Consider the following 54756-nt stretch of genomic DNA (forward strand, 5'->3'; position numbering starts at 1 on the left):
GTGATCCGTATAAGGTTTGACTTCAGGAAGAAATATTTCCAAAGACCCTTCTTCAAGCAGACGTAAAAGAGAGATACTTGGTGTCACAGAGGTATTAAGAAGTTCAAGTTGAGATGTTTCATGTGCCTTGACCTGTCCAAAACTCATCTGGATGATCCAGCCCAGATCAAGCAGATTTTTAACCAGTTCCAGTTTTTTAAGGTACACATATCCCTCTTCCGGAAAGTTATCCTGCAGCATTTCCAGCACAGGCACCTCTTCAAGCCCTTTCACATAACGCTGACATACATACTGCACAAGTTGTGCTTCACCTTTCGTACATTTAAGGTGTTTATAGATCGATGTCTTACTCACATCTTTTGCTTCAATAAAATCAATAAGGTGTTTCAATCATTTTCCTAATTTTTATTTGAGTATAGCAAATCTTTGATATACTTTGAGTTATCAAAATATAAAAGATGGCTATGGCATTTCTAAAAAATCTATTTTATAAAACACATGGTACAACACTTACTGTCACCTCCAATAACGGATTTCATCTAAGGCCTGTTGCACAATTTGTCTCTGTAGCTAAAAAGTACCCTTGTAAAATCACAGCTTCTTTTGAAGGCACTACAGTAGATGCAAAAGGTGTTAACACTCTACTGGCTCTCTCATTAGAAAAAGGGAGCAGGTTTAAACTCACATGTCAAGGCAAACAAGCCAAGGAAGCACTAAAAGTTTTAAGACACACTTTTACTTCACTCATGCAAGAAGATAAAGAGATAAAAGCGATACAAAAAGAGCAAAGCCATTATAAGGGTGCGTTCATAGAAGGGGATATTATCTCTAGTGGTATTGCCATCGCTCCTGTCTATCACTACAAAGAGACAAGAGTGCAAAAAAAGAGTGAGCTTACTTTTGAAGAAGCAGTACATCAAAGTATAGATGAGCTTGAAATACTTTATACTACACAGGCACAAAACAGTGATGCAAACATTTACCTTGCCCAAAAGGAACTCTTAGCATCACTGAAAGCAAAGGCCTCTACTCTTCACGAGTTAGAAGTACTTATAGAAGATGCCTCCTCAGAACTTGCAGGAGGAAAACTGGAAGCAAAGATCAGTGACTATAAAGATATTCTGCAACGTGTGAAAAAACACTTGGGGTTGGAGGTGGAAGCACACTTTCCGGATAACCCTTTCATATTGTTGGCCAACGACCTGCTCCCAAGTCAAATAGAACAGTTGTCACAGACAGATGTTGCAGGGGTGATCCTCAAAGAGACTTCCATCAATTCCCATACTGCCATTCTCCTTCGTGGAGCCGGTATACCTTCACTCATTGCAGATACTTCTCTGTTTGATGCAGAAAGGTCTGTCATTCTGGATGCACACAGCAGTGTAGTTGTTACTGATCCTACCCGGGCAGATATGGGAAAAGCACGAAAGCGGTTGGTAGAAGATACTGAACAGAAAGCTTTAGCCTCAGAAAAACGCTTTAAACCTGCAGTAACACAAAAAGGCAGAGATATAAAGGTCATGGCAAATGTTACCGATATCGACTCTGTCAAAATATCCAAAGAGGAAGGTGCACAGGGTATAGGACTTCTGCGTACAGAATTCTTATTTAAAGAGGAGAAACCCTCTTTTGAGAGACAAACCAGAACCTATGAAGAGATATTTTCCCATTTTGACGACATTACCGTACGTACACTGGATGTAGGTGGGGATAAAGCGCTCCCCTACCTGAAACTTCCCAAAGAGAACAACCCCTTCCTCGGCATACGCGGCATACGCCTTTTTCAAAGCCACCCTGAGATCATGGCAGAACAGCTCCATGCCATTTTCGCAGCTGCCGGGAACAAAACGATCAAGATCATGTTCCCCATGGTAAGCAGTGTAGAAGAGTTCCATGAAGCAAAGACTTTTGCAAAAGAGCTCGCAAAAAAACATCAGCTGGATATTTCACAGATCCTCTTTGGTATTATGATAGAAGTACCTTCTGTACTTTTTTTAATAGAGTCATTCAATGAAGTAGTGGATTTTTACTCTATCGGTACCAATGATCTTGGACAATATCTTTTTGCCATTGAAAGAACCCATCCTACACTGAAGGTGGATGAAGCATCACCCGTACTTTTCAATGTCATTGACACTATTGTTAAAAAAGCAACAAAACCTGTGAGTATCTGCGGGGAGCTGGCGGCAAACAAAAAGGCTATAGCAACCTTAATAAACCTGGGCATAGAGACCTTAAGTGTCTCCCCTAAAAGCATTGCGCAAACCAAGGAGGAGATCAGACATGTTTAATCTGTTACAACGTATAGGTAAGGCACTTATGACCCCGATCGCAGTACTTCCTGTTGCTGCCTTACTGCTGCGCCTGGGATTTGGAGATATTTTTGATGGGCAGATAGCCCTTATCATGAAAAGTGCCGGAGATGCCATCTTTTCCAACCTTGACCTGCTTTTTGGTGTAGGTATCGCTTATGGACTTGCCAAGAACAATGATGGTGCTGCTGCACTCTCCGGAGCCATCGGCGTACTCATAGCAAAAGCTGTTTACATCAGTATTGACAAAGATGTCAATATGGGTGTCTTTGTGGGAATCATCATCGGGGTACTTGCAGGCACACTTTACAACCGTTTTCATGACATTAAACTTCCTGAATTCCTGGGCTTCTTTGGAGGCAAACGATTTGTGCCCATTATTACAGCGCTCTCTGCCATTGTTGTAGGGGTCTTGGCTGGCTACTTCTGGCACTATGCCCAGGGTACTATAGATGCCTTTTCCAATATGATCATAGGATTAAACGAAATAGGTACTTTCATCTATGGTACACTCAACCGTCTTCTCATCCCTCTTGGACTTCATCATATCCTCAACTCTGTCTTTTGGTTCCAGTTGGGTGAATATACTCACCTTAAAGACGGAGTAGAAGTGGTTGCCAATGGGGACCTGCATCGCTTCTTTGCGGGGGACAAAACAGCCGGAGTCTATATGTCCGGTTTTTATGTAGTCATGATGTTCGGGCTTCCTGCTATGGCATATGCCATTTATCTCAATACACCCAAAAACTACCGTAAAAAAGCAGGTGCTGTTTTAGTAGGTGTTGCATTCACTTCATTTTTAACAGGGATCACCGAACCTTTGGAGTTTCTCTTTCTTTTTGTCGCTCCATTGCTTTTTGTACTCCATGCTATTCTTACAGGCTTGGCTCTTTCTTTAGCCCAAATGCTGGATATTCATGCCGGTTTTGGCTTTTCGGCAGGCTTTATTGACTATGTGATCAACTATAAACTTGCTACGCATCCATTACGTATACTTCCTCTTGGTGTGTTTTTTGCCCTACTCTATTTTGTACTCAGTTACTATACCATCAAACTCTTCAAACTTAAGATACTGGAAACAGAGCTACAGGAGGATACTTCATCCGGTTCTACTTCCGATGAAGCACTGGTATTCATAGAAGCACTAGGAGGAGAGGAAAATATCCTCGATACTGATGCCTGTATTACAAGACTTCGTATGAGTGTAAAGGACAGTGCATCACTCAAAGATGAAGATTTTATGGTACTCGGAGCAAAAGGTGTCATCCGTCCCGATAAAAGATCGATCCAGATCATACTCGGTACAAAAGCAGAGAAGATAGCAGAAGGAATCAAAGAGGCATTAAAGAAGCATTAAAGTAATCAGCCCTCGGAACAACTTAACTCTTACACAAGCGGTTCCATCGTCATTCTCAAACTTTGTGGATTCCACAAAGTTTTATAGCCAGTTTGATATGTAATTTTTTACATTGTCTCAGGCTTAAGAATCCCTGTGTTACGCATGAAGATAATGTATATGCAAAAGTTAAATTACTTCTTTTTTGGTGACTTTAAAACAAAAAAGAATGCTACCAAAATTACTGCGTAAATAACATAATAATATATATTGTCACTCTGTGGCATCAGTTCACCTCCATAATAATATCACCGCTTTTAACGATCTTTAGTTTTTTTTCTATACTTTTCACATCACTTTCATCAGAGATGATAATAGGGGTGATAATGTCTTTGGCATGTTCACGGATATAGTCTAGATCTACACGGATGATCACATCTCCTGCTTTCACCTCATCACCCTCATTTGCCAATCGTTCAAAACCTTCTCCATTTAAATCTACTGTATCCAGACCTATATGCACCATCACTTCCATATCTTTCGGACTTTTGACACTATACGCGTGGTTTGTAGAAAATATTTTTGTGATAGTTCCATCTATAGGCGCTGTAAATACATTAGATACAGGAACAATAGCCACTCCATCCCCTACAAGTTTTTGTGAGAAGACTTCATCATTCACACTTTCAAGTGCTACGATCTCACCATCTGCCGGTGCTTTTACTTCTCTTGCTTTACGTTTTAAAAATCCGAACATTCAATCCCTTTTATACTTTACTTCACCTGCAACAATGGTTGATATAATACTGAAATTTTCATCAAAAATCACTATATCCGCATCATAGCCAATTTTAAGTTCACCCTTTTTCAACCCCAGTTTTTGTGCAGGTATTTTTGTCACCGCATTAACAGCTTCAACCTGCGTCATAGAAGTAGCCATCGTCATATTTTTAAGTGCTTCATTCAATTTTAGTACAGATCCTGCAAGTGTGCCATCTTCAAGAGTTGCCTTGTCTCCTTCTACCAATACGCTACGTCCACCCAGATCATACGTACCAGACTTCATACATCCTGCACGCATTGCATCTGTAATGAGTATCAGTTTTTCTCTCTTTATTTGATAAACAAGTTTCAGTATAGAGGGATGCGTATGCACAAGATCAGCAATGATATCACAAGTCACATCTGCATCAAAGACGGCTCCCACGATCCCCGGATTTCGATGATGACAAGGGTTCATCGCATTAAAAAGATGGGTCGCGTGGGAAATCCCCCAAGAAAAACTCTCTTTACTTTTTTCATAACTTGCATCACTGTGTCCGATACTTAAAATAATATGAGGGTATTGGGCTGATAAATACTTTACAAAAGATTCTGCTCCTTTAATTTCAGGAGCGAGTGTGATCATTTTCACTTCATTCATATACTCTTTTATCAATGCTATATCAGGTGTTTGTATATACGCTTTATCCTGAGCACCATGTTTAGAAGTATTAATAAAGGGGCCTTCAAGATGTACACCCAGAATCTCTGCACCGGTTACATCTTGACTGTGAAGTTGAATATTCTGTAAGGCCTTGTCAATACGCTCTTGTGACATGGTCATAGTCGTTGCCAGAAAAGAGGTGGTCCCTGTTTGAAGCAGCGCAGAAGAGATATTCTCTAATGCTTCCGGTGTTGCGTCCATGACATCTGCTCCTCCGGATCCATGGATATGCAGATCAATGAATCCTGCACTGACATAAGCACCGTGTGCGTCAATGATCTCTATATTCTCCTGTTGTATCTTATCGGTTATATGAACGATTTTTTTGTCAAACAGAATAGTTCTGCCCTCTACGATCTTATCTTCATAAAGGATCTTCGCATTCGTTATAGCTTTCATCATCTTACTTCCAATCCGTACTTATATGACTTCTCTTCTTCTGTATCACGAAAATATTCCTTCCTTTTATCCATGGTACCATTTCAGGATTAAAACCAAAAACAGCCTGTCTATAAATAATGATCGTTTTTTTAAACTTTTTCCTCTTTCAGTTTTTCTTTTAATACACGTTTGAGTACTTTGCCTGTAGCATTCTTTGGAAGCTCGTCGATAAAATGGATATACTTTGGTACTTTATAGTTGGCAAGATGTTCACGTAGATATTTTTTAAGTGCATGTTCATCAATACTCTCTCTATCTTCCTCCAGTTCAAGATAGGCTATAGGGACCTCTCCACTCTTATCATCGACGATTCCGATCACGGCTGAAGCTTTGATACCCTCAAAGATATCGATCGCCTCTTCAATTTCCCTGGGATAGATATTGATCCCTTTGGAAATAATAAGATCTTTTTTCCGATCTACGATGAATAAAAATCCTTCATCATCCATATATCCCATATCACCGGTAAGCAACCAGCCATTAACAATCGTTTCATCTGTTGCTTCCGGGCGACCGAGATACCCTTGCATTACATTATCACCTTTAACTATAATATCACCTATGGCTCCAAGAGGAAGTTCATTCATATCTTCATCCACGATCTTCATCTCGTAACCATACAATGCTGTTCCCACAGAACCTGCTTTCTGTTTTTTGAAGGTATTCATACATACAGCAGGGGAAGCTTCACTCAATCCATATCCTTCTAAAAGTGTTGCTCTTTTAAATTTCTTTGCCATCGCATCCAATGTTTTCGGCTGTAAAGCAGCAGCACCTGAAATAAAAGCACGAATTTTGTTGAACCACATAAAGTACCATGGCAATTTTGCTTTAGCTAAAGCATTATATACATCCGGGATCCCAAAGAAAAGTGTGACACGTTTTGTCAACACTTGTTTAAAAATATTTGAGAAAGGTTTGAGTGATTTTATAATGACAATACTCCCCCCGGCATAAAGCGGCAATATTACACCTATAGAAAAGGTAAAAGAGTGGAACATAGGTAAAAATACGATAGCTCTGTCTTTCGCTTTTACGTTAATAGTTCTTCTTCCGGAATCTGCATTTGAAAGTATATTTTTATTGCTTAACATGGCCCCTTTAGGTTTACCTGTAGTCCCTGAAGTATAGATAATGACTGCTGTCTCTTCAAGTCCTCTTTGTATATGTTCTGCAGTTATATCCGATTTGAACGCCTCTTCAAAGTAGTGATGTTGCTCACCTTCGACTAACACATCACCTTCCCACAAAATGAACTGACAAATTCTACTTGCTTTACTGCTGTTCACTACTTTGTCATGTATAGCAGATGCTACCAATACAGAACTGCCACTGTCTTCCAGAATATAACTGAGCTCTTCTTCTTTTAAAAAAGTGTTCACAGGAACTATAATGGCTCCCAGTTTGGAAGCAGCAAAAACCGGATAGATAAACTCTGGTGAATTTCGTAAAAAAAATGCGATTTTATCACCCTCTTTTACACCTTTTTCAGCTAAAAATCCAGCTAATTTATCTACCTTCTCTAAAACTTGACCATAGGTAATCTTCTCATCACCGACTAAAAGTGCAACTTTTGATTTACGCTTCTTAGCTTGAAAAGTGATGAGTTCATAAAAGTTGTTAAACTTATAATCCATATTAATACTCGTAAGAGACTCCTAGAGTTGTCAGGAAAGCTCCACCTTCGTGGAAACTCCCCCCATTTACAAGAACAGGATTAGGATTGACCCCCGGCGTTATAGATCGACTCTCTTTGCTGTCATACAGGAAAGCAGCTCCCCATGAAAGGTTCTCTGTCTGTTGATAACGGAATCCCATAGAGAAGATCGTGGCATCACTGTCAGGAAGTTCAAATCCAAGTGTCTCTTCCGGTACCGGTGTTTCATCGATCGCAAATCCCATCATCATAGTGATTTTATCCATTTTCATGGTTGCACCTACTCTAAACGTATTCGTATCTTTCCATTTTTTATCTGTTTCAGGTAAAGGAACCCCTTCAAATTTCAATGTTTCATATGCAGACCAGTAGGTTCTTTCATAATTAAATTCCAATGTGAATGTATTATTCCATGTTTTACTCACTGCAACATTTAAAGCTGCAGGAAGCGGTACAGATACACTTGCATCACCATCATATAAGATGCCATCACTGTCAGAAAGTGTTGCTGTACCTTCTTCATCAAGATCGATATTGGAACGATATGTCACGGCAAGATTAATATCTGAAGTTGGTTTATATGTCATAGCTAGATTGTAACCGAATTCAAAAGTATCTCCTTCCATATCTACCTTTGTTGCACCAAGAGCAAGTGCATCATTTTTAATAACACCCTCACTATAGATAAATCTCAGCCCTCCACCAATACTAAAATTATCTGCTACTTTGTATGAGATACTTGGATTAAGCTCCACAACTTTAAGCGTAAATTCTTCAGCAAATGCTTTTTGGTACAGTGTATCCCATTTTTTTGTCAGGCCACCCGGTGCAGTAAGACTCACACCCCATCTGAAATCACCTATAGGTTTAGAAACATAATGCATATTTGGTATCAATATATCTTCTGTGTTTGACTCTCCCGAATATGGGGGTATCAATGTATATACATTAGAAGGTAAGTGTGCCAGTGTTATACCGCCCTCTACATAACTTTTATCCGCATCCATAAATGCCATATTCGCAGGATTGTAATACGCGGTATCTGCCCCTGTGGTATGTGCCACATATGCTGCGCCCAGCGCCATAGAATTTAATGATTGTTCCGGGATTTTGTATCCCCCTGCCATCACCACAGAACTTGTTATTACACTAAGTACACAACTTTTGATTATTTTACTCATTTTACTTCCTTCTGTTTTAATTTTACTGTTCAATCAAAGCATATAATGCCCTAATCTCCTCCGCCCAAATCGACTCATCAATTGTTTCCAAGACAAGAGGTATGTCATCCATACGTGAGTCATTCATAATAAATCTAAAGGCATCCCAGCCTATCTCTCCCTGACCTAACGATGCATGTCTGTCTACGCGGGAACCCAGTTTTGGTTTAGAGTCATTAAGATGCATCCCCATCAAATACTTTGAACCTACAATACGTTCAAATATATCCATCGTTTCATCATAGGCTTCCCGTGTACGCAGGTCGTACCCTGCTGTAAATGTATGACAGGTATCCAGACAGACACCTACTCTGCTTTTATCTTCTATTTTATCAATGATATACCCAAGATGTTCAAACTTGTATCCAAGATTGGAGCCTTGGCCTGCTGTATTTTCTATGACAAGTTTTACATTTGAATCTTTTGTAGCATCTATAGCTCTATTCATAGACTCTGCAATCACATCCAAACAATGCAACTCTGCCTCCATCAATTTCTCATCATACTCCGGATCTTTTTTAGGGATCTTCACCAAGTGCGATCCTGGATGGAAATTCAGCTTGTCCAATCCCAGTAAATGACATCGTTCAAGCTCATCTATAAAAGCATCTCTGGATTTCTCCAGTTTTTCTGCTTCAGGATGTCCAAGGTTAATAAGATAAGAGTCATGAGGCAGGACATGTTCAGGAAGGATCCCTGCAATTTCAAGATTTTTACGGAAAGCATCAATGGTCTTACTTTCTAAAGGCTTAGCCGTCCATTGTCTCTGGTTCTTAGTAAAAAGTGCAAAAGCTTTGGCTCCTATGGCCATAGCATTCAATGGTGCATTATCAACCCCTCCGCTTGCACTTACATGTGCACCGACAAACTTCATTTACTCTATCCTCTTCACTTTGATTAATATATCGTTGATTGTATCACGGAATATAATTTGCTTATTTAAAACACTGTAATCTATGCTATATTTATCTGAATTTATTATTTTTTGTGTAAAGCCGTTACGATTTTTTTCCAATCCTTTACCCTTAAAGATAGGATTGCCTCTGAAAATTTCTTCAAGAATATCATGTGAGTACATAGGACTTAATACTTTTTTATTGAATTCTTCTTTACCCATACATGCTAAAAAACTCATACAGATTTTCTCTTGTGAAATTATCAACGTCATCAAGGCCTGTCCGCTTCCATAGATCTCTACTTTTACTTCATCACTGTTCTCATATACAAATCCCATATCCGCATATTGGAAAGTAGGTGTTTTAAAAACGATCAAAGCACTGTTCTGCTCAATATATTGTTTTTCACTGCAGGCATTTAGAAAGAACAATCCTGCAAATACCAGTATCATACGTTTAATTTTCAAAAAAATCTCCTTATTTTTACTCAATCAGATACCATTTAAGAGTTTTTTAAGCTAGCTACTTATATAATGCCGTCCACAAGTTGTAAATGGCCCCTTCGTCTAGCGGTTAGGATCCATGGTTTTCATCCATGTTACAGGAGTTCGAGTCTCCTAGGGGTCACCATTTTAACTTGTTTTATCTTTTACCTGTCTTTAGGTAATTTCGGTTGGCCCCTTCGTCTAGCGGTTAGGATCCATGGTTTTCATCCATGTTACAGGAGTTCGAGTCTCCTAGGGGTCACCAACCTTATTTTATCTCTCTTATATACTTATAAACTTTTCTAATCGCCCATTCAAATCATAAGTGCAATTCACCTCTAATTTACGCAGCTAATTCCTTAGTAAACTCTTCAAAAAATACTTCATAGGGCGTTCTGTAGTTCAGTACTTTTCTTGGTCGATGGTTTAGCTTCTCTTGTATGATAATCACATCTTCCTTAGATATTTGTGTGAAGTCTGTCTTCTTCGGCAGATATTGTCTGATCAATCCATTGGTATGTTCGTTCAATCCTCTCTCCCAGGAGTGATACGGATTAGCGAAGTAGAAGTCTGTATCCAGTATCTGTGAGACCTGCTTGTGATAAGCGAATTCCTTTCCGTTGTCACTAGTAATAGTCTTGATCACCTGTTTGATAGGTTCGAGCATTTCAATCAGTGCAGTAGTGACAATCTCTGCATGTTTGGAAGGTACTTTTTTGATCAGAGTAAATTTGGACTTTCTATCTACAGCTGTTACCAATGCTCCAATATGATCCTTACCAATAACTGTATCGATCTCTAAATCCCCTATACGTTTTTTCTTCTCTACAATCTTAGGGCGTGTATTGATCATCTTTCTGTCAATGATCGTTCCTCTGCGTTGATAGTCATTACATCGTTTATGGTACTTCTTGTTCTTGTGTCTGAGATACTTATAGAGTCTGCCTTTACTGGCTTTGTTTCGATAAATGAACTGATAGATCGTCTCATGTGAGATACTTCCGATATTATCACGTTTCATTCTGCCTGCAATCTGCTCCGGGGACCATCCAGCTTTGAGCTTCTCTCTAATGTAGCTCTCTAGCTGAGGAGTGATAACAGTATATTTTGGTTTGGATCTATGTCGATATTCCGTATTGAAGTGAGCAGTGGTGTATTGATATTTATCTGCATGTGTATCCCAATTTCTTTTGATTTCTCTACTGATTGTTGAGGGATGAACACCTAACTCTTCTGCTATCTCTTTTTGGGTATAACCTCTTTCTAAAAAAAGAGAAATATGGTATCTTTCCGTGAGGGTTAATTGTTTATACTTCATAGTGCATTTCCTGTTTTTGTGGTGAAAAAAGGATAACCTATGATCGATTAACCCTCTCTTTCAAAACTATCTCTCAGAAATTGCACTTATCCCTTGAATTGGCGAATTATTTGATATAATATTTCTATTATTGATTTCAAATCGGGAAGAATGATGAGCAAACCCTTTATAGAATTACCGGAACTTACACTTAAAGCACTCTATGACCATAGTATTTCAAACTATCCAAACAGGCCTGCAGTACAATTCGTAAATGGATCAGGAATGAGCTATAAGGCATTATCAAATACAGTAGAACATATACAGGATATCCTTAAAGAACATGGCATTCAAAAGGGTGATAAAGTAGCACTCTATAGTGAAAATATGCCGAACTGGTCCGCTGTCTATCTGGCTGTTACTACGATGGGGGCAGTGATCGTCCCGATTCTACCGGACTTTCATACCTCTGAAGCGATTCATATTGCTATTCATGCAGAATGCAAAGCCGCATTTATTTCCCAAAAACTTTTTGAAACGATCCTGGATGAAACACAACCACCAATAATGAATCTGCTTGTGATAACGGATACAATAGTAGTTCTGGAGAAGCTTTCAAAAAAGGTCAAAACTGCAAATATGCTCCAGAAAAGCAGTCAAAAATTATCTGAAACAGTAGATAGATTCAAAAAAGATCAAAGCAAAAGCAGGGAGAAAGTAAAAATACTCGAAGAGGACTTGGCAGCAATCATCTATACCTCAGGAACAACTGGAAGCTCAAAAGGTGTGATGCTCTCACATAAAAACCTGACATTTGATGTCACGGCATCACAAAAAGTTGTAGATATCTATCCTGAAGACAAATTTTTGTCTATTCTGCCTTTGGCACATACTTATGAATGTACAGTCGGTATGCTTATCCCTCTTTTTAATGGTGCATCGATACACTATATACAAAAGCCTCCTACACCAACTATACTGATCAAAGCCATAGCATCCGTAAAACCTGATTTTATGCTAAGCGTACCTCTTGTCATAGAAAAAATATACAAAAATAAAATTGTTCCGAATTTTCAAAAGAATTTCTTCATAAAATTACTCTATGCTGTTCCTTTTATCAGAAAAAAGCTAAATCGTATTGCCGGGAAAAAACTTATAGAGACATTTGGGGGGAAAATACGATTTTTTGGTATTGGCGGGGCAGCACTCTCTCCAACTGTAGAAAAGTTCCTCAGAGAAGCAAAATTCCCTTACTGTATAGGGTACGGCCTTACTGAGACGGCACCGTTTCTTGCCGGAACAAATCCAGAACATACCAAATATAAAGCCATAGGCCCCGTCATTCCAGGAACCAAACTGGAACTGCGAGACCAGGATAAAAATGGTGTTGGGACACTATGGGCAAAAGGTCCGAATATTATGATGGGCTATTATAAAGATCCGGAAAAAACAGCTCAGGTAATGGATGAAGACGGCTGGTTCAATACGGAAGATATAGGATATATGGATGAAGACGGCTACTTCTTTATGAGCGGCAGAGCCAAGAACATCATTGTCGGTCCCAGTGGAGAGAACATCTATCCCGAACAGATAGAAGCTGTACTGAATGCCCATGATCTGGTATCGGATTCTCTGGTCTTTAATGACAATCACATACTGATCGCCCGTATATATCTTGATTATGACAAACTCGATGAACTATTTGGTATAAGTAAAAGCTCTGAAACAGAAATACATGTAAAGGTAAGAAAACTGCTTGAAGAGATACGGACAGAAACCAATTCAAAAGTATCATCATTTTCAAAGATCCATAAAATGATCGAACAAAAAGAGGATTTTATAAAAACCCCGACCAAAAAAATAAAACGGTATCTGTATACAGAATAGACTGTTGATTCTCAAAAAAGATAGCTGTTATAGTATATAATTATAAAGAATTTTCAAATTGTAGATTGGTGGAGCATAACGGGATCGAACCGATGACCTCTTCGCTGCCAGCGAAGCGCTCTCCCAGCTGAGCTAATGCCCCAAATATAGAATATAGAAAAAGATTTTACCAAAAGGTAGGTTAAACCTACCTCAGATATTTATGAACGTTCTGTTATTTCAAGAAGATGATAACCGAATTGTGTTTTTACAGGACCGTGAACTACACCTACTTCATCATTGAAGACCACTTTATCGAACTCAGGTACCATTTGTCCCTGACCGAATGTTCCCAGCTCTCCGCCTCTTACACCTGACGGACAGGTTGAGTGATCTCTTGCTGCTTCTTCAAACGAAACCTCACCCGAGTTTATTTTCTCTTTAAGTTCTTTACAGAACGCTTCATCATTTACCAATATATGTCTTGCACTTGCTGTTGCCATTATGTTTTCCTTTAAATGTTTTTCTCATTGTGTTTCGAATTACCAGTTTGTATCATATGCTACTAATTCTCCTCGTTTCAGTCTTGGAATTATATCTGTTTTTATTTTACGTATCAAAAAACTTTTTTTATCAAACGGTATACTTCTGTCTGCAACGATATTTTTAAGTTTGATATCATAATGTTTTATCAGAAAATTACGCAATACATTCTGCAGTTCTTTTTCATTCATCACCTGTAAACTTTCATCTACTGCCAGTCCCATAAGATGGGGATGTTCTCTCTCTCCATTGATCAGTGCAGAAAAAAGCGCTGCATAGCCGCCGAACATATCGACATCTATAACATCAAGGACACTGTCTATGAGATCCGGCTTTTCCAGCAGTGTTTTAAGAATGCTTAATTGTGCCACATCATCTCTTTTCTGGCTAAAACTCTCTTTTGCTCTTCGGGGTTGTGTCTGGCCCCCAAAAAGTGCAGGAGATACTCCCAAAAGTGTAGCTGCCATAGGAATATAAGCCTCTTTGATGATCTGACTTAACCCTTCCAGGAACTGTTTTGCTACACCAAATGCTGCCTCTTTTGCACGGGGATCATTCAAATCGTAGACACCAATGATCTGCTCCAGGGCAAAAGGGATCAGCGGTTTTGCTTCCCGAAGCAGTTTTGCTACAGTCTTACTTTCTCCTTTGGCTATGAGGTCCGCAGGATCCTGTCCGTCAGGGAAAAGGACAACACCGCCGTCAAAACCTGCAACACTCAACATCTGTGAGGCTTTAAGTGCTGCAGCCACTCCTGCCTTGTCTCCGTCATATGCCAAGATGATCTTGGGGTCTCCCTTTCTAAGAAGAGGCAGATGTTCAGAGGTCAAAGCCGTTCCAAGTGTAGCAACAGCTTCTGTAAATCCTGCCTGATGGAACATCACGACATCAAGGTAGCCCTCACAGACAATAAGCTTCTTGTTTTTATAAATACTCTCTTTGGCAAGATCATACCCGTAAAGCAGACGTGACTTGTTAAACAGTTTTGTCTGAGGTGAATTGATATATTTGGCAGGATGATTGGTGATGGTACGTCCTCCAAATCCTACTGCCGCCCCGCTGTTGGAGAAGATAGGAAAGGTAATACGCTCTACCAGACGTGCATAGAACTCTCCCCTCTCCCCTTTGGCGATGATCCCGGCATCCATTGCTTTGGGCAAAGGTAAAAGTGCCGCATTTAAAAACTGTATGACCGATGCACCGTCAGGTACGTACCCTATACCGAACTGCTCGATGGAACGGACACTGACACCTCTGTCCAGGAGATACTTTTTAGCTGTTTGGTTCTGATCAAGGTTTTTTACATACCATTTCTGTATGGCTTCAAGCACACGCTTTGCATCACTGTAGTCACTGCTGCCTTTCGTATAATTCAAAGAGAAATTATACATAGAAGCAAGTTTTTCTATGGCTTCAGGATAGGTAAGTTTTTCAAGTTCCATGACGAACTTAATACTGTCACCCCCCACACCGCAGCCAAAACAGTGGTATATCTGCTTACTAGGGCTTACTACAAAAGAAGGGGTCTTCTCTCCATGGAACGGGCAGTTCGCTTTATAGTTCGCGCCTGCTTTGCGCAATTCTATGAAGTTACCTATTACATCTACAATATCAATGCTGTTTTTTAGAGATTCTATCGAGGCGTTATCTATCATTTCAACATTATATCTAATTTGATATAATCTAAGACAACTTTATATCTTCCTTATCCCTGTGCCTGATACGGGGATGATGAGGATATCATACAAAGGGAAAATTTGGAAAATATCTTGCCTGCTTACAATGACCCGCTTTTCAGTATTTTACTCATAATAGTCATCTCCCTGATCATTGCTGTGGTTACCTATGCCTGGGGACTCTACAGACAACAGAAGGAGCAGGGAAACCTCCTTAAATTCCTGGAAAAATTCGACAGTTCGGAATGTGCTCTTGATACAGGAGATATGCCCTTTGAACCCCATATGTTCAAGCCGTTGGCACTACTTGCAAAGGCATTTGAGAATTCGGGGGAATATCACAAATCCATCAATATCTATCTTTATATCATTAAAAACATCTCTGATGATCTTGCGAAACAGGAACTGCTGGAAAGACTGGGGAATACCTATCTTCATGCAGGATTCCTTGAGCGGGCCAGATCTATCTATGCAGAGATCCTTCGCAAAAAACCCCGTAATGTCCAGGTACTGTATGAACTGGGGGTTGTCTACGAAATGATGCACAAATACGATAAGGCAAAAGAGGTCATAAGCCCATTGGAAATGCTGGGGGAAGATACCCATACCCTTACAAAATTTCTTGAACTCTCTGAAACAAGGTCAGACAAGACGATCCCTACTCCGGAGAAACTGAAAAAACTTACCCGTATTCTGGAAGAAGAACCCAAACTCTATAGAGAAATAGTAAGTGCCATGCTCCAACTGGATACAAAAGCGGCATGGCAGATCATTGACCCTGAACGCCTGAAAGAGGTGATAGATATCCTCTGGTTCTTACCGAATTCACAACTCGATTTGGATATAATCACATCCAATACACAGCTGAGCACACTCTACTATGCCAAGGGATATTTGCAGGAGCCGACTGTCCGGAGCGGTATCTTCAGCCTGGATATGCTGGCTACTGCAAAACAGAGTGGATTCGAGCAGGGAGATCTGCTTTTCTCATACCTGTGTAAAAAATGTAAACAGAGTTTTCCTGCCTCTTTCAGACGATGTCCGAATTGTATGGCGATAAACTCTGTAGAAGTTGAGGAAAAAATTGCAAAATCAAGCCCGAAAACAGATTACTCTCTACTCTGACGGTTCAAGTCTCGGCAATCCCGGGCCCGGAGGCTATGGCGGCATACTGGAATTTAAAGGAAACCGCAAAGAGTACTTTGGCGGAGATGCCCATACTACGAACAACCGCATGGAACTGCAAGGTGTCATTGAAGGGCTGAAACTGCTCAAGGAACCCTGTGATGTAGAAGTCATTTCCGACAGCGCCTATGTCGTTAAAGCGATCAATGAATGGCTGGAGGGATGGGTCAGGAAAAACTTTGCAAAAGTAAAAAATGTAGATCTCTGGAAAGCCTATCTTGAAGCTGCTGCACCGCATAATGTACACGGTACCTGGGTACGCGGGCACAATGGACATCCTGAAAATGAACGCTGTGATGAACTTGCAAAGAATGAAGCAGAACGGATCAAAGCTTTATTATAGCCTCTGTTTGCCATTCTGTCTCCCTCCTATTCCCTTCCATATATATCATTGCAGAAAACCAAATACAATACATTGCTGCAAAACAAAGCAAAAAATGAAAATTCGCATAAAAAACCATAAAGTTGCATATCAATTTTTTGCTATAATGCCAACATTAATTAAAAAAGGAATACACAATGAATGATTACAGTCAACTTGAAAAACGACTGAACTATACATTTGAAAATAAGCAATTGATTATTGAGGCTTTGACACACAAGAGTTATAAAAAGCCTTACAATAATGAGCGGCTTGAGTTTTTGGGAGATGCAGTACTTGACCTGATTGTAGGAGAATACCTCTTTTTCAAATTCCCAAACTCCAATGAAGGTATACTTTCCAAGATCCGTGCATCACTTGTCAATGAAAGCGGTTTCACACTTTTGGCAAAGGCCATTGATCTGGGACAGTATATCTATCTTTCCTCTGCAGAAGAGAACAATAACGGCCGAAATAAACCCTCCCTGCTTTCCAATGCCTTTGAAGCCATCATCGGTGCTATCTATTTGGAAGCAGGTCTCCAGGTAGCCAAAGAGATATCCATTGCTCTTCTGGAAGAGACCCATCCAAAGATAGACCTTGATTCACTTTCCAAAGACTATAAAACAGCACTGCAGGAACTGACACAGGCCACGCATGGAGTAACACCTCTTTATGAAATGCTGGGCTCCTCAGGCCCAGACCACAAAAAAGAGTTTGAGATCGCTGTGATACTGGATGAAAAAACCATCGCCACAGCAAGAGGAAAAAGTAAAAAAGAAGCACAGCAAAAAGCAGCTCAAATTGCACTGGAGAAATTACGTTCATGAATACTTTTGGTAAAAAACTGACCCTCACAACCTTTGGAGAGTCCCACGGTAAAGCCTTAGGGTGCATTCTTGATGGTGTACCCGCAGGACTTCATATAGATGAAGAGTTCATACAGTCTGAACTGGACCGTAGAAAACCGGGAAAGAGCAAACTTGAGACCGGCCGCAAGGAAGAGGATAAATTTGAAATACTCTCCGGAACTTTCGAAGGTGTAAGTACCGGTACGCCTATCGCCATGGTCATCTTTAACACCAATCAAAAATCAAAAGATTATGACAATATTAAAGACCTCTTCCGCCCGGGACATGCTGACTTTACCTACTTTCACAAGTATGGTCTAAGAGACTACCGTGGGGGTGGACGAAGTTCTGCCAGAGAAACAGCTGCCAGAGTGGCAGGTGGTGCCATTGCAAAACTGATGCTTAAAGAGCTGGGTATCTCCATACAAAGCGGTCTTTGTGAAGTAGACGGTATCAAAGGTGAAGTACAGGATTTTGAACATGCAAAGAATTCTAAACTGTATGCCCTTGATCCCAAGATGGAAGCAGCACAGGAAGCTGCTATATTAACTGCGAAAGAGAACCATGATTCAGTTGGTGGTGTAGTCTTAACTACTGCTACAGGCGTACCTATCGGTCTGGGCGAGCCTCTTTACTATAAACTGGATGCCATTCTGGCTGAAGCAATGATGGGCATCAATGCCGCCAAAGCAGTAGAGATAGGTGATGGTGTAGCAAGTACCCACCTTAAAGGAAGTGAAAACAATGACGAGATCTCTCTGAACGGTTTCACAAGCAACCATTCCGGCGGTATGCTGGGTGGTATCAGCAATGGTGACACGATCATCGTCAAAACACATTTTAAACCAACCCCTTCCATTTTTCAGGAACAACGGACCATTACCACCCACAATGAAGAGGTAAAATGCAACCTGAAAGGACGGCATGACCCTTGTGTTGCCATACGCGGTGCCGTAGTATGCGAAGCAATGATGGCACTCACTCTTGCCGATATGACCCTGCTCAATATGGGTAAGAAGATGGAGCATCTAAAAGCACTCTATCCTCAATCCAATTAAAGGCATATATGTGACAAGAATGATAAGCGTTAAAACGCAATGCCGTAAATCACTAAATGATCTATGTAAAATTCAGTACAAGCGAAGCACTAAATGCTGAGTCGTAAGAAATTAGGCTTTGGTATTATCGGTCTTGTACTCATTACAACACTCTATTATTTTACAGCAGGTTCTACCCGGGTTACTGAAGAGTTAAAAAAACAAGTCAATAATGAGTTGACAACTTTACAAGAAAATGGATTTGGGGTACAAGAGAGAAATATAAAAGAGACAGAAGAACATTTCGTGGTAAGTTTTGATGATCCCTCCAAGATCAGCAGTTACCTGACTTCTCAAGGTGTACAGGTTAATCAGAAAGATATTCTTGTATTTAAAGGTTTGAAACTGGGTATAGATGCAGAATATCTTCATGATGGATATAGTATTCTTTCTTTAGATATTTACCCTGTAGGACTTCCGGAAAGCATACTGAAAAGTACAGAGAAAGAAGACAAAGCCGCCATTGAACGTCTAAAAAAGATGATCGTAGACAAAACATTCCTCGTACATCTTGATTTTAATAAGCTGCTCACCGGTTTCAAAGGCTATATCAAGGATATCCATGAAATATTTGAGGAAGAAGAGAAAGTCACATTTGTAAGTCAAGGTTTCAAATTTGAAGGTACCATAGAAAACGGGAAAGTAAAAACAGTCCGGCAGATACTTCAACTTCTCTCTTTGGATGCAGGGAAAGAACTCACTATGAAACTTTCAAATCTTACATCCGACTACACATTCATCGGTCCATCTCCTTATGATGCTAAATCTGATTACCATGTTGAGAAGATTGAAATTCAAGCGGAACCAACATTCTCCATGCTTATGACAAATCTGAATGGATCTGCCGTAAGCAGTGTAAAAAATGATCTTCTCAAGAGTACTATTACAAGCAAAACAGATAAACTTGAAATAACAGAAGAGCAAAAGAAATATAAGATGAATGACGTATGCTTTGATTTCAGTATTGACAACTTGGATGTTGTTGCATTTGAAGCACTTCAACATGTCGATGTCAATGATGCAAAAGCCGTTAATGCACTCAGTCAAAAAATGCTCTCTAAGGGTATTAGCATAATTATTCCAAATTTTTCTGTTAAAAAGATAACACAAAATTGGACAACGATGGATGGATTCAGACTCAGTTCTTCATGGAGCCTTGATAAATCATTTGATATCAGTACAGTCTCTCAAAATCCATTCGCCGTACTTGATGCACTTAGCAGCAAAACAAACATTTCTGTCTCAACAGAACTCTTTACACTTATTGCAAAAGAACCCAGAGCGTTGATACTTTTGATGCTCTTTCCTCCTCTTGAAAAAGAGGGTAAAAAGATCTATGAGATCGAATTTGTCAAAGGAAAACTGACGGTAAATGGAACACCCATGATCTAAAAACCGTAAATAGCTCTGAAAAGTCTCACATTTACAGCTCCAAAACGGAAAGGAGCATAGCAAGACGTAGTTGTATATAGGCTGATTAAAACAGCCGAGGTTCATCCAAACCTTTCACTCTGAAAGTATAGCGATGAAGTTCGCATCTTCCATATTTGACTAAAGCTTCCATATGTGCTTTAGTCCCATACCCTTTATGTTTCTCAAATCCATACTCCGGGTACTTTTTAGCCAATTCTACCATCTCTCTGTCACGTGTCACTTTTGCCAAAATACTCGCGGCACTTACTTCAGGAACTTTATCATCTGCTTTGATCATCGTTGTAATGTTGTCCACACCAAAGGTACTGTTCCCATCAAAAAGATACTCTACATTTGGTAAATATTTCTGTATGCTTTGTAAACCCTCTTGTAAACATTTGGAAATACCCTGTTCATCTACCTCTTTTGCTGAAAAAGAGACAATGTGATAATCAGAGTTTTCAATCACTATAGGGAAAAGAGCTTCACGTCTTTTCTCTGTCAATTTCTTTGAATCCATCAATCCATCAACAGGATTTTTCAATATAACTCCCGCTATGACCAATGGACCGGCCAACGGTCCACGCCCAGCCTCGTCTATGCCGCACAGGGGTAATTTTTTCATTAGCATACTCCGTAGGGTGCGTTTGCCAACGCACCTTTTGTTTGCATGAAGAAAATATCTATTTTGTTATTTGAATACTTGGTGCGTTGGCAAACGCACCCTACAAAAACTTTCATACTAATCCTAACTCTTTTGATATATCACGAATCAATTTTGACAATGGTCGTTTATGTAAATTGTCATCCTCAAACATGTATTTACCAAACAAATCTTGCTTAACCTCTTCTTCTGTTTCCCGTGTAAGTTTAGCTAACTCTTTTATGCAACTGTCTGAATACTCTTGATAATCCAATAAAAAATCCTCTTTAAGCATCAAAGAAAAGTCTTTTTCTTTCTCTACTTGTAAATTCTTGTTCATCATAAAAGGGCGAATTCGCCTATTTCGAAAGTGGAGACTTCAGTCCCACCCTAAAGTTAAAAGGTTTTGTCTAGTTGTTATGTATGTAGAATTTTTGGTGGGACTAAAATCTCCACTTCCTACTATACTTGCGATCGAATATTTTGTTCACAAATGATTGTCGGGATGCACCCAAGGGCATTTCCGATAGGCAGAGCAACCAGACCTACATCAATACACCTCTTTGCGATGTGCCACCCTGATCACAGAAATAAGTAAAAGATTGTTCTCTTTCAAATAGACTATTCTGTAATTCCCTGCACGTTTTCGGTATTTTCCTTTATGTTTACCTTGTAAACTTTTATCAGAAGCAAAATTACCCTTTTTTAAATCTATGATCTTACTTGCCACAAGATTTTGCGTTTTAGTGTCCAGCTTTAAAAACTCTTTTTCTGCACTGGGGTCAAAGATCACTTTATACACTAATCCCAGCCTTTGCAAATACTTCTTCCAATGAAACAGCTGTTGTCTTTCCAGATTTTAAATTGTCTATTCTTTTATCTGCTACCATCTCATCAAGTTTATCAAAGTAAAGTTCAATTGATTTTTCTATAAGGCTTGTGCGTGACTTTTCTAGTTCACTGGCATATTCATCCAACGTCTCTAACATCTCTTTTTCAAGTCTAATATTTATTGCTTGTTTCATAGAGTAATCCTTTTCAGTTTGTATATACAATTGTAGTGCATTTTCATTGGGATGTCAATACCCCTAAGAACTCTTTCCCATACCGTTCAAATTTCACTTCCCCTATCCCATGTACAGCAAGCATCTCTTCTTTGCTTTGCGGTTGTTTCACACTCAGATCTTTCAGTGTCTTGTCTGAAAAGACAATGTATGGAGGAATACCGTTTTCTGAAGCGATATTTGTACGTAATTCACGAAGCTTGTCATACACTTCCACATCATAATCATCAAAATAGGTCACTCTCTTTTTAGTCTGGGCTTTTTGAACAGTAAGCCTCTCTTTTTTAAGTTCAATGCTATGTGCACCTTTAATGACTTCCACACCAAAAGCTGTCAACTTGTAAACCTTGAACTCTCCTATCTCCACTGCACCGAGTTCAAGCAGTTTATCCCCTATCGTAAGCCATTGGCTCTTCGAGTACTCATCTCCTATACCATAGACAGAAAGAGTGTCATGCCCGTTTTGCAGTACCCCCTGCTCTTTGCTCCCTTTGAGTACGTCTATCACATAGTGCAGACCGAAATTCTGTTCTGTCCGTAATATAGTTGAAAGAAGCATACGTGCTGCTGTAGTAATGTCAACCTTTTCACTCTCAGGTGCCGTACAGTTATCACATTTGTCAACACAAGATACTATACGGTCATCAAAGTAGGCAGCAATGCTTTGATGGCGGCAATTTTCAGAATTGGCAAAGCGTACCATACTGTCAAGTTTATTAAAGGCATGTTGTTTGTACGGAGTCTCCGGAAGGTCCTCTATGAACATCTTTTGCTGAACGATATCCTGAGCAGAAAAAAGCAGCAGTGTTTCAGAAGCCACACCGTCTCTTCCTGCCCGTCCTATCTCCTGATAAAAATTTTCCAGAGTTTTAGGCATCGTCATGTGTACCACAAAACGAATGTTGCTCTTATCTATTCCCATACCGAAAGCGATCGTTGCTACGACTATCTGTACTTTGTCTGCCACAAAGTCCGCATAGGTACGATTTTTCTCTTCGGTAGGCAATCCTGCATGGTAAGCCTTGGCTTCAATACCTTTCCCCTGCAGGAAATGTGCAACCGCTTCGGTTGATTTACGTGAAAGTGTATAAATAATACCTGATTCATCTGTATGAAGTTTTAAAAACTCCATAAGCTGAGCCCGTCCGTCTTTGATACGGTGTCTGGCATTGATGGTCAGATTCTCTCTGAAAAGTGAACCTCTTACGCGTTTGGGATCCTGTAAACCCAAATTGGCTGCGATATCCTGCTCCACAGCTTTGGTTGCTGTTGCCGTGAACGCTGCTATGGGTGTAGTGGCAAACTGCTCTTTCAGCAAAGAGAGTCGTCTGTAATTCTCCCTGAACTCGTGTCCCCATTCACTCACACAGTGCGCTTCATCGATGACAAAGAAGTTGATAGGGAGTTGATGAAGCAAATTGAGGAAGTATCCGTTGGTAAGACGTTCCGGTGCCACATAAAGAAGTTTTATTTCACCCCGTTTTAATTGTTCTTCTATCTGCCTGGATTCTTCCATGTCCTGCATAGAAGAGAGCATCGCAGCAGGAATACCATTGGCTTTCAGTGCAACAACCTGGTCATGCATCAGTGCAAGCAAAGGAGAAACGACTACTGTGATCCCTTCCATAAGTAATGTAGGAAGCTGATAACAAAGTGATTTACCTCCCCCCGTAGGAAGTATCATCAATACATCCTGTTTTGCCAAAATAGCATCTACGACCTCTTCCTGCAGAGGCCTGAAAGAGCTGTGTCCAAAATAGTGTTCAAGGGTTTCTAATTTATTCATAACAGAAGTGTAGCGTGTCTACGATCAAAGAGAGTAAAAATATGTCATATTGTCATATTTTTTATGCAAATAAAAAATATGGCACTATCCACACTTGCACAGTTGTCATATTTTTTGCCAAAGATCCTTTAAAATCACCCTATGAACTTACCTTTGCTTTTCAAATCCGTCTCCATGATCTCTATCTCTTTGTATCCGCTGTGTACGATCTGTTCATCCACACTGAAATCAAGATCCCTGTTCCTGTTTTCATAAGGTACTGCGTTTAGAATGGTCTTGATCGCATTGAGTCTGGCTTTAAATTTATTATTGCTGCGTATCACCGTCCATGGAGAGACTTCGGTATGTGTCTGTTTCAGCATTTGATACTTCATCTGTGTGAACTCATCCCATCGCTCCTGCATCTGCACATCGATCTCACTAAGCTTCCATTGTTTCAGAGGATTTATCTCACGTTCGATAAAACGGGCATGCTGCTCCTCTTTGGTGACAGAAAAATAGATCTTGATAAGATAAAATCCATGATTGACAAGATCCTCTTCAAAAGAGGGAACACTTTTCATGAATATCTCATACTGCTCTTTGGTACAAAAGTTAAAAACTGGTTCTACCATCGCACGGTTATACCAACTCCGGTCAAAAAGTACGATCTCTCCGCCTCTTGGAAACTGCTCAACATAACGCTGAAAATACCACTGTGACCGCTGTACATCAGAAGGCTTGCCCAAAGCAACCGTACGATAATGTTTTTCATTCATATAGCGTGTGATACGACGTATTGCACCACCTTTCCCCGAAGCATCACGCCCCTCTACAAGGACGATCATTTTTTGATCCTTATCTTCCAGGTATTTCTGAAGTTTCAGTAACTCCACCTGGTAAGGCTTAAGTGAACTTTCCCGTAAATAATAACTGTACTTTTTGTAAACCTTTTTCTGTAAAGCTTCACTGCCATTGAATTTCTCTAAAAAATCTTCAAATGTCATTCTTTTTCCTAACTGAATTTATATCCGACACCCCAGACAGGATGAAAATAGTTTTGTTCATTTTCCGGGTCTATTTTATTCTTAAGCCGGTTGATTGCCACATTCACTGCATTGTCATTCACTCCATCACCCTCGGAACCCCAAACCTCATCACGAAGAAAATCTCTTGTCAGAGGTTTGTCTATGTATTTCATAAAAGTATAAAGCAGATTGAATTCAAGATTGGTAAGTGAAACTGCCTGTCCGTCAACATACAGATCTTTTTTCACCAGATCCATCGTAAGCGACTTGTACTTGATACGTGCCTGTCTCTGCAGAGCCCCTGAACGTTTTAAAAGGGCTTTGACCCTGAGTGTTAACTCTTTGGGGCTGAAAGGTTTTGTCATATAGTCATCAGCACCTGCTTCAAACCCTGCTTCAAGGTCAGATTCCTGATCTTTGGCCGTTAGAAAGATCACCGGAATATCATAACCTGTCTTTCGGAGGGAAGAGACGAATTCGCTTCCCTCCATGCCGGGAAGATTCCTGTCTAGAAGCAGTAAAGAGGGACTCTCCTCTTCCAGGAACTGTTCCACATTCTCTGTTGACAAAAAACCTGTCACAGAGTAACCCTCTTTTTCAAGATGATACTCTATGAGTTCTAATATATCTTCTTCATCTTCTATGACTATAATTTCAATCTCTTTTTGCATAAAAAGATTATAGCAAAAACTATTAGACTATAACTTTCCACCCATTCGAGCAAATATAATCCTTTGAGCTATACTATCTAGCCTATCTACAATCTTTAAGTTCTTACGAATATATTTAAGCAGATTAAAGTACTCTTCTGCCAAACCGTTTGCTTCACCCATTTTTTGTACTACTGATTTCTCAAGTAGTGCATAGATATCATCTGTTTTTGCATACTCCACATCTATCTCAATAGCAAGTTGTTTGATTTTAGCATTGTCATTGAAGGTTTTAAACATTGCAATGGTTTTACTGAATGCATTAATGGTACATCTATTGATACTCAATGACTCTTTAATAAACTGGATGATATTTACATCATCTTCTGTTAACATACTTTGCATGTTCTTTAAATAATTATTAATATTGGTTCGAATACGGTTGATAGCTGATGTAATCTTCAAGTATGAAACCATCTCTCTTAAGTCTTTTGCTTCTGGTGTATAGCGTGCAAAAATAAGCACAATATCATTATCTATTCTCTCTGTAGTTTTAGTGATATTCTTAAGTGTTTTTCTTACATCTTCTAATTGTTTTGCATCTGACGCTTCTAAAGCTTTCAATGCATCTTCATTGGCCTTTGCCAATATCTCTACAACCTCAACTACCTCATTACGTACTGCATGTCTTGCTTCACTGTATCCTGTTAACATTATCCGAATCTCCCTGTAATATAATCTTCCGTCAACTTTTGTGCGGGGTTGAGAAATATTTTTTCTGTTGTATCAAACTCTGCCAAGTCACCCAAATACATAAACGCTGTGTAGTCACTCAAACGACTTGCCTGCTGCATATTGTGTGTTACGATAACTACTGACACCTCTTCTTTAAGTTCAGCAATAAGCTCTTCTATGGCTCCGGTAGAGATAGGGTCCAGTGCCGAGGTCGGCTCATCAAAAAGCAGTACTCTTGGCTTTAGTGCAACTGCTCTGGCGATACAGAGACGCTGCTGCTGCCCGCCACTCATACCCAATGCACTCTCTTTAAGTCTGTCTTTGGTCTCATCCCAAATGGCAGCCCCTTTAAGTGCCTTTTCTACACGTCCTTCCAATTCATTCCTGTTTTTAATACCTGAGAGCCTAAGTCCATAAGCAACATTATCAAAAATGCTCATAGGAAAAGGAGTAGGCTTTTGAAAGATCATTCCTACTTCCTGACGAAGTTTGATGAAGTCATTCTCTTTTTTAAGGTCCAAAATATTTTGTTTTGTACCATTTTCATGGTAAAGGTTTATTTTACCTTCATACTTATTTCCCGGGTAAAGGTCATGTATACGGTTCATTGCTCTAAGCAGCGTAGATTTACCACAGCCGCTTGGACCTATCATCGCAGTAATTTTATTTTCTTCAATAGGAAGATCGATCTTTTTCAATGAAGGCTTCTCAGCGCCTGCATACGTAAATGAAAAATCTTTGATCTCCATTACCAAGTTCTCTTTTGCCATTATCATTCCTTTTTATTTTACTTATTTTGATTTTGAGAGAGATACGACAAAGGAGCACTCAACCCCGAAAGGGGCGCTTGCGTCTGCGACTGCCAGAGTATCTATCTCAAAATCTCTCCCTTACTTTTTATTTCTTATTGCAAATCGACCGATAAGGTTGATACAAAGTACAATTACCGTCAATATAAATGAAGCTGCCCATGCCAACTCACGACTCTCTAGGTCTGGATAGGTTGCAAGGTTGTAGATGCTTACTGTAAGGGAAGGGAACTGCCCTGCTAAATCCATCGTAAAAAACTGATTGTTTGACGAGGTAAAAAGTAGTGGTGCAGTCTCCCCAATGATACGTGCAAATGAAAGAAGTACCCCAGTGGTAATCCCTACTTTTGCAGCCTTTACAACAATTTGTAAAATAATTTTATGCTTACTGCCACCTAGAGCCATTCCTGCCTCTCTAAGCTCTTGAGGTACGAGAGCTAACATATTGTCTGTTGTTGAAATGATGATAGGTATCATCATAATAGCCAGTGCAACTGCACCTGCCCAACCATTGTACCCACCAAACGGATCTACCAAAAGGGCATAAACAAAGACACCAATTACAATAGAAGGTGCAGACATCATCACATCACTAAGGTTACGAATAACCGAAGCTAGTTTAGAACCATGCCCATACTCTCTAAGGTAAATTCCTGCCATCATACCTACAGGAACTGCAATAAATGTTGCTAAGAGTGCCATGGTAAATTGTCCTACAAGCAAATTTCGAATTCCACCTTGCACAAGGTCATTGGTAAAGGTACTCCAGTGAATACTGGTAATCCCTTTATATGAAAGTGTTGCAAGAATCCAAAAAAGAAAACCGATCCCAATTACTGCGGAGAGTGTAGAGAGTAATAAAATAATTTTATTTAAAAGTAATCTATTCATTATTTAACCCTTTTCATTTAACTTTTTTTCCTAAGAAATAAAACTTAGCAGTTGAGATAATGGCAAAACTCACCACAAAGAGAATGAGTGCCAAGAAATACATAGAACTCATCTCTAAATCTTCTGCTTCTGCAAAGTTATTTGCAAGAAGTACTGGTATTGATGTGGTAGGGTCTGTTACTTTACCTACCGTAGCCATCACAGAACCAATGAGGAATGCCACAGCCATCGTCTCACCTAGTGCACGTCCAAGTGCCAAGATGATAGAACCTATAATTCCACCTTTAGAGTAAGGCATAATGACATCTTTAATCACTTCAAACTTTGTTGCACCCATAGCATAGGCTGACTCTTTGAGTACATGGGGTGTAGTATTCATAGAGTCTCTTGTAATGGCTGCCATAAAAGGAATAATCATAATAGCCAGCACTATCCCCGCAGTAAGTAATCCAACACCATTCCCGCCAACTGTAGATTGCACAATAGGCGCAAAGTAAAACAGTCCCCACATACCATAGATAATACTTGGTATTGCAGCTAATAACTCTATAGCAATAGAGACTGGCTTAGCTACTGTCGTTGAAGCAATTTCAGTTAAAAAAATAGCAATTCCCATCGCAAGTGGTGTAGCAATAATCATAGCAATCAAGGTACTAAGCAGTGTACCTATTATAGGAATATACCCACCAAATATGCCACCTTCATCATCTTCCCCTGGCTCCCATTGTTCTGTCCATAAGAAATCAAATCCAAACTCATGTAGTGCATCTTGTGCATATGTAAAGAGAATAGAAAAGATACCTATGAGTAGAAAAAATGAAAGTGTCGCAGAGAAAAATGAGAAATTTCTAAAGAGTCTTGCACCCAACATTAATCAACCTTCCTTCAATACTAAGATGATGGGATTTTATGCTAATTTGGTAACATTTTGGATACAAGAAGAATATCCACATATATAAAGTCAAAACGTATTCAAGGAGTTACAAAATATATGTGGAGTTTGTGTGAGCATTTCTGCCCACGAAGAGAATATAAGTTAATGAAAACTATTTAATTTTTTTAGCTTCCCAGTATCCTCTAATCGCATCTTTTGTAGATGCTGGAAGCGGTACATAACCAAGGTCTGCTGCTGCTTTGTCACCATTTTCATATGCCCATTCCATGAATGCTGTTACTTGCTTGTTCGTCTCAGTTTTTTCTTCTGGAAGAAGGATGAATGTTGCCGCTACGATAGGATACGATGTAGCACCTGCCGGGTCACCGATCACTGCATAGAAATCATTCTCTGCTGTCCAAGTCGCATACTTCGCTGCATCCTGGAATGATGAAACTGTCGGGTTGATAAATTTACCCTCTTTATTTTCGATTTGTGCTGCTGGTAAACCAAGTTTTGTTTTATACGAGTACTCAATGTAACCAATAGAACCTTTGATTTGTTGAATATTTGCTGATACACCTGAATTAGATTTACCTGCAACAACTTTGTGAGCTTTCCATGTTGGTTTTTTACTTACTTTTATCTCTGGATTAATTTTATTCAAGAAGTATGTAAAGTTAAATGTTGTACCCGATTTATCTGCTCTTACTGCTACGGTAATAGGCTCATGCGGAAGCTTAAGCCCTGCATTCTCTTTAGTGATCACGGCATCATCCCAGAAACTTGCTTTTCCTGTAAAGATCGCATCGATCGCCGCACGACTAAGTTTTAATTCACCATCTTTTACTCCATCAAGATTATACGCAAGTACAATAGACCCAACTACTGAAGGGAACATGTAGAGTTTTGCATCTCTTAATTTTTCTGGCTTAAGTGGTTTATCTGAACCTGCGAAATCTACCATTCTTTTTTTGATTGATTTGATACCATCACCAGAACCTGTTGGTGTATAGTTTACTTTTTTACCAGTTGCTGCAAAATACTCTGCTGTCCATGCTTTATATACTGGACCGGGGAAAGAAGCCCCTCTACCTTTAAGTTCATCTGCATGTACTGCTGTTAATGCCACTGAAGCTATAAGAGCTGCTGTTACAAGTTTTTTGAATGTCATCTATTTTTCCTTCGAAAATTTTAGTATCCATTTGGATTGGGTGAAGTATAAAATAACTTGGAAACATTTTGGTTACAAGCTATTTTTTCTTTCTGAAGAGATGATATTGCTCTTTTTTTAGTAGTTTTTCTATATATATTTCATCAACTCTTTTAGTACTTTTCCATAGCCCTGAAGGCAATCGTACCTCTAATTTATTTTTGTCTCTAAGTTTTATAATTTTTTTAGCTGCCAAGATTTTTTTTACTGGAGAGAAATCTTCATTCGTTAAATCTATATCTTTTTTATAAAAGAGTGTTTGGTTTTTAAAATTACCCCAGTTTGGAATCCCCTCTTCCGTATAGAAAATTTCATAATCATTGTCAAATTCTACTCTCAACGTATAGTGGCTATCGGTAAATATCTCAACAATCTTACCCTTACCAAAAATTAAATCATATACTTTTCTCTCTACTTTTGCTTTTTTAAAATATACCATATCAGTCGATATACCTTTTTCTTTTATTTTCTTTCATTAAATCAAGATCTACTAAAATAAATCCATCTATGCAGTAGTTAAAATGTTTGTCATACCCAAAGTCTAAAAATTTCACACCACCCTCTTCACACAATTCAGCATATTGTTTATAGAGGGTGGGAATAGTAAATCCCATATAACTAAGTTCTTCTTTGAGTACTCTTTGGTCTGCACGATAATCATATCCACAAAAAACCTCTTTACAGTAGGTTCTTAATTCCTTAGGCATTTTATAATGTGCCTTATGCTTGACAAGATTTTCTTTTATACCAAAATAGTGTGTATAAAAATAAATCAACAATGATTTTGCCTCTAATGTAAAACTATCACTCAAACTTACAGGACCAAAAAGATAGCGAATATTTGGACGTGTACGTACATAAGCACCAATTCCCTGCCATAAATAATCCAATGCTCTAGAGTTCCAGTATTTAGGTTGAACAAAACTTCTTCCCAACTCTAAACCCAATGCCATATAAGGCTCAAAACCTTCATGAAAATTAAAAAGTGTACTGGTATAAAGCCCATCTACTCCAAAATCTTCCACTATCTCTCTACAATCACCTATACGATATGCACCTGCAATTTCTAAATTTTCATCATCCCAAATCACTAAATGCTTATAATAAAAATCATAACTATCTATATCTCTCTTCTCTCCAGTACCTTCACCTACATGACGAAAACTGATCTCTCTTAATCTTCCTATTTCCTTAATGACACAGTTCTCTACCACACTCTCATAAAGTATAATTTTTTTACCATCAGTCGTTTCACCTAAAAGCTGCCCATTTTTAAGCTCTGCTTTTATGTCACTGGGTGCTTCAGCAAGTGAAATACCTTTTTCTACTTTAAAAATATTTTTCTTACCCTTTGCCACTCTGTAAAAATGTTTTCTCAAAAGTTTTACTGCTTCTTTTTGAGGAAGTTTTGAAATATAGTAACTCTCATAAGGAATAGGGTTACCAATGGTAAAACCTATTTCTTTTCCTTTGGCTTTAAACATCTCATGTGGCAGTGTGGCAGTAGCTAAAGAACGATTTACCATAGAGAGCATATAAAAACTTTTTGAATTGCTCGCCTTAATATGTATAGGTAATATAGGTGATTGTGTTTTTGATGCTATTTTATAAAACCCTGTTTTCCAAGCAGTATCCCTTATACCATTGTGTCTTGCTCTACTTACCTCTCCTGAGGGAAAAATAATTACAGCCTCTTCATTGTCTAAAGCACCATATATCCCTTCCAAGGTTGCCTTGGTTGTCTTTCCTGTAATATTATCTACAGATATGATCAACTTTTGAAGATTCTCAAACTGTCCTAAAAATGCATTGGCTACTATTTTAATATCTTTCCTAACATCTTTAAGTAAATGTATCAATGCCATAGCATCGAGTGCACCCAAAGGGTGATTTGCAATAATGACTACCCGTCCATATGAGGGAATACGATCCATCTCGTTCTTATTAATTTTGATTCCTACATCAAAATACTCAACCACAGACTCAACAAAACTAAACGTATCTTTATGTGCATTATTTGCTAAAAAAGTATTAATCTGATTTTCATGGAAGATTCTCTTTACTGTCGAGAAAATAAGCTTCTTTGCCAAAGCAGGGAAATGCTCTACAGTAGGATAATGATGGGTTAAATAATTCTCTACACTAAGCTGTTGCATTAAGCTATCCTGTAAAGTTCATTCACTTCTCTTAAAAAATGTTCTTTGACTGCTTTGGTTTTTTTATATGCAGCATACAATTCTTCTACAAGTTCCCACTCTTCATAAATGATTTCATAAGCTTCTTCTTCTGCTATGCCAAATGCTTTAGACAAATATTTTGCTAATTTTGCTAATTTTTTTTCAGAAACAGCTTCTCTATCTTGCATTATATTCTCCATATTTAAGATATGGAATTGTAAATAGAAAATATAACTAAATGATTACAAAAAAGTTACAGAAGTGTTACTGATTATAAAATTAATGCCGATCAATATTCAGACGCTCCTCATACTTTTTCAGTTTTTTCTCAAAGTCACCTACCGATATTTTTTGCACTAATTTTTCTCTTTTTTCAAGTCTGTATCCTAATTTCTTTTCAAAATCTAAAAGCTTGATAGATTTATAAAGTTCTATAATTTTTAAATTGGTTAGACCCCCAAGAAAATTTCTAAGTAACACTAATTTCTTTCTTTTATAGACCTCTTTTGAATGTTGTTCATTCTCTAGGAAAGCAAGTGCATTTCTGTATGTACTGCTATCTATTAATTCTAGCTCAAAATCTTTTGTAATAAAGTATTCTGCCACCGTTTCAAAATAGTGTTTAAACGGTTTTTTAATGTTGTTTACTTTTTTAGAACCCCATAAATACTTTGCTGCAACCTTGTGAAAATCATTCCTTAATGCTTCTATTTCCATATTTATTGGTACCAACTCTCCTTGTTGAGAGAGTTTAAAATTTCGGTTAAATGCCATAGAGATACTATTCATTATATTTTGAAATTCTGTTTTAGCATGACTCTCTTGGTTTAATAGCAATATAAGTAACTCTTTGATACTGGTGGTATCGATATGTTTTTTTGTGAAATCTTGCAGATTGGGGATGTTCAAACTTACAAGTTTACGTATATCTTTCACACGTACTTTACTTCTAAGTGTACGCACCAATATCTCTGTTAGCTTCTCTTTACTATAGATATTCAGTGAATCAATAATATCCGTCACTCTATATCTATTCTCATCAGCTATATCCATCGCCTGGCAAAGTATCGTTTTGTTATGTTCATTTTTAATCTCGATACCTTTAGATACTAAATACTTCTCTTCGAGCATTATCCCATACGTCAAATCATCTTGAAACATCATATACTCAGGATACTCTTTTAGCTCTTTTTTTCTTTTAATGAGTGAAGCAAAAGCATACCGTCGTATATCCATAGGCAACAAATCAAACAATGCATATTTTTCTATACGTCTAAAATTATTCAAATTTGCATTAAAATGTACTGGTCTATCTAAAGAAGCGGATGCTTTGAGCAACACTTTATTTAATATCACTTCTCCATCATGACTAAATGCAGTATGCCCAATATCATGTAGCATACCTATGATTTTTGCTATGCTATAGAAGTTAAGATTAATTCCATCTCCCAATTGTCTACTTACACTATTTAAGAGATATTCCGTACTTAATCCCACTTCTATAGAGTGACTATAACGATTACGTATGCTATCTTTTGTTTTTTTAGAAAGATACATAGGAATATCTTTCAATCGGACAAAAATTTTATGCCCGACAATATACATCTCACACTCTTCTATGAGACGCCTGTCTACAACATCATTCAAATGCTTCCTTTACTTTTACTCAAAGATACTTTCACTAAATTCTGCATACTTTCCACGTACAGCTTTTTGTAATTCTACAGCAAACATATTGATCTGCTCATGTTCATTTTTAGTCTCTTTAAGTAATTTTGTCAATCCATTATTATATCTATTTAAATAAAAATTATCTATCTGTCTATTAGAACCTATGACGATAGCCATACAAGAATTATCAAGCCTTGAAAGTATCAGTTGGGTTGTTTTTTCTGAACTGTTTTGCCACTCATCCAGTATCACTATAGCATCACTAAGGGTTCTTCCTCTAGCTTCCCCAGGCCACAATTTTTCTATACGATACTTTCCTATGAGTTCTAAGATTTTATTTTCCACCGTGTTGACATTATCTTGATTATCTTTTTTCTTGAGAAGTTTTTTAGCTATATGTTCTAATGTATCATTTAGTGCCATATTATACACACGGAATTTTTCATCATTTCCAGCTAAATACCCTACATCTGCACCTTTATCTAAACTTTCTATAGAGTTACGTACATAAATAATTTTATCATAATGCTTTTTATCTATAAGCCTCATCGCTGAAGCAAAAGCCAACAGTGTTTTTCCACTACCTGCCTTTGCATCTACCACTATTAGATCATAAAAATTACTCAACATTGCTTTCATATAAAACTTTTGTTCCAAGTTCACAGGTTTAATCTTTAGAGCTCTAAAGTCATTGTCTCCCATCAATTCTACAAGACCATTACGTATAATGGCATAATAAGAATTCCCATCATCTAAGTTAAACGTATATGAGAAATTGCTTAGCTCGTAGGTAGGATCTATATCTATGATATTGGCATGCTTTAATTTTTTTATAGAGATAGAGGGAAGTGATATCGTTTTTACAAACATGAATTTTGGTACGGTATCTTTATCATCATGCAATGTCTCTGTTTTAATATTTTTTAAAATACTAAACATACGTGCATAGACATCAAGAGAAACAAAAATTATTTTAAGCCCTTTATAATAAGCTTGAGCAACAACAGCAACTTCTATGATACGCTTATCATTACTTTCACTGGTATAGACACTATCAATGTCTGTCTCATATCTATCTTTAGAAATAATATGAATAACAATGTCATCTATAAAGAATTTAGCAACCTTATATCCATCCTTGTGATGTGCTTCTTTTACTTTTGCTTTGGCAAGGAGTCTTGCAAATTCACGTGCTTGATATCCTATCTCTCCAAGTACTTTCTTTTTCTCTTCCAACTCTATGAGTACAGTCTCTGGAAATACAATAATGTTTTTCCCATTTTCAGATAATTTAGTAATATTATAAATATCATTCAATACCACATTGGTATCTACGACATATACTTTTGATTTTCTTGCCTTCACTCGTCCCCCTAAGTAGATTCTTTTTTACTTTTAGATAAAGTCATCAATGCTATGTACCAGTCCTCTTGTGCTGTTTTCTCAATATCTTTTAATTCTACTTCAATCCCAGCATTGCATAATCTACTCTCTTTTATATAGTTTAAAGGGATTTTTAATACACCATTACAGTACTCTTTTGCGTAGCAAACATGGCTATATCCTCTTAGACACCATGCACTATCAAGTTCCATAATAGGTATTAAAAATCGTCTATTCATAACAAAACTCTCTATTTTACTTCATACACAACAGTTGATTCACTCACCTCAAATGCAAATAAGAGTAAATCTTTCCCATTTAGAGACTTGGATACCGGGATAATTTTCATACCTTCAGGTGAAATACCTCCATAAACACTGCTAGCCTCTTGGTTTGTTTCATAACAATTTAGTTTTTCAAGTGTACCTTCAATTTTATTGCATACATCAAATAGTAACCCTACGGACAATACAATAAATACCACATAATTTTTTATTTTCATAATTCATCTCCATACTTATTTTAGAAGAGCATAATTATTTTTAGTAACAAAATGATTACAAATTTATATCTCTTGGACATCAATATCAATGAACTGAAAACCTATGAAGGAGATCATGAACTGTTGGAAAAATCAGAATATTATAAATTTAATATACCTGTTTCAAATATTATTAAAGAGTTTGACAGACCTATAGAAGAAATTTCTTGGTGCTATGTAAAAGGCTTTAAAGAAAAGCTATTGACAAAATTTTATCCATAGCCTTGCAGGATAAGAGACACAAGTATGTCTCTTAGTATTTCAACTATGCAGCTTTTTTAATTGCTTTTTTTGCTACTTTTTTTGCTACTTTTTTCTTAGTTGGCGCTTTTTTCAAAACAAGCTTTGTTACTTTTTTTGCAACAGCTTTTGTATTTTTCTTTTTAATCACTTTTTTTGCCACAGCCTTTTTAGTTGCTTTTTTTACAACACTCTTTACTACTTTTTTCTTAAGTGCTTTCTTTGCCGGTTTTCTCACTGTTTTCGCCATAAACGATCCTTTAATATTTTGATTTATTAATTACTATTAGTAATATAATATAGTAATTATATATTTATTATTCTTAATTATTTCTTTTATTTTATATATTTTCTCTATAAAATATGGTATTATCCTACATAAAATCATTTATATAGGGTAGACAATGACATTCATAGAATTTAAAAAAATGCTTTTAGATGCTGATATTAGTTTGCCTAAATTTTCTAAACTTATAAAAGTAAGTGAAAAAAATATTCAATCATATAAAAAGAAAGGTGAAGTACCTAATACTATTGCAGTCGTAGCAACTTGCTTTGCCAAGATGCATAAAGAAGATATAGACTATCGCAGTATCATTGAAGATCTTGAGTTGCAAGCCAAAACCAAAAAGGGTGCTGGCTTTGCAAAAAAGCAAAAAAAAGAAAACTAACAGAGCCATCTGAACATAAAAAGGGGTGGGTTCTAATCTAAAAGAGGGTACCAGATTATAGTATATGATACAAGTAAACTTGATAATTTCAGTATGGCTCTTTTAGTTTTTTATGAACATCATAATACTAATTGATAACAATTTAATTACAGATATTAAAGGCGTTAAAGAAATGAAAGTCAGTAACCAAGAACAAATAGGGAAATAGTTATTCCTTGGTTGTCTAGGTGTAGTAATAGTACTTAAGAAGTAGCACCATAAAGGCATATTGAATCTTTTTTTTCTCAAAATCACTAGTTAGACCAATTTATACCCTACTCCCCAAACTGGAGAAAAATACTCTTTCTTTCTCTCTGGATCTATCTTCTTTTTGAGACGGTTCATTGCCACATTGATGGTCTTGTCATGAAAATCTACACTGTCATCACCCCACACCTCATCTCTTAAAAAATCTCTATCAAGCGCTTGATGGGGGTTTTTGATGAAAGTGTGTAGCAGTCTGAACTCCAGATTGGTAAGTTCTATAGATTTGCCTTCTATGCTTAGAGTATGTTGATGCATGTCGAGTACCATATCACGGTATTTTACTTTATCACTTGCCTGGGCACCGCTTCTTCTGAGGAGTGCTGATACACGAAGCAGTAACTCTTTAGGCTTAAAAGGTTTGGTCATATAGTCATCACCGCCACGCTTAAAGCCTTCTTCCAAATCACTATCTTTATCTCTCGCTGTAAGGAAGATAACCGGTATATTATACCCCTCTCCTCTTACATGCGCTACAAATTCACTCCCCTCAACATTAGGCAGATTACGATCCACTATCATTAAAGAAGGATTCTCTTCTTCTAAGAACTGCTCTACATTCTCTGTGGAGAGGAAGCCTGAGACTTCATATCCTTCTTTGGAAAGATGATATTCAACTAACTCTAAAATATCTTCTTCATCTTCGATAATTACAATTTCTATATTTTTATTTTCCATAGTACTATAGTAATATTTATTGATAACATTTTGATTACATTAAGAAAGAGGGGGGGGTAAAACAGAAGTCTGAGGACGGGCGGAGATGCCCGTGACAAGAGATTGCAGAGAAAGCTGTATTATGCAGCAAACCCTTTAAGTACAAAGAAAATGATCGCAGAAAGTACTGCTGCCGCAGGTACAGTAATGACCCATGCCGCAACGATCTTCTTGACCATCCCGCGCTTCACATAATTCTCACGCAATGCCCTTTTGAGGCTTTTCACTTTTTTCTTCTGTCTTTTCAAAGACTCCATCAACTCGATTTGTCTTTTGTAATCCTCTTCTGTTTTAAGTTGTGCCAACTCTTCTTTAAGTTTTTCCTGCTTTTCTACTTCGATCTTGAGTTTTTCCTGCTTTTCACCCATCTTCTTGCTGTCAAGCCACTCTCTCAGAAAGCCTACACCAAAAATCGCTCCAACCGCAATATGTGTAGAAGAGACCGGAAGTCCAAGCTGAGAAGCGATGACCACAGTGATCGCTGCTGCCATCATAATAGAAAAAGCTCTCATCTGGTCAAGCTCAGTGATCTCAGAACCTACCGTCTTGATAAGTCTGGGACCGAAAAGTGCCAGACCGATAGAGATACCCACACCACCGACAATCATGACCCACAATGGAATAGCAGCTTTTTTAGCAACAGTAAGGTGAGTCAGTGCATCATTTACTGCAGCCAAAGGTCCTACAGCATTGGCAACATCGTTTGCACCATGTGCAAAACTTAACAATGCTGCTGCAAAAATAAGGGGTATCGTAAAAAGAATATTAAGCGCTTCTCTAGAGTTTTCCATACCCATTATTTTTTTAGAAATTTTGGGCTTTACAACAACAAAAGTAATCATCGCACCGATCAAACCAAAGAGTAGAGCTACTATAAAAGTAGGTTTTTTAGTTTGCGGTAGAAAGCTCAATGTATCTACGATCACAGGCCATACTTTTTTAAGCCCTTTTACTGTCAGATAGGTAATAAATGCAGCTGCCATCAAGGAAACAAGAATAGGTACGATCTTCTTTGCAGCTGCAAGTTTATCTTCTTTGTAAAGGATCTGAGACTTGATCACATAAAGGAATATCGCTGCAATCACACCGCCAAGGACAGGAGAGATCACCCATGAAGCTGCGATCTTACCCATCGTCCCCCAGGAAACAATGGCAAAACCACCCGCAGCGATGCCACCGCCAAGTACACCACCGACAATAGAGTGTGTTGTAGAGACAGGTGCCTTAAGCCATGTGGCAAGGTTCAGCCAAAGTGCTGCTGCAAGCAGAGCTGCAGACATGGCATAGACAAAAAGCATCGGATCACCGCCAAATGCAGCAGGATCAATGATCCCTTTTTTGATCGTCCCTACAACATCACCACCAGCGATCAGTGCTCCGGAAGCTTCAAAAATGGAAGCGATCACAATAGCCCCGCCTATAGTCAATGCACCGGAACCTACAGCAGGTCCTACGTTGTTCGCTACATCATTTGCACCGATATTCATTGCCATATAGGCTCCGAATATCGCTGCTAAAACCAAAAATCCGCCATGCGATGCCTGACCTGCAATGCTGCTTGCATAAAAAGCTACAACTACGGCAAAACCTGCACCGAGTATCATCTTTAATGTGTTGTTCATTCTCTATCCTTAAAAAAATTTACAAAGTATAGAAAAAAAGTATTACATTTTTGTTACCAAATTGCAACTGAATCATTTCAATAGTAAAAATGGGGAGAGAAAGAGGAAAAATGGGCATAAGAGCCCATCTTTAGGAGTTTACATGAAATTTTGGATCTGAATTACCAGTTCACTTCCGCTGTCAGCATAACCGCATCTGTTTTGGTATCACTGTTCACTTCTTCATTAAGATAATTTACAATAAATTCTACATTTTTGTTATATTTATAAGCGATACCTGCAATTTTTCTTTCTCTCTCTTCATCCACAAGATCAAGTTCGAAATGGTCATATCTTCCGATAAGATTCCAGTCTTCTGCAAATCTGAATTCACCATTGACCGAATAACCGTTACCTTCTTTATCTACCCCACCGTCTGTTGCTTCTACATATTGTGCCGAGAGAAGGAATTCCGGCTGGTTATAGACTGCGTGCAGACCATACCATACAAAGTCACTTCCTTTCACTTTGTAGTCTGTATTGTACTGACCAAAGAATGAAACATCTGCATAAGTATCTGATTTGTGTACATGTTTTTTACCTGTACCAAGAAGATGACCAGTAAGTCTCCACTCTCCACTAAGACCATTACCATCTTCTATACCATGATAGCCTTCACCATTGAACACACCAAGCTCAGAAGAGAAGTACTCAGTTTTTGTTTTAAAGTTTACACCAAGATCAGCAGAGTTTGTAAAGTGTGCTGCCGTACTGTCTTCCACAAGTACTTTGGAAATAGAACGATAATTCCAACCATGATGCTCTTCATAATCAATCCAAGGTCTGTGCGCCTGGCCAATCTCTACACCAGTATATGGAAGGATGTTGTCCAAGTAAAGGTAAGCATATTTGAGTCTAACAACCCAACTACCACCATCAATATCTGAATCTTGTTTTGTATCCAAAGTAATTCTCATATAATCTTTTGGATTCTCTTTGAAATATGCCTTAACCTGAAGGTAATTTCTTCTTGTTTCAAATTTGTTCGTATCATTCTCACTGTCACTTACAAATCCAAGGTAATGTTTTCCGGAGAATTTAAGTACCGGTGCTTTGGATTTGACCAAAGTTCCTTTTTGAGCAATAGAAGCAACCTCAACTACCTCTTTTTTAGCTGCTTTTTCCGATTCAAGTTTTTCGATCTTTTTCATCATCACGGCCATTTGAGCTTTAAGTGTTGTAAGTTCTGAACTTGTACTTGCACTTGCTGCTGTTGACAACATAGCTATAGCTGCTGTTGAGAGTAGGATTTTTTTCATTTTTTCTTCCTTGTTTTTTTTGATAGCGAAAGTATAAAAAAAAAGGGTTACAAAATGGTTACAGAAGTACCTACTAGTAGGAAATAGGAAATATTGAAACAGTTAGTCTTGTACCAAGCTTATCAGTTCTCAGGATAGAGATTGAACTTTGCACCCTTCTCTGCTAAAAAAGCTTCCATCTTTTTCTGACCCAGTTTTTTAGCATAATCTTTGGCACTCATACCGCTTGCATCTGTCACATCGATATTCGCACCATTTTCAAGCAAAAGTTCCACCATCTCTATATCTCCGAAACAGGATGCGAGCTGCACAGGAAGGATACCGCTTCTTCTTTTTGTAGTATTGAGGTCTGCACCCTTCTCAATACAAAAGCGTACAATATCTTTTCGCTTGAATTTGATCGCTGTATCCAAAGGGGATACTTTATCAGAATCAACTTCATGAATATCCAGTCCGTACTCCAGAAGCAGTTCAATTGCTTCTATAGAAGCATGTGTCCGGATCGCATAAAAAAGCAATCCTATTTCATCAGGTTCATCGAGCTCATACTCTTCTCCTATGATAACCGGTTTGGAGAGATCTATACCTTCTTCAAGTAAAGACCTCATTTTTACAAGAGAGTCATGCTCCAATGCTTCCAGTAATTCTTTCATTCTCTTCTCCTTGAGGGATCATGTTGCCAAAATGTAACATTTTTTATTTACACTTTGCGTGTTCTTCGGAATAAAATTAAAAAAGGAGTACAGATGAAAATAAGTAAAACACTTAAACAGATCATCAGAAAAGAGGGGAAAAGATCATTGACATCCAGAACTGTTGCCAAACTGAAATCCTCTAAAGAATTCAGTTATCTTGTAGACCCGGATAAAATATAAAATCTGATTTATGAACCAAAAGGGTTCATCCCACCCATCATTCCCATAGCTTGAGACTTTTTATTGTCTTCAACCATTTTATTCACATCATTCATTGCCGAGATAAGTAATATTTGCAATGCTTCTCTATCATCCAAAAGACTCTCATCAATATTCAGGTCGATGATCTCACCGGCACCGTTGGCTCTGATCTCAACAAGACCGCCGCCACTTTTTGCAGTAAGCTCGATATTTTTAGCCTGTTCCTGAAGCTCTTTTGCTTTCTCCTGCATCTGCTCCATGAGCTTTCCCATGTTACCGAGATCCAATCCTTCAAACATTATTCAAGTCCTTCAAACTCTTGTGCGATACCGTTGTCATCATCCAAAATAACGATCTTCGGCTGATGCCTGTCTGCTTCTTCTTCACTCATACTTGCATAGGCGATAATAATAATCTTGTCACCTTTATGCACTTTTCTTGCTGCTGCCCCGTTCAGGCAGATATCCCCTTTGCCTCTTTCTCCGGAGATAATATAGGTAGAAAAACGTTCACCATTATTGATATTTACAATATCTATTTTCTGTCCAATACGCATATTGGCAACATCCAAAAGATTTTGATCTATAGTGATAGATCCAACATAATTCAGATTTGCATCTGTTACAGTAGCTCTATGTAATTTAGAATAAAGCATGGTAATGTTCATAATTGTTCCTATTTATAAATTATCGGGATTATACCAAAATCCTGCATATGTCTATATTATACAGTAATTGTGAAGAAATTGAGAAAATATCTCATTGCAGTACGGGTGTCTCTGTCCACAAAAAACAGAATATCCATGGGAGACAAAAATACCCGCACGGCAGCAGACTATCTTGCCATTTGTGCCGGAGGCACAGGTTCGCCCCACATCTCATCCGGAATCACATACTCCTGTACGACATTCCCGCCGATAATATGTTCATCGATAATTCTGTCTATCTTCTCTTTTGTCAATCCTACATACATTGTATGTCCAGGTTCAACAAGCATTACCGGTCCCTGCTGACAACGGTTAAGACATCCTGTTTGGATAGGCTGTACAGTTCCTATGATACCTTTCATCATCAATGACTGTGCAAGATGTTGAAAAAGCTGCTGGGATTCCGGGTCATTTTGACTTACACAGCTTGGTTTTGGCATCCCGGGAGGTGCTGACTGCTGACACTTAAAAATGTAAAATGCTGGTTGTGGTACGCCATTCATCATGGTTGATCCTTTAATTAAGAGTAATTTACTCCGATATACTTAATGTAATTTTATCGAAAGTTTCTTAATTCCATATTACACTGAATCCTTGATAAATATCAAGCATAAATTTACTTTTTTTCATTATAATCTAATAATAAATTCTATGAGGAATCATCATGCAATATCCTGCTTTTTATGACAAAGTACAACAAATCAAACTTCACGATCCGCTAAGCGACTTTCTGGGTACCATAGAAAACGGTGATCTGGAGATCAGCTATCTTGACTGTGTAAAACTGGCAGGGCACTCCTGCCCTACAGTAGCAGGAGCATACCTTATGGCACTCAAAGGACTTGAAATACTTTATAATGATACATTACCTCAAAGAGGTTCCATACAAGTATCGATGAGAGATGGGGAAACAGAAGGTGTAACAGGAGTAATCTGTAATGTTATCTCTTTCATCGCAGGGGCGAATGGTGCCAGTGGCTTTAAAGGGATTAAAGGAATTTTCTCTAGAAACAACCTTGTAAGCTACAATGTGCCTATGGAAGGTGAAGTAAAACTTACCCGTCTTGACACAGATCAAAGTGTCACTCTGAGCTATGACGCCTCCATAATCCCTGCAGATGCAATGATGCAGCCGCTCATGGGAAAATGTATGCAAGGGCTGGCAACACCTGAAGAGAAAAAAGAGTTTGGGAGACTTTGGCAGGCACGTGTTGAAAAAATCTTACTCTCCACAGATCTTTGGGATCAAATGATCACTGTTAAATAAAAGGATATAAAATGATAATTTCACAATTTATGACGCAAGAGCACAGAAACTGTGATACTGAGTTTGCAGCAGCAGAACAGGCAGTAGCAAATGAGAACTGGGCTGAGGCTGAAGAGAAATTCTTGGCTTTTTCCAATGATACATTGAGACATTTTAAAAGAGAAGAGGAAGAGCTGTTCCCTGCATTTGAAGCACAGACAGGAAGCTCTGAAGGACCGACCCAGGTGATGCGTTATGAGCATGAACAGGTAAAGGGCCTCATAGGAAAGCTGGCTGAAGCACTTGAATCTCAAGACAAAGATGCCTATCTTTCTCTTTGTGAATCTATGATGATCCTGCTACAACAGCACAACATGAAAGAGGAACAGATGCTTTATGCTATGTGTGACAGAGTACTCCCCCCGGAAACAAAAGAGTGTACTTTAGAAAATATAAAGAAAGTAGAACTTTGACAAGAATTGAAATGAAGTATAATGAGGCCAGAAATGCCAAATCTTAAAAAAATCGCACTGGATGCAAGAGAATTAGAACATCCTAAACCACTTGAATTTGCTATAAAAGCACTCAGAGAGCTGAATGAAGAAAATTATTTTTATATGATTCATCGTAAGAACCCCATTCCTCTCCTTGATCTTGCAACTGAACAACATTTTCAAGTGCTAAACATAGAAGATGAACAGGGGGATTGGCATATACTCATCTGTAAAAGCCCTGATATCAATTTAAGTGAGCTGCTCAGTGTTTAACCAAAATGGTCTCTCTCTGGATCAGGCTCCTCCTATTTCAGTTGTATTTCGTTTCTTTTTTTCAGGAGCTCTTTTTGGGATACTTTCCGGCATACTTATTCTTTTTTTTCAAACCGCTATTTTTGATCCACACACTATAGAAGCCGTTATCCTCACACATACCTTCACGCTGGGGGTCATGCTCTCTTTTATGTTTGCTGCACTTTTTCAGATGTTACCTGTGATCGCAGGAGTAACACTTTCCTCTCCCATACAAAAAGCCAATTGGGTACAGTACCCTTTTATAGCGGGTGTGATTTCACTGCTTTTTGCATTTCATCTCTCTATGCCTTGGCTCTTTGGGCTTGCATCACTGTTCTTAGGAACAAGCATCCTTCCCATTGTATTTATCATGCTTAAAAACTTACTGAATCTTCAAAGCCACAGTAGCTCTTCAAAAGGGATGCTGATTGCATTACTCTCACTGGGAATTGTCATTCTCATGGCTCTTTACCTCACCGCAACACTGGGAGGATTGATAGATGGAGCCTACTATATACAGATTAAAGTTGCCCATTATTCTTTTGGTCTTTTTGGTTGGATAGCACTGCTTATTATCTCTATTTCATTTCAAGTCATTGAAATGTTTTATGTTACCCCCTCTTATCCAAATCTTGTCAGTCGCTATCTGCCTTTAACTCTTTTATGTTTACTTATTGTCACTTCAATAGTAGGAATTTTTAATTTTGATATATGGATGGTCTCCAATATCCTACTTATTTTACTGCTTGGCGGATATGCCCTGTTGACACTCAAACGATTGACACAAAAAAAGCGTCCACTTTCTGATGCTACTGTCTGGTTTTGGCGTGTGGGACTCAGCGCTTTACTCTTAAGCATGTTTTCAACAGGGATAACACTCTTTGCCGATATAGCTGTCATCAAGACATTAAGCTACATCTTCTTTGCCTCCTTTGCACTGAGCATCGTTTTTGCCATGTTTTACAAGATTGTGCCATTCCTCACATGGTTCCACTTGAGCAGCCAGGGTTACTTCTCAGCCCCTATGATGCATGAGGTTATTCACCCGAAAACAGCTAAAAAACATTTATGGATTCATCTTGTGACAATTGTCAGCTTTGTATTGTCAATCTTTATACCACAACTTATATTTATAGCTGGGGCATTAACCATACTTTCATTTGGTTGGGTCGGATATCAAATCATACATGCACATCTACTTTACAAAAAGATACAGGAAACCGGAAAAAAATTTGATATGGGAAGTATTGGGTAATTCGTAGGGTGCGTTTTCCAACGCACCTTATAATAAAATAAATGAAAATATATTATTTGTAAAATTAAATTTTAATGGTGCGTTAGTACCCCAAGAGCATTTCCTACGGGCACCACGCACCCTGCAAGAGATTATTGTAAATTCAATAACTCTCTTACAACCTCTCTGTCATCAAAAGGATACTTCACCCCTTTGATCTCCTGGTAATCTTCATCACCCTTTCCTAAAATAAGCAGTGCATCGTTACCTTCAAGTCCATCCAGGGCCATCTTTATAGCAAGTCTTCTGTCCGGTGTAGCTGTTACATGATCTTTTCCATATAATCCTACAAGAATATCCTCAAGTATCATTTCAGGTACTTCATCACGTGGATTATCACTCGTCACATAAATTTTCTTTGCAAATTTACCTGCAACAGCACCCATTCGTGGACGTTTTGCTTTATCCCGATTACCTCCAGCACCAAAAACCACAGAAATATCTCTATCTTTAATGCTCTGAAGTACCTGATACATACCATCATCGGTATGTGCAAAATCTACAATAACAAGAGGATCCCGACTTACGACTTCCATACGCCCCGCAACACCGGCAAAGTTTCCGACCACTTCACATACCTCTTCCACCTTTCTGCCTGTCAGCATCACTACAGAACCTACCGCTGCCATCAGGTTGAAAAGATTGAAAAGTCCTACCATAGGAGACTGGAATGTCGCTTCGGTCTGCATATGCTTGATACCTGCTGTGATACCGTGAAGCAGTGAAAATGCCTGTACTTTGAATGTTGCAGGCTCATCAACCCCGTAGCTCTGTGCTCCTACAGGATTATAAGTGATATTTTTAATATCATCTTTATTGAGCAGTTTGGGTGTCTCATCTGCAAAGAAGAGGCTTTTGACACGTCTGTACTCTTCTACTGTACCATGATAGTCTAAATGATCACTCGTTACATTGGTATGTACTTTCAGTATGAACTTCAGCCCTTCTATACGTTTCTGGTCTATAGCATGGGAACTTACTTCCATAATAAAGTAATTACACCCCATATCCATTGTCTGCTTCATATTATGAAGTGTCTCCAGAATAGAAGGTGTCGTCATACTCTTCTCTTCTATACGTTTCTCTTCCGCAAACAGGCCTCTTGTACCCTGAAGGGCAGGTTTCTCCCCCAGATCGAGTAAAAAAGAGTAGATCGCGGCGGTGACCGTTGTTTTTCCGTTCGTACCTGTTACTCCCACTACTTTTATTTTATCAAGTCCCCAAAGTGCAATAAGCTCTTCAGGAGTAATATAGTCTGGAGCAGTACCCAGCTTTTCATAGTAGGCACTGTTCTGTGCGGTTTTTAAAAAAAGTGTATGCGCATCCAATACACTTGTATCATCGGTCAGAAAGCGATAGCCCTCCTGTTCGAAAGGCAGTTTCACTTTTGTATTCCTTTGACAACATTATAAAGTGCAAGAACATCCTGGTCATCACCAAAAAGGCTTGTAGTGGCATCAAGATATCCCAATGCCATTTCATCAAAACCTTCCTTTGCAAGCTGTGATACAAAATCTATAAATTCATCCTTATCCGTAATGACCACTTTGGTTGAGAACATAATGTCTTCAAATGCTTTCTTAAAACTTCCCCTGCTCTTTACAAGGTCCAGGAAATCACTGTATCGTATACCGTCTCCGTACTCTATCTCTTCCTGAAGAGGATTTTCCAAAAGTTCCTGTATCTTGTGTTTTGAACTGTCCAGAGAGTCTATAAGACTGTCAATAATATCAGCAGCATTCTCTTTTTCTGTTTTGATTATTTGATAGTAGTCAAACAGTGCCTGTGCCTCTTCACCGCTCTCTGCACCCAGATCACTTAAATAAACACCTATTCTTGCTTCATCCAGAAAAGGGTAATCCTTCAAAATAAGCCCGTAACTTCTTAAAGCATTTTTATAATCCCCTTTAAGGAATTCACCTTCTGCTCTTTGCAATAATAAATCTTGACTAATTTTACTCATCTTAACCTAATTGATCCAATTTGTCTTCCCAGCCTTGAGGGACATTCATCACAGTTAATTCCGGGTGTATCAATGTTTTAAGCTGCTTTTCAACACCGAACTTCAATGTAGTGCCACTGCTGCTGCATCCTACACAGGCTCCTTGAAGCTGTACATATACTACACCATTCCTGATCGCAATCAACTCAATGTCTCCGCCATCCAATTTGATCGACGGTCTTACTTTCTCTATGACATTCTCAACGGCCGGCTGCAATTCTTCATCTGTAAACGGGATCAATATTTCTCCTTACAATGACATCGAAACTGATGTCTAATATAGTTTAATTATAACAAAATCATAGTAAAAACTCTGTATAGTACTAGACTTTATAGCTGTTTATACACTAAAAGTGTTATTTTGTCAATGGTACCATTTATCCAAAATCCGGAAACAGTATTCCTCTGATCTTTCTAATGTCTGTCAATGATATTTTTGGTTTAAGTTTGGAAAATTTAGGAAATAGTATTCAAGGCAAAGCCTTGAAATACTGGAGTTTCAATGGTCTGACCGAATTATACCAATTCGATGATCGCCATAGGTGCTGAATCACCTTTTCTCATACGTGTTTTAATAATTCTTGTATATCCACCGTTTCTGTCCGCATACTTAGGTGCGATCTCATTTACGATGGTATTTGTACACTCTTTGTGTTGCAACATTGCAAAAATCGCTCTATGTGCATTAAAATCACCAGCAGATGCTTTAGTAATCAATTTTTCATAGTAGCTTCTAAGCTCTTTGGCTTTCGGCAATGTAGTTTCGATTCTACCCTCTTTTGTCAAAGCAATAGAAAGGTTTTTAAGAAGCGCTGCTCTGTGAGAAGACGTTCTATTTAATTTACGGTAACCATGCTTATGTCTCATGTTCGTCCTTTATTGTCTATAACAACTATGCTTTAAGTTGTTCTATTTTTTTCACAAGATTCGCTCTTGTAACATCTGCGAGTTCAAATTCAGAACCAAATCCATGCTCTACGAGACATTCATTGATCTCATCTAAAGATTTTTTACCAAGGTTTTTGATATTTTTAATCTCATTTTCACTCATCAATACCAATTCACCGAGGAATTTCAATCCTGCCCTGTCAAGTGAGTTGAATGATCTTGCACTGAGTCCAAGACTGTCCACTGTCTGCATGAAAGGTTTGAGTTCACTGTCATCATTGCTTCTTTTAACCGGTGCGGTACTGATATCTACATCAAGTACGCCATTAAATACTGAGAGTTGCTTATTCATCACTTCAAGTGCATTTGTAAAGGCTTCCACCGGACCGATCTGAGCATCTGTTACGATGTCAAAAGTGATCTTTTCAAAGTTCGGGTTATCTTCTACAAGTACAGGTTCGATCTTATAGTTCGCTTTTCTTACCGGTGTAAAGAATGCATCCAGTGCGATCGCGCTCGGATCTACATCATCTCTCAGATCTTCACTCGGTACATAACCGATCCCTTTTGAGATAACGACTGTAAAGTTCACTTCTGCATCTTCATTCAATGTAACAAGCGGAAGATCGCCGTTCACTACTTCGATCTGATCATTGTTCAGATCCTGTGCTGTAACTTCCTTATGTCCGGAGAAACTGTATTTGACTTCAACTCTGTCACTTTCATCTTTGATTTTAAAACGAATGTTCTTAAGGTTGATGATAAACACAGCAACATCTTCATGCATACCTCTAATGTTGTCAAACTCATGTGCAGCACCTTCGATCTTTACAGAAATAGGTGCATATCCGATAGAAGAACCTAGGATCAGTCTTCTTAGCGGATGCGCAAGTGTAACAGCATAACCGCTCTCAAAAGGGTAGGCAATGATCTCAGCACGGTTTGCGCTGATCTCATTCACTTCTACCTCAGTCGGCATAAATGGTGCAACTTTAATTTTTCTCATTAACTAGCCTTTACTTATGTATTATTTAGAGTAAAGCTCGACGATTAGACGCTCTTCAACTGGGATTGCGATTTCTTCTCTTTCTGGAATTCTGGTAAATAGTCCAAAAAGTTTCTCTTTATCCATATCAACCCATTCAACCATACCAGTCTGGTTAGTCAATTCGATTGCTCTAAGGATCTGAGGGTTTGTTTTGCTCTTCTCTCTGATCTCGATCTTCTGACCTGCTTTTACTCTGAATGAAGGAATATCTACTCTTTTCCCGTCAACAAGTACATGTCCGTGATTTACGAATTGTCTGGCAGATGCTCTAGTTGTTGCAAAGCCCATTCTGTAAACTACGTTATCAAGTCTCTGCTCAAGAAGTTGGATAAGGATCGCTCCCGTATTTCCCTCTTTTCTGTTCGCTTCTTTAAAGAGTGCTCTAAATTGTTTCTCAGAAACACCGTACATAAATTTAGCTTTCTGCTTCTCTTGAAGCTGAAGACCGTATTCACTGATCTTTGTTCTTCTCTGTCCATGTTGTCCCGGAGCATATGGTCTTTTCTCCAATGCACTTTTACCAGCGAGTTTTCTCTCACCTTTTAATCCAAGATCAACACCAAGTCTTCTTTCTAGTTTTTCAACTGGACCTCTATATCTTGCCATGCTTATACCCTTCTCTTCTTAGGTGGTCTACAACCGTTGTGAGGAAGTGGTGTAATATCTTTTAAGAATGTTACACGGATACCTTCAGTTGCACCGATCGCTTTAACCGCAGTATCTCTACCTGAACCAGGGCCCTGTACTTTGATCCCTACTTCTTTGATACCGTTCTCTTTTGCTTTTGTCATTGCATCAGCTACAGCCTCTGTCGCTGCAAAAGGAGTTGATTTTTTACTACCTTTGAAACCCAGTGCACCTGCACTGCTCCATGCGATAACATTACCCATTTCATCTGTTACTGTGATTACAGTATTATTGAAAGTTGCAGCTACGTACACTACACCTTTAGCAATACTTTTTTTTGCTTTTTTCTTAGCCATACTTCGCTACTCCTTACGCTGCACCGACAGTTTTACGCTTACCTTTTCTTGTACGCGCATTTGTCTTTGTTTTTTGTCCACGAACTGGAAGTCCTCTTCTGTGTCTGAGACCTCTGTAGCTTCCAAGATCCATAAGTGCTTTGATGTCAAGTGTCACTTTTTTTCTGAGATCACCTTCAACCATAACATTCTCTTGAATATCATTACGGATCGTTGCTGCTTCAGCATCTGTCAGTTCATGTACTCTTTTGTTATAGTCAACACCTGTTCTGTCAAGAATTTTTCTTGAAGTTGTCAAACCGATACCATAAATGTAAGTAAGTGCATACTCCATTCTTTTCTTTTGTGGTAAATCAACACCTGCAATACGTGCCATGTTTATCCTTGTCTCTGTTTATGTTTTGGATTTTTACAAATCACGCGTACGATACCCTTGCGCTTAATGATCTTACAATCATCACACATTTTTTTAACTGATGGTCTAACCTTCATTGGTTACTCCTACGATATTTTTGCACCTGGAATGCTAATTAAGCACTCTTTTGTTGCGTGGATTATTGATGTTCCATAATCCAACCCTTGAGTAATCAGTGCTACTTAATCAAAGATTCTTCACGCAGTTTCCTACTACCCATAGTAATAGGGAGGAGGATTATACCCAAAATAATATTAATGTTGTCTTATATGAAAGAATAGGGAGGAATATATAGAGGGAGATCTAAACGCTGAACGCTCAACGCTCAACGCTAGATTTCTATTTGTATCTGAAAGTGATACGCCCTTTGTCAAGACTGTACGGTGTAAGTTCCACTTTTACCGTATCTCCCGGAAGGATCTTGATATAGTGCATCCTCATCTTGCCTGCAATGTGACAAAGTACGATATGCCCATTATCCAACTCTACCCTGAATGTCGCATTTGGCAATGCTTCAACTACTTTACCGTCAATCTCGATTACATCATCTTTAGCCATTGGATTCCTTTAATGAATTTTCTATTTTACTTCTAAACCGTGAACTGAACATGAAGCTTATGCTTCCGTCAGGATCACCGCTTTACCGTCTACGACTGCAACCTGGTGTTCATAGTGGGCAGTTCTAAGCTGATCTTCACTTATTACCGACCACTTGTCTTCAAGCAGTAGCGGTGTACCACTTTTTTGACATACCATGGGTTCCAAACAAAAAACCATACCGTTCTTTATCTTGGGTCCTTGATTTGGTTTGCCTTCAAGATAGTTGGGTATATTGGGTTCATCATGTGGTTTGGTACCGATACCGTGACCACAATAATCTCTTAATGGAACAAATCCTCTCTCCGTGATGAAGTCCTCAAGAATTTTCGTCAATTCCTTAAAACGCATACCCACTTTGATAGAATCGATCGCATGGTAGAGAGCATCCTTGGAGCAGGCGATAAGTGCTTCATCTTCAGCACTTACTTTACCTACTGCCATTGTAATAGCTGCATCACCATAATAACCGTCTAGTTTTGTCCCGATATCCAAACCTAAGATATCACCCTCTTTGATCACTCTGTCTGTAGGTACACCATGGATACAGACTTCATTCACCGAAGTACATACCGAACCTGTAAATCCGTAAAGACCTTTAAAGGAAGGTTCCGCACCCAGTTCACGAAGGTACTTTTCACCCATTGCATCTATTTCTCGAAGTGTCATACCCGGTTTGATTTCATTTTGAAGATATTGGAGTGTTTTCCCAACGATCTCACCAGCCCGTCTGAGCTTAGCGATCTCGTCAGTTTTTCTGATAGCAATAGCCATTACAGACCCACATTTCCTAATGTATCATATTGATTCATTGTTCTTTGTGCTTCGATCTTTCTCATTGTATCAAGTGCAACTTGAACGATGATCAGTACGGCTACCCCACCAAAATAGAAACTTGCACCCATTTGGCTGATAAGCAAAAATGGTACAGTAGATATGATCGCAAGATATACAGCACCTGAACCGGTCAATCTGCTTGCAACTTCATTCAGGAACTCTTTCGTATGTTCGCCTGGTCTGACACCGGGGATGAATCCTCCCTGTCTTTTCAGATTATCTGCAATATCTTTGGCATTGAATGCAATCGATGCATAAAAGAATGCAAAGAACATTACAAGCAGGAATGTCACCACATTAAAGACAATGCCTCCGGGAGCCAATGCATCAGCAATTGCCGTAACCCATGGCAAAGTACTTGCCTGCAGCATTGTAAGCGGGAACATCAGTACAGCAGAAGCAAAAATAGGAGGAATAACACCTGAAAGGTTTACTTTTACAGGAATATAGTTCATCACTCTCTTTGTCTGGTTCTGCATGATGGTCTTTCTTGAATAAGAGATAGGTACTCTTCTCTCACCAAGTTCTACATAGATAATCGCCAGAATAGTAATCAGCATTATCGCTAAAATACCAAGTACAACCAGGAAGTTCATCTCACCTGCATTTACCGCTCTGATCGTATTCCCGATCGCTGAAGGCAATCCTGAAACAATACCTGCAAAGATGATCAGTGATATACCGTTACCGATACCCTTTTGAGTGATCTGTTCTCCGATCCACATAAGCAGCATTGTACCTGTCAGCATTGAGAATGTTGTCAATACTGTGAACATCATCGGATCGATCATTACCGCACTCTCTCCTGCACGTCCAGTCATGCTTTGAAGTCCCATAGAGACACCAATAGCCTGTACAACCGTAATGAAAATAGTAAAATAACGAATGATCTGCATATACTTTTGCATACCGTCACGCTCTTTTTTCATTTGTCCGAGTCCCGGGAAAGTTGCTGCAAGAAGTTCCATAACGATGGAAGCAGTAATATAAGGCATAATACCTAAGGAGATGATACTTAAACGTTCAACGGCATTACCGGAGAACATATTCATTAGCCCAAGGGCATTGCTTGAGTTGCTGTCAAAGAACTCTTTGATCACATTCAAGTCAACACCTGGTGTTGGGATATAGGCTAAAACTCTGTACGCAAAAAGGAATCCTAATGTAATGAGGATTTTTTGAGTTAAAGCGTTACCCATAATTATTTTCCGCTTGTTGTAACAGCTTCGTCTTTGATCTTAGGTGCAAGATCTTTTGCACTGGCACCAATCAATTTCACTCTTGTTACAGTTTTTTGTAATTTGTGAACTGACTTGATACTCTCAAGAGTAATTTCAGAAAGCTCAGCGATCGCTTTAATCTTTTCAACATTGATCACATACGGCTTTTCAATTTTAGATGTGAAACCGATTTTAGGCAATCTTTTGTAAAGTGGCATTTGACCACCTTCAAAACCTCTTTTTTTGCTGTAACCAGATCTTGCTTTCTGACCTTTGTTACCGCGTCCGGCTGTTTTACCTGTTCCTGAACCTTGACCACGTCCAACTCTTTTTCTGTTGCGAGTTGACCCTGGAGCTGGTTGTAAATTATGTAAACCCATACTTTACCCCTTACGCTTTAATTCTGGTAAGTGCTTGGATTGTTGCTCTTACCAGGTTATTTGGGTTGTTAGAACCGATTGATTTGCTGAGGACATCCTGGATCCCTGCAAGCTCAAGTACTGGTCTGGCAGCACCACCGGCAATAACACCTGTACCTTCACTCGCTGGTCTCAGCACGATTCTACTTGCGTTGAATTTGTGCTCGATATCATGAGCGATAGTTGTACCTTTGATGTTTACTTTCACAAGGTTTTTGTGTGCATCATCAACCGCTTTTTTAATCGCATCAGGAACTTCTTTGGCTTTACCAAATCCGTATCCAACTGTACCTTTTTTATCACCGATCACTACAAGTGCAGTAAATCTGAATCTTCTACCACCCTTTACAACTTTGGTAACACGGCCAATATTTACGATTACTTCTTCAAATTCTTTTTCTATTTCTTCCATCATGCTTCCTTAAAACTTAATTCCGGCTTCTCTAAGCGCATCAGCAAATGACGCAACAACACCGTGGTAAAGGTAACCATTTCTGTCAAATACAACAGTTTCGATATTTTTAGAAGCAAGGTTCTTAGCCATCTCTGCAGCTACTTTTTTTACATCTTCCTGGTTTACTTTAAGTCCAAGTTTTCTTCCGTCTGCAGATGCAAGTGTTATACCGGCATTGTCATCGATCGCTTGAGCATAGAAATGCTTATTGGATTTAAATACAGTCAGTCTTGGAAGAGTATCTGTACCGAAGATCTTACCTCTTACTCTGGCTTTTCTTTGAGCTCGAAGTTTATTTTTTCTTTTTTGAATACTTTTTAACATCTACCGCTCCTTACTTACCAGCTGCTTTACCAGCTTTTCTGATGATTACTTCATCTGTGTACTTCACACCTTTACCTTTGTAAGGCTCTGGCGGTCTGAACGCTCTAATCTCAGCAGCGGCCTGACCTACTGCCTGCTTGTCACTACCGTTGATCGTAATGATGTTCTTCTCTACTTTGATTTCAAGTTCCTCAGGAATATCAAAATTGATATCATGAGAAT

At 38.6% G+C, this 54756-nt stretch carries 68 protein-coding genes and 3 tRNA genes (2 of these 71 cut by a window edge); 17 read left to right on the forward strand and 54 right to left on the reverse strand.

Annotation, left to right across the window (positions count from 1 at the left end; translation table 11 throughout):
- On the reverse strand, positions 1 to 390 hold the 5' portion of the coding sequence (locus tag ACZ48W_RS05420) for an ATP-binding protein (protein ID WP_464830351.1). Its footprint begins 1344 nt before the window's first position; the window shows 390 of its 1734 coding nt (coding positions 1-390); the start codon lies at positions 388 to 390; the stop codon falls past the left edge of the window.
- Positions 391 to 464: 74 nt separating this feature from the next.
- Here ACZ48W_RS05420 and ACZ48W_RS05425 point away from each other — a divergent pair, with 74 nt between their 5' ends.
- Both ACZ48W_RS05425 and ACZ48W_RS05430 read left to right on the forward strand, forming a co-directional pair.
- Positions 465 to 2291 carry an HPr family phosphocarrier protein gene (locus ACZ48W_RS05425; protein WP_464830352.1) on the forward strand — a complete coding sequence of 609 codons (1827 nt, stop codon included), beginning with the start codon at positions 465 to 467 and terminating at the stop codon, positions 2289 to 2291.
- Positions 2284 to 3669, forward strand: coding sequence for a PTS transporter subunit EIIC (locus ACZ48W_RS05430; protein ID WP_464830353.1), 1386 nt, complete (start codon positions 2284 to 2286; stop codon positions 3667 to 3669). Before ACZ48W_RS05425 ends, ACZ48W_RS05430 begins: the two co-directional genes overlap by 8 nt.
- Before the next feature lie 265 nt (positions 3670 to 3934).
- Here ACZ48W_RS05430 and ACZ48W_RS05435 read toward each other — a convergent pair whose 3' ends face one another.
- The 6 genes from ACZ48W_RS05435 to ACZ48W_RS05460 form a co-directional block, all read right to left on the reverse strand.
- Positions 3935 to 4405: a PTS sugar transporter subunit IIA gene (locus ACZ48W_RS05435; protein ID WP_464830354.1), complete on the reverse strand. Its 471-nt coding sequence runs from the start codon at positions 4403 to 4405 to the stop codon at positions 3935 to 3937.
- Positions 4406 to 5536 carry an N-acetylglucosamine-6-phosphate deacetylase gene (nagA, locus tag ACZ48W_RS05440; protein ID WP_464830355.1) on the reverse strand — a complete coding sequence of 377 codons (1131 nt, stop codon included), beginning with the start codon at positions 5534 to 5536 and terminating at the stop codon, positions 4406 to 4408.
- A 128-nt stretch (positions 5537 to 5664) separates the two neighbouring features.
- Positions 5665 to 7212: a long-chain-fatty-acid--CoA ligase gene (locus ACZ48W_RS05445; RefSeq protein ID WP_464830356.1), complete on the reverse strand. Its 1548-nt coding sequence runs from the start codon at positions 7210 to 7212 to the stop codon at positions 5665 to 5667.
- A 1-nt stretch (position 7213) separates the two neighbouring features.
- Entirely contained in the window at positions 7214 to 8413 is a 1200-nt protein-coding gene (locus ACZ48W_RS05450; RefSeq protein ID WP_464830357.1) for an OmpP1/FadL family transporter, read from the reverse strand.
- A gap of 22 nt (positions 8414 to 8435) precedes the next feature.
- On the reverse strand, positions 8436 to 9326 hold the full coding sequence (gene nfo, locus ACZ48W_RS05455; RefSeq protein ID WP_464830359.1) for a deoxyribonuclease IV: 891 nt from the start codon (positions 9324 to 9326) through the stop codon (positions 8436 to 8438).
- Complete coding sequence (locus tag ACZ48W_RS05460) at positions 9327 to 9815, reverse strand: hypothetical protein (RefSeq protein ID WP_464830360.1); 489 nt, start codon at positions 9813 to 9815, stop codon at positions 9327 to 9329.
- 88 nt (positions 9816 to 9903) lie between these two features.
- Here ACZ48W_RS05460 and ACZ48W_RS05465 point away from each other — a divergent pair.
- Positions 9904 to 9978, forward strand: a tRNA-Glu gene (locus ACZ48W_RS05465).
- Between the two features lie 45 nt (positions 9979 to 10023).
- Positions 10024 to 10098, forward strand: a tRNA-Glu gene (locus ACZ48W_RS05470).
- Between the two features lie 78 nt (positions 10099 to 10176).
- Here the strand turns inward: ACZ48W_RS05470 and ACZ48W_RS05475 are convergent.
- On the reverse strand, positions 10177 to 11151 hold the full coding sequence (locus ACZ48W_RS05475; RefSeq protein ID WP_464827468.1) for an IS30 family transposase: 975 nt from the start codon (positions 11149 to 11151) through the stop codon (positions 10177 to 10179).
- A 150-nt stretch (positions 11152 to 11301) separates the two neighbouring features.
- Between ACZ48W_RS05475 and ACZ48W_RS05480 the strand changes: the two genes are divergently transcribed.
- Entirely contained in the window at positions 11302 to 13017 is a 1716-nt protein-coding gene (locus tag ACZ48W_RS05480; protein ID WP_464830361.1) for an AMP-binding protein, read from the forward strand.
- Between the two features lie 66 nt (positions 13018 to 13083).
- On the opposite strand, the gene ACZ48W_RS05485 is transcribed toward ACZ48W_RS05480, so the two are convergent.
- The 3 genes from ACZ48W_RS05485 to dnaG form a co-directional block, all read right to left on the reverse strand.
- Positions 13084 to 13159 (reverse strand) — tRNA-Ala (locus ACZ48W_RS05485).
- A gap of 58 nt (positions 13160 to 13217) precedes the next feature.
- A complete protein-coding gene (locus ACZ48W_RS05490) occupies positions 13218 to 13499 on the reverse strand; it encodes a peptidylprolyl isomerase (RefSeq protein WP_464830362.1) in 282 nt (93 codons plus the stop codon).
- A gap of 39 nt (positions 13500 to 13538) precedes the next feature.
- Positions 13539 to 15194 carry a DNA primase gene (gene dnaG, locus ACZ48W_RS05495; RefSeq protein ID WP_464830363.1) on the reverse strand — a complete coding sequence of 552 codons (1656 nt, stop codon included), beginning with the start codon at positions 15192 to 15194 and terminating at the stop codon, positions 13539 to 13541.
- Positions 15195 to 15296: 102 nt separating this feature from the next.
- On the opposite strand from dnaG, the gene ACZ48W_RS05500 reads away from it, so the two are divergent.
- From ACZ48W_RS05500 to ACZ48W_RS05520, 5 genes are all read left to right on the forward strand, one after another.
- The gene (locus tag ACZ48W_RS05500) at positions 15297 to 16340 is read left to right on the forward strand and encodes a tetratricopeptide repeat protein (protein WP_464830364.1); all 1044 of its coding nucleotides are present in this window, start codon (positions 15297 to 15299) and stop codon (positions 16338 to 16340) included.
- Complete coding sequence (rnhA, locus tag ACZ48W_RS05505) at positions 16300 to 16743, forward strand: ribonuclease HI (RefSeq protein ID WP_464830365.1); 444 nt, start codon at positions 16300 to 16302, stop codon at positions 16741 to 16743. Before ACZ48W_RS05500 ends, rnhA begins: the two co-directional genes overlap by 41 nt.
- 176 nt (positions 16744 to 16919) lie before the next feature.
- Positions 16920 to 17591 carry a ribonuclease III gene (gene rnc / locus ACZ48W_RS05510; protein ID WP_464830366.1) on the forward strand — a complete coding sequence of 224 codons (672 nt, stop codon included), beginning with the start codon at positions 16920 to 16922 and terminating at the stop codon, positions 17589 to 17591.
- Positions 17588 to 18670: a chorismate synthase gene (aroC, locus tag ACZ48W_RS05515; protein ID WP_464830367.1), complete on the forward strand. Its 1083-nt coding sequence runs from the start codon at positions 17588 to 17590 to the stop codon at positions 18668 to 18670. The genes rnc and aroC overlap by 4 nt, the downstream gene beginning before the upstream one ends.
- A 93-nt stretch (positions 18671 to 18763) precedes the next feature.
- Positions 18764 to 20101 carry a YdgA family protein gene (locus tag ACZ48W_RS05520; RefSeq protein ID WP_464830368.1) on the forward strand — a complete coding sequence of 446 codons (1338 nt, stop codon included), beginning with the start codon at positions 18764 to 18766 and terminating at the stop codon, positions 20099 to 20101.
- Between the two features lie 85 nt (positions 20102 to 20186).
- On the opposite strand, the gene ACZ48W_RS05525 is transcribed toward ACZ48W_RS05520, so the two are convergent.
- The 19 genes from ACZ48W_RS05525 to ACZ48W_RS05615 form a co-directional block, all read right to left on the reverse strand.
- Positions 20187 to 20747 (reverse strand): ribonuclease HII, encoded by a 561-nt coding sequence (locus ACZ48W_RS05525; RefSeq protein ID WP_464830369.1) that lies wholly within the window; start codon positions 20745 to 20747, stop codon positions 20187 to 20189.
- 112 nt (positions 20748 to 20859) lie between these two features.
- A complete protein-coding gene (locus ACZ48W_RS05530) occupies positions 20860 to 21108 on the reverse strand; it encodes a hypothetical protein (RefSeq protein WP_464830370.1) in 249 nt (82 codons plus the stop codon).
- 207 nt (positions 21109 to 21315) lie between these two features.
- Positions 21316 to 21567 (reverse strand): type II toxin-antitoxin system RelE family toxin, encoded by a 252-nt coding sequence (locus tag ACZ48W_RS05535; RefSeq protein ID WP_464830371.1) that lies wholly within the window; start codon positions 21565 to 21567, stop codon positions 21316 to 21318.
- Positions 21560 to 21790: a ribbon-helix-helix protein, CopG family gene (locus tag ACZ48W_RS05540; protein WP_464830372.1), complete on the reverse strand. Its 231-nt coding sequence runs from the start codon at positions 21788 to 21790 to the stop codon at positions 21560 to 21562. The genes ACZ48W_RS05535 and ACZ48W_RS05540 overlap by 8 nt, the downstream gene beginning before the upstream one ends.
- Positions 21791 to 21833: 43 nt before the next feature.
- Positions 21834 to 23615, reverse strand: coding sequence for a DNA helicase RecQ (gene recQ, locus ACZ48W_RS05545; RefSeq protein WP_464830374.1), 1782 nt, complete (start codon positions 23613 to 23615; stop codon positions 21834 to 21836).
- A 134-nt stretch (positions 23616 to 23749) separates the two neighbouring features.
- Positions 23750 to 24601: a polyphosphate kinase 2 gene (gene ppk2 / locus ACZ48W_RS05550; protein ID WP_464830375.1), complete on the reverse strand. Its 852-nt coding sequence runs from the start codon at positions 24599 to 24601 to the stop codon at positions 23750 to 23752.
- A gap of 8 nt (positions 24602 to 24609) precedes the next feature.
- A complete protein-coding gene (locus tag ACZ48W_RS05555; RefSeq protein WP_464830377.1) occupies positions 24610 to 25293 on the reverse strand; it encodes a response regulator transcription factor in 684 nt (227 codons plus the stop codon).
- 27 nt (positions 25294 to 25320) lie between these two features.
- Positions 25321 to 25986 carry a phosphate signaling complex PhoU family protein gene (locus ACZ48W_RS05560; RefSeq protein ID WP_464830379.1) on the reverse strand — a complete coding sequence of 222 codons (666 nt, stop codon included), beginning with the start codon at positions 25984 to 25986 and terminating at the stop codon, positions 25321 to 25323.
- On the reverse strand, positions 25986 to 26777 hold the full coding sequence (gene pstB, locus ACZ48W_RS05565; RefSeq protein WP_464830380.1) for a phosphate ABC transporter ATP-binding protein PstB: 792 nt from the start codon (positions 26775 to 26777) through the stop codon (positions 25986 to 25988). Before pstB ends, ACZ48W_RS05560 begins: the two co-directional genes overlap by 1 nt.
- A 120-nt stretch (positions 26778 to 26897) precedes the next feature.
- Positions 26898 to 27707, reverse strand: a complete 810-nt coding sequence (gene pstA / locus ACZ48W_RS05570; protein ID WP_464830381.1) for a phosphate ABC transporter permease PstA — start codon at positions 27705 to 27707, stop codon at positions 26898 to 26900.
- 13 nt (positions 27708 to 27720) lie between these two features.
- A complete protein-coding gene (gene pstC / locus ACZ48W_RS05575) occupies positions 27721 to 28578 on the reverse strand; it encodes a phosphate ABC transporter permease subunit PstC (protein WP_464830382.1) in 858 nt (285 codons plus the stop codon).
- A 175-nt stretch (positions 28579 to 28753) separates the two neighbouring features.
- Positions 28754 to 29755 (reverse strand): phosphate ABC transporter substrate-binding protein PstS, encoded by a 1002-nt coding sequence (gene pstS, locus ACZ48W_RS05580; RefSeq protein WP_464830383.1) that lies wholly within the window; start codon positions 29753 to 29755, stop codon positions 28754 to 28756.
- Between the two features lie 79 nt (positions 29756 to 29834).
- The gene (locus tag ACZ48W_RS05585) at positions 29835 to 30233 is read right to left on the reverse strand and encodes a hypothetical protein (protein WP_464830384.1); all 399 of its coding nucleotides are present in this window, start codon (positions 30231 to 30233) and stop codon (positions 29835 to 29837) included.
- A 1-nt stretch (position 30234) separates the two neighbouring features.
- On the reverse strand, positions 30235 to 31950 hold the full coding sequence (olsF, locus tag ACZ48W_RS05590; protein WP_464830385.1) for a bifunctional ornithine lipid synthase OlsF: 1716 nt from the start codon (positions 31948 to 31950) through the stop codon (positions 30235 to 30237).
- The gene (locus ACZ48W_RS05595; RefSeq protein ID WP_464830386.1) at positions 31950 to 32159 is read right to left on the reverse strand and encodes a hypothetical protein; all 210 of its coding nucleotides are present in this window, start codon (positions 32157 to 32159) and stop codon (positions 31950 to 31952) included. The genes olsF and ACZ48W_RS05595 overlap by 1 nt, the downstream gene beginning before the upstream one ends.
- A gap of 91 nt (positions 32160 to 32250) precedes the next feature.
- On the reverse strand, positions 32251 to 33618 hold the full coding sequence (locus tag ACZ48W_RS05600; RefSeq protein WP_464830387.1) for a hypothetical protein: 1368 nt from the start codon (positions 33616 to 33618) through the stop codon (positions 32251 to 32253).
- A 15-nt stretch (positions 33619 to 33633) separates the two neighbouring features.
- Positions 33634 to 35007: a PhoH family protein gene (locus tag ACZ48W_RS05605; protein WP_464830388.1), complete on the reverse strand. Its 1374-nt coding sequence runs from the start codon at positions 35005 to 35007 to the stop codon at positions 33634 to 33636.
- An 8-nt stretch (positions 35008 to 35015) separates the two neighbouring features.
- Positions 35016 to 35264 (reverse strand): hypothetical protein, encoded by a 249-nt coding sequence (locus tag ACZ48W_RS05610; protein ID WP_464830389.1) that lies wholly within the window; start codon positions 35262 to 35264, stop codon positions 35016 to 35018.
- 11 nt (positions 35265 to 35275) lie between these two features.
- Positions 35276 to 35527: a hypothetical protein gene (locus tag ACZ48W_RS05615; protein ID WP_464830390.1), complete on the reverse strand. Its 252-nt coding sequence runs from the start codon at positions 35525 to 35527 to the stop codon at positions 35276 to 35278.
- Between the two features lie 51 nt (positions 35528 to 35578).
- Here ACZ48W_RS05615 and ACZ48W_RS05620 point away from each other — a divergent pair, with 51 nt between their 5' ends.
- Complete coding sequence (locus tag ACZ48W_RS05620; RefSeq protein WP_464830391.1) at positions 35579 to 35788, forward strand: hypothetical protein; 210 nt, start codon at positions 35579 to 35581, stop codon at positions 35786 to 35788.
- 43 nt (positions 35789 to 35831) lie between these two features.
- Here ACZ48W_RS05620 and ACZ48W_RS05625 read toward each other — a convergent pair whose 3' ends face one another.
- Positions 35832 to 36056, reverse strand: a complete 225-nt coding sequence (locus tag ACZ48W_RS05625; protein ID WP_464830392.1) for a hypothetical protein — start codon at positions 36054 to 36056, stop codon at positions 35832 to 35834.
- A 154-nt stretch (positions 36057 to 36210) separates the two neighbouring features.
- Here ACZ48W_RS05625 and ACZ48W_RS05630 point away from each other — a divergent pair, with 154 nt between their 5' ends.
- Positions 36211 to 36477: a hypothetical protein gene (locus ACZ48W_RS05630; RefSeq protein ID WP_464830393.1), complete on the forward strand. Its 267-nt coding sequence runs from the start codon at positions 36211 to 36213 to the stop codon at positions 36475 to 36477.
- A gap of 297 nt (positions 36478 to 36774) precedes the next feature.
- Here the strand turns inward: ACZ48W_RS05630 and ACZ48W_RS05635 are convergent, their stop codons facing one another.
- The 4 genes from ACZ48W_RS05635 to ACZ48W_RS05650 form a co-directional block, all read right to left on the reverse strand.
- The gene (locus ACZ48W_RS05635; RefSeq protein ID WP_464830394.1) at positions 36775 to 37458 is read right to left on the reverse strand and encodes a response regulator transcription factor; all 684 of its coding nucleotides are present in this window, start codon (positions 37456 to 37458) and stop codon (positions 36775 to 36777) included.
- 119 nt (positions 37459 to 37577) lie between these two features.
- Positions 37578 to 39119, reverse strand: coding sequence for an inorganic phosphate transporter (locus ACZ48W_RS05640; RefSeq protein ID WP_464830395.1), 1542 nt, complete (start codon positions 39117 to 39119; stop codon positions 37578 to 37580).
- A gap of 161 nt (positions 39120 to 39280) precedes the next feature.
- The gene (locus tag ACZ48W_RS05645) at positions 39281 to 40417 is read right to left on the reverse strand and encodes a hypothetical protein (protein WP_464830396.1); all 1137 of its coding nucleotides are present in this window, start codon (positions 40415 to 40417) and stop codon (positions 39281 to 39283) included.
- A gap of 122 nt (positions 40418 to 40539) precedes the next feature.
- Positions 40540 to 41070, reverse strand: coding sequence for an ankyrin repeat domain-containing protein (locus ACZ48W_RS05650; protein WP_464830397.1), 531 nt, complete (start codon positions 41068 to 41070; stop codon positions 40540 to 40542).
- 93 nt (positions 41071 to 41163) lie between these two features.
- On the opposite strand from ACZ48W_RS05650, the gene ACZ48W_RS05655 reads away from it, so the two are divergent.
- Positions 41164 to 41292, forward strand: a complete 129-nt coding sequence (locus ACZ48W_RS05655) for a hypothetical protein (protein ID WP_464830398.1) — start codon at positions 41164 to 41166, stop codon at positions 41290 to 41292.
- Positions 41293 to 41300: 8 nt separating this feature from the next.
- On the opposite strand, the gene ACZ48W_RS05660 is transcribed toward ACZ48W_RS05655, so the two are convergent.
- The 3 genes from ACZ48W_RS05660 to ACZ48W_RS05670 all read right to left on the reverse strand — a co-directional run bounded on the left by ACZ48W_RS05660 (position 41301) and on the right by ACZ48W_RS05670 (position 42525).
- Positions 41301 to 41612, reverse strand: coding sequence for a YbaB/EbfC family nucleoid-associated protein (locus ACZ48W_RS05660; RefSeq protein WP_464830399.1), 312 nt, complete (start codon positions 41610 to 41612; stop codon positions 41301 to 41303).
- Complete coding sequence (panD, locus tag ACZ48W_RS05665; RefSeq protein WP_464830400.1) at positions 41612 to 41980, reverse strand: aspartate 1-decarboxylase; 369 nt, start codon at positions 41978 to 41980, stop codon at positions 41612 to 41614. Before panD ends, ACZ48W_RS05660 begins: the two co-directional genes overlap by 1 nt.
- A gap of 167 nt (positions 41981 to 42147) precedes the next feature.
- Complete coding sequence (locus ACZ48W_RS05670) at positions 42148 to 42525, reverse strand: (2Fe-2S) ferredoxin domain-containing protein (RefSeq protein ID WP_464830402.1); 378 nt, start codon at positions 42523 to 42525, stop codon at positions 42148 to 42150.
- A 158-nt stretch (positions 42526 to 42683) separates the two neighbouring features.
- Here ACZ48W_RS05670 and ACZ48W_RS05675 point away from each other — a divergent pair, with 158 nt between their 5' ends.
- Genes ACZ48W_RS05675 through ACZ48W_RS05690 form a run of 4 tightly spaced genes read left to right on the forward strand, consistent with a single transcriptional unit; the run spans position 42684 to position 45308 of the window.
- The gene (locus ACZ48W_RS05675; RefSeq protein ID WP_464830403.1) at positions 42684 to 43286 is read left to right on the forward strand and encodes a hypothetical protein; all 603 of its coding nucleotides are present in this window, start codon (positions 42684 to 42686) and stop codon (positions 43284 to 43286) included.
- 11 nt (positions 43287 to 43297) lie between these two features.
- Positions 43298 to 43738, forward strand: coding sequence for a hemerythrin domain-containing protein (locus tag ACZ48W_RS05680; RefSeq protein ID WP_464830404.1), 441 nt, complete (start codon positions 43298 to 43300; stop codon positions 43736 to 43738).
- Between the two features lie 33 nt (positions 43739 to 43771).
- Positions 43772 to 44032, forward strand: coding sequence for a DUF2249 domain-containing protein (locus ACZ48W_RS05685; RefSeq protein WP_464830405.1), 261 nt, complete (start codon positions 43772 to 43774; stop codon positions 44030 to 44032).
- Complete coding sequence (locus ACZ48W_RS05690; protein WP_464830406.1) at positions 44025 to 45308, forward strand: hypothetical protein; 1284 nt, start codon at positions 44025 to 44027, stop codon at positions 45306 to 45308. The genes ACZ48W_RS05685 and ACZ48W_RS05690 overlap by 8 nt, the downstream gene beginning before the upstream one ends.
- Before the next feature lie 131 nt (positions 45309 to 45439).
- Here ACZ48W_RS05690 and ACZ48W_RS05695 read toward each other — a convergent pair whose 3' ends face one another.
- The 16 genes from ACZ48W_RS05695 to rplF form a co-directional block, all read right to left on the reverse strand.
- On the reverse strand, positions 45440 to 46732 hold the full coding sequence (locus ACZ48W_RS05695) for a UDP-N-acetylmuramoyl-L-alanyl-D-glutamate--2,6-diaminopimelate ligase (protein WP_464830407.1): 1293 nt from the start codon (positions 46730 to 46732) through the stop codon (positions 45440 to 45442).
- On the reverse strand, positions 46729 to 47310 hold the full coding sequence (locus tag ACZ48W_RS05700) for a hypothetical protein (RefSeq protein WP_464830408.1): 582 nt from the start codon (positions 47308 to 47310) through the stop codon (positions 46729 to 46731). Before ACZ48W_RS05700 ends, ACZ48W_RS05695 begins: the two co-directional genes overlap by 4 nt.
- Position 47311: 1 nt before the next feature.
- Positions 47312 to 47590: a NifU family protein gene (locus tag ACZ48W_RS05705; protein WP_464830410.1), complete on the reverse strand. Its 279-nt coding sequence runs from the start codon at positions 47588 to 47590 to the stop codon at positions 47312 to 47314.
- A gap of 275 nt (positions 47591 to 47865) precedes the next feature.
- Positions 47866 to 48216 (reverse strand): 50S ribosomal protein L17, encoded by a 351-nt coding sequence (gene rplQ, locus ACZ48W_RS05710; RefSeq protein ID WP_464830411.1) that lies wholly within the window; start codon positions 48214 to 48216, stop codon positions 47866 to 47868.
- Between the two features lie 25 nt (positions 48217 to 48241).
- Positions 48242 to 49243, reverse strand: a complete 1002-nt coding sequence (locus ACZ48W_RS05715; protein ID WP_464830413.1) for a DNA-directed RNA polymerase subunit alpha — start codon at positions 49241 to 49243, stop codon at positions 48242 to 48244.
- A gap of 21 nt (positions 49244 to 49264) precedes the next feature.
- Positions 49265 to 49891, reverse strand: coding sequence for a 30S ribosomal protein S4 (gene rpsD / locus ACZ48W_RS05720; RefSeq protein ID WP_464830414.1), 627 nt, complete (start codon positions 49889 to 49891; stop codon positions 49265 to 49267).
- A gap of 2 nt (positions 49892 to 49893) precedes the next feature.
- Positions 49894 to 50268, reverse strand: coding sequence for a 30S ribosomal protein S11 (gene rpsK / locus ACZ48W_RS05725; RefSeq protein WP_464830415.1), 375 nt, complete (start codon positions 50266 to 50268; stop codon positions 49894 to 49896).
- 13 nt (positions 50269 to 50281) lie between these two features.
- Entirely contained in the window at positions 50282 to 50644 is a 363-nt protein-coding gene (gene rpsM, locus ACZ48W_RS05730; protein ID WP_223898900.1) for a 30S ribosomal protein S13, read from the reverse strand.
- A gap of 2 nt (positions 50645 to 50646) precedes the next feature.
- On the reverse strand, positions 50647 to 50760 hold the full coding sequence (rpmJ, locus tag ACZ48W_RS05735; RefSeq protein WP_295421135.1) for a 50S ribosomal protein L36: 114 nt from the start codon (positions 50758 to 50760) through the stop codon (positions 50647 to 50649).
- Between the two features lie 262 nt (positions 50761 to 51022).
- Positions 51023 to 51241, reverse strand: a complete 219-nt coding sequence (gene infA, locus ACZ48W_RS05740; RefSeq protein WP_223891920.1) for a translation initiation factor IF-1 — start codon at positions 51239 to 51241, stop codon at positions 51023 to 51025.
- Between the two features lie 57 nt (positions 51242 to 51298).
- Positions 51299 to 52054, reverse strand: coding sequence for a type I methionyl aminopeptidase (gene map / locus ACZ48W_RS05745; protein ID WP_464830416.1), 756 nt, complete (start codon positions 52052 to 52054; stop codon positions 51299 to 51301).
- Positions 52054 to 53316, reverse strand: a complete 1263-nt coding sequence (gene secY, locus ACZ48W_RS05750; protein ID WP_464830417.1) for a preprotein translocase subunit SecY — start codon at positions 53314 to 53316, stop codon at positions 52054 to 52056. Before secY ends, map begins: the two co-directional genes overlap by 1 nt.
- Positions 53317 to 53318: 2 nt before the next feature.
- A complete protein-coding gene (rplO, locus tag ACZ48W_RS05755; RefSeq protein ID WP_464830418.1) occupies positions 53319 to 53717 on the reverse strand; it encodes a 50S ribosomal protein L15 in 399 nt (132 codons plus the stop codon).
- Between the two features lie 10 nt (positions 53718 to 53727).
- The gene (gene rpsE, locus ACZ48W_RS05760; protein ID WP_464830419.1) at positions 53728 to 54168 is read right to left on the reverse strand and encodes a 30S ribosomal protein S5; all 441 of its coding nucleotides are present in this window, start codon (positions 54166 to 54168) and stop codon (positions 53728 to 53730) included.
- A 9-nt stretch (positions 54169 to 54177) separates the two neighbouring features.
- Positions 54178 to 54534, reverse strand: a complete 357-nt coding sequence (gene rplR / locus ACZ48W_RS05765; protein ID WP_464830420.1) for a 50S ribosomal protein L18 — start codon at positions 54532 to 54534, stop codon at positions 54178 to 54180.
- Between the two features lie 10 nt (positions 54535 to 54544).
- Positions 54545 to 54756, reverse strand: the 3' end of a protein-coding gene (gene rplF, locus ACZ48W_RS05770; protein ID WP_464830421.1) for a 50S ribosomal protein L6. Its footprint extends 325 nt past the window's final position; 212 of the gene's 537 nt are visible here — the last part of the coding sequence; its start codon lies beyond the right edge, outside the window; the stop codon is at positions 54545 to 54547.

It is taken from the genome of Sulfurovum aggregans, from assembly GCF_055385215.1.

Excerpts from the sequence above, each read along its gene's own strand:
- ACZ48W_RS05425 (WP_464830352.1), top strand. The coding sequence starts at position 465 with ATGGCATTTCTAAAAAATCTATTTTATAAAACACATGGTACAACACTT.
- ACZ48W_RS05430 (WP_464830353.1), top strand. The coding sequence starts at position 2,284 with ATGTTTAATCTGTTACAACGTATAGGTAAGGCACTTATGACCCCGATC.
- ACZ48W_RS05435 (WP_464830354.1), bottom strand. The coding sequence starts at position 4,405 with ATGTTCGGATTTTTAAAACGTAAAGCAAGAGAAGTAAAAGCACCGGCA.
- nagA (WP_464830355.1), bottom strand. The coding sequence starts at position 5,536 with ATGATGAAAGCTATAACGAATGCGAAGATCCTTTATGAAGATAAGATC.
- ACZ48W_RS05445 (WP_464830356.1), bottom strand. The coding sequence starts at position 7,212 with ATGGATTATAAGTTTAACAACTTTTATGAACTCATCACTTTTCAAGCT.
- ACZ48W_RS05450 (WP_464830357.1), bottom strand. The coding sequence starts at position 8,413 with ATGAGTAAAATAATCAAAAGTTGTGTACTTAGTGTAATAACAAGTTCT.
- nfo (WP_464830359.1), bottom strand. The coding sequence starts at position 9,326 with ATGAAGTTTGTCGGTGCACATGTAAGTGCAAGCGGAGGGGTTGATAAT.
- ACZ48W_RS05475 (WP_464827468.1), bottom strand. The coding sequence starts at position 11,151 with ATGAAGTATAAACAATTAACCCTCACGGAAAGATACCATATTTCTCTT.
- ACZ48W_RS05480 (WP_464830361.1), top strand. The coding sequence starts at position 11,302 with ATGATGAGCAAACCCTTTATAGAATTACCGGAACTTACACTTAAAGCA.
- ACZ48W_RS05490 (WP_464830362.1), bottom strand. The coding sequence starts at position 13,499 with ATGGCAACAGCAAGTGCAAGACATATATTGGTAAATGATGAAGCGTTC.
- dnaG (WP_464830363.1), bottom strand. The coding sequence starts at position 15,194 with ATGATAGATAACGCCTCGATAGAATCTCTAAAAAACAGCATTGATATT.
- rnc (WP_464830366.1), top strand. The coding sequence starts at position 16,920 with ATGAATGATTACAGTCAACTTGAAAAACGACTGAACTATACATTTGAA.
- aroC (WP_464830367.1), top strand. The coding sequence starts at position 17,588 with ATGAATACTTTTGGTAAAAAACTGACCCTCACAACCTTTGGAGAGTCC.
- ACZ48W_RS05520 (WP_464830368.1), top strand. The coding sequence starts at position 18,764 with ATGCTGAGTCGTAAGAAATTAGGCTTTGGTATTATCGGTCTTGTACTC.
- ACZ48W_RS05525 (WP_464830369.1), bottom strand. The coding sequence starts at position 20,747 with ATGAAAAAATTACCCCTGTGCGGCATAGACGAGGCTGGGCGTGGACCG.
- ACZ48W_RS05530 (WP_464830370.1), bottom strand. The coding sequence starts at position 21,108 with ATGATGAACAAGAATTTACAAGTAGAGAAAGAAAAAGACTTTTCTTTG.
- ACZ48W_RS05540 (WP_464830372.1), bottom strand. The coding sequence starts at position 21,790 with ATGAAACAAGCAATAAATATTAGACTTGAAAAAGAGATGTTAGAGACG.
- recQ (WP_464830374.1), bottom strand. The coding sequence starts at position 23,615 with ATGAATAAATTAGAAACCCTTGAACACTATTTTGGACACAGCTCTTTC.
- ppk2 (WP_464830375.1), bottom strand. The coding sequence starts at position 24,601 with ATGACATTTGAAGATTTTTTAGAGAAATTCAATGGCAGTGAAGCTTTA.
- ACZ48W_RS05555 (WP_464830377.1), bottom strand. The coding sequence starts at position 25,293 with ATGCAAAAAGAGATTGAAATTATAGTCATAGAAGATGAAGAAGATATA.
- ACZ48W_RS05560 (WP_464830379.1), bottom strand. The coding sequence starts at position 25,986 with ATGTTAACAGGATACAGTGAAGCAAGACATGCAGTACGTAATGAGGTA.
- pstB (WP_464830380.1), bottom strand. The coding sequence starts at position 26,777 with ATGGCAAAAGAGAACTTGGTAATGGAGATCAAAGATTTTTCATTTACG.
- pstA (WP_464830381.1), bottom strand. The coding sequence starts at position 27,707 with ATGAATAGATTACTTTTAAATAAAATTATTTTATTACTCTCTACACTC.
- pstC (WP_464830382.1), bottom strand. The coding sequence starts at position 28,578 with ATGTTGGGTGCAAGACTCTTTAGAAATTTCTCATTTTTCTCTGCGACA.
- pstS (WP_464830383.1), bottom strand. The coding sequence starts at position 29,755 with ATGACATTCAAAAAACTTGTAACAGCAGCTCTTATAGCTTCAGTGGCA.
- ACZ48W_RS05585 (WP_464830384.1), bottom strand. The coding sequence starts at position 30,233 with ATGGTATATTTTAAAAAAGCAAAAGTAGAGAGAAAAGTATATGATTTA.
- olsF (WP_464830385.1), bottom strand. The coding sequence starts at position 31,950 with ATGCAACAGCTTAGTGTAGAGAATTATTTAACCCATCATTATCCTACT.
- ACZ48W_RS05595 (WP_464830386.1), bottom strand. The coding sequence starts at position 32,159 with ATGCAAGATAGAGAAGCTGTTTCTGAAAAAAAATTAGCAAAATTAGCA.
- ACZ48W_RS05610 (WP_464830389.1), bottom strand. The coding sequence starts at position 35,264 with ATGAATAGACGATTTTTAATACCTATTATGGAACTTGATAGTGCATGG.
- ACZ48W_RS05615 (WP_464830390.1), bottom strand. The coding sequence starts at position 35,527 with ATGAAAATAAAAAATTATGTGGTATTTATTGTATTGTCCGTAGGGTTA.
- ACZ48W_RS05620 (WP_464830391.1), top strand. The coding sequence starts at position 35,579 with ATGATTACAAATTTATATCTCTTGGACATCAATATCAATGAACTGAAA.
- ACZ48W_RS05625 (WP_464830392.1), bottom strand. The coding sequence starts at position 36,056 with ATGGCGAAAACAGTGAGAAAACCGGCAAAGAAAGCACTTAAGAAAAAA.
- ACZ48W_RS05630 (WP_464830393.1), top strand. The coding sequence starts at position 36,211 with ATGACATTCATAGAATTTAAAAAAATGCTTTTAGATGCTGATATTAGT.
- ACZ48W_RS05635 (WP_464830394.1), bottom strand. The coding sequence starts at position 37,458 with ATGGAAAATAAAAATATAGAAATTGTAATTATCGAAGATGAAGAAGAT.
- ACZ48W_RS05640 (WP_464830395.1), bottom strand. The coding sequence starts at position 39,119 with ATGAACAACACATTAAAGATGATACTCGGTGCAGGTTTTGCCGTAGTT.
- ACZ48W_RS05645 (WP_464830396.1), bottom strand. The coding sequence starts at position 40,417 with ATGAAAAAAATCCTACTCTCAACAGCAGCTATAGCTATGTTGTCAACA.
- ACZ48W_RS05650 (WP_464830397.1), bottom strand. The coding sequence starts at position 41,070 with ATGAAAGAATTACTGGAAGCATTGGAGCATGACTCTCTTGTAAAAATG.
- ACZ48W_RS05655 (WP_464830398.1), top strand. The coding sequence starts at position 41,164 with ATGAAAATAAGTAAAACACTTAAACAGATCATCAGAAAAGAGGGGAAA.
- ACZ48W_RS05660 (WP_464830399.1), bottom strand. The coding sequence starts at position 41,612 with ATGTTTGAAGGATTGGATCTCGGTAACATGGGAAAGCTCATGGAGCAG.
- panD (WP_464830400.1), bottom strand. The coding sequence starts at position 41,980 with ATGAACATTACCATGCTTTATTCTAAATTACATAGAGCTACTGTAACA.
- ACZ48W_RS05670 (WP_464830402.1), bottom strand. The coding sequence starts at position 42,525 with ATGATGAATGGCGTACCACAACCAGCATTTTACATTTTTAAGTGTCAG.
- ACZ48W_RS05675 (WP_464830403.1), top strand. The coding sequence starts at position 42,684 with ATGCAATATCCTGCTTTTTATGACAAAGTACAACAAATCAAACTTCAC.
- ACZ48W_RS05680 (WP_464830404.1), top strand. The coding sequence starts at position 43,298 with ATGATAATTTCACAATTTATGACGCAAGAGCACAGAAACTGTGATACT.
- ACZ48W_RS05685 (WP_464830405.1), top strand. The coding sequence starts at position 43,772 with ATGCCAAATCTTAAAAAAATCGCACTGGATGCAAGAGAATTAGAACAT.
- ACZ48W_RS05700 (WP_464830408.1), bottom strand. The coding sequence starts at position 47,310 with ATGAGTAAAATTAGTCAAGATTTATTATTGCAAAGAGCAGAAGGTGAA.
- rplQ (WP_464830411.1), bottom strand. The coding sequence starts at position 48,216 with ATGAGACATAAGCATGGTTACCGTAAATTAAATAGAACGTCTTCTCAC.
- ACZ48W_RS05715 (WP_464830413.1), bottom strand. The coding sequence starts at position 49,243 with ATGAGAAAAATTAAAGTTGCACCATTTATGCCGACTGAGGTAGAAGTG.
- rpsD (WP_464830414.1), bottom strand. The coding sequence starts at position 49,891 with ATGGCAAGATATAGAGGTCCAGTTGAAAAACTAGAAAGAAGACTTGGT.
- rpsK (WP_464830415.1), bottom strand. The coding sequence starts at position 50,268 with ATGGCTAAGAAAAAAGCAAAAAAAAGTATTGCTAAAGGTGTAGTGTAC.
- rpsM (WP_223898900.1), bottom strand. The coding sequence starts at position 50,644 with ATGGCACGTATTGCAGGTGTTGATTTACCACAAAAGAAAAGAATGGAG.
- rpmJ (WP_295421135.1), bottom strand. The coding sequence starts at position 50,760 with ATGAAGGTTAGACCATCAGTTAAAAAAATGTGTGATGATTGTAAGATC.
- infA (WP_223891920.1), bottom strand. The coding sequence starts at position 51,241 with ATGGCTAAAGATGATGTAATCGAGATTGACGGTAAAGTAGTTGAAGCA.
- map (WP_464830416.1), bottom strand. The coding sequence starts at position 52,054 with ATGGCTATTGCTATCAGAAAAACTGACGAGATCGCTAAGCTCAGACGG.
- secY (WP_464830417.1), bottom strand. The coding sequence starts at position 53,316 with ATGGGTAACGCTTTAACTCAAAAAATCCTCATTACATTAGGATTCCTT.
- rplO (WP_464830418.1), bottom strand. The coding sequence starts at position 53,717 with ATGGGTTTACATAATTTACAACCAGCTCCAGGGTCAACTCGCAACAGA.
- rpsE (WP_464830419.1), bottom strand. The coding sequence starts at position 54,168 with ATGGAAGAAATAGAAAAAGAATTTGAAGAAGTAATCGTAAATATTGGC.
- rplR (WP_464830420.1), bottom strand. The coding sequence starts at position 54,534 with ATGTTAAAAAGTATTCAAAAAAGAAAAAATAAACTTCGAGCTCAAAGA.